The 56,734-nt window shown below is 71.5% G+C and carries 51 protein-coding genes and 1 pseudogene (1 of these 52 cut by a window edge); 34 read left to right on the forward strand and 18 right to left on the reverse strand.

What is annotated here, in order from left to right; translation table 11 throughout:
* Positions 1–116: 116 nt before the first annotated feature.
* Positions 117–953, forward strand: coding sequence for a hypothetical protein (locus tag ACIQBL_RS32325; protein ID WP_401947902.1), 837 nt, complete (start codon positions 117–119; stop codon positions 951–953).
* On the opposite strand, the gene ACIQBL_RS32330 is transcribed toward ACIQBL_RS32325, so the two are convergent.
* A complete protein-coding gene (locus ACIQBL_RS32330; RefSeq protein WP_401947905.1) occupies positions 921–2,279 on the reverse strand; it encodes a nitrous oxide reductase family maturation protein NosD in 1,359 nt (452 codons plus the stop codon). The genes ACIQBL_RS32325 and ACIQBL_RS32330 overlap by 33 nt on opposite strands.
* A gap of 65 nt (positions 2,280–2,344) precedes the next feature.
* Between ACIQBL_RS32330 and ACIQBL_RS32335 the strand changes: the two genes are divergently transcribed.
* Entirely contained in the window at positions 2,345–3,466 is a 1,122-nt protein-coding gene (locus ACIQBL_RS32335; protein WP_401948785.1) for a Dyp-type peroxidase, read from the forward strand.
* 10 nt (positions 3,467–3,476) lie between these two features.
* Here the strand turns inward: ACIQBL_RS32335 and ACIQBL_RS32340 are convergent.
* Positions 3,477–4,193: pseudogene (locus ACIQBL_RS32340) on the reverse strand (L,D-transpeptidase family protein); the annotation flags it as partial.
* Positions 4,194–4,365: 172 nt separating this feature from the next.
* Here ACIQBL_RS32340 and hemW point away from each other — a divergent pair.
* Both hemW and ACIQBL_RS32350 read left to right on the forward strand, forming a co-directional pair.
* Positions 4,366–5,598 (forward strand): radical SAM family heme chaperone HemW, encoded by a 1,233-nt coding sequence (hemW, locus tag ACIQBL_RS32345; RefSeq protein ID WP_401947907.1) that lies wholly within the window; start codon positions 4,366–4,368, stop codon positions 5,596–5,598.
* Positions 5,599–5,701: 103 nt separating this feature from the next.
* Entirely contained in the window at positions 5,702–6,292 is a 591-nt protein-coding gene (locus tag ACIQBL_RS32350) for a Uma2 family endonuclease (protein WP_401947909.1), read from the forward strand.
* Here the strand turns inward: ACIQBL_RS32350 and ACIQBL_RS32355 are convergent.
* Positions 6,270–7,079 carry a DUF3097 domain-containing protein gene (locus ACIQBL_RS32355; RefSeq protein WP_401947912.1) on the reverse strand — a complete coding sequence of 270 codons (810 nt, stop codon included), beginning with the start codon at positions 7,077–7,079 and terminating at the stop codon, positions 6,270–6,272. The two genes, ACIQBL_RS32350 and ACIQBL_RS32355, sit on opposite strands and share 23 nt — an antisense overlap.
* Before the next feature lie 34 nt (positions 7,080–7,113).
* Entirely contained in the window at positions 7,114–7,836 is a 723-nt protein-coding gene (locus tag ACIQBL_RS32360) for an MBL fold metallo-hydrolase (protein ID WP_401947914.1), read from the reverse strand.
* Positions 7,837–8,009: 173 nt separating this feature from the next.
* On the opposite strand from ACIQBL_RS32360, the gene hrcA reads away from it, so the two are divergent.
* From hrcA to ACIQBL_RS32410, 10 genes are all read left to right on the forward strand, one after another.
* On the forward strand, positions 8,010–9,026 hold the full coding sequence (hrcA, locus tag ACIQBL_RS32365; RefSeq protein ID WP_019074081.1) for a heat-inducible transcriptional repressor HrcA: 1,017 nt from the start codon (positions 8,010–8,012) through the stop codon (positions 9,024–9,026).
* Positions 9,027–10,163 (forward strand): molecular chaperone DnaJ, encoded by a 1,137-nt coding sequence (gene dnaJ / locus ACIQBL_RS32370; RefSeq protein ID WP_043676480.1) that lies wholly within the window; start codon positions 9,027–9,029, stop codon positions 10,161–10,163.
* A 111-nt stretch (positions 10,164–10,274) separates the two neighbouring features.
* Complete coding sequence (locus tag ACIQBL_RS32375; protein WP_401947917.1) at positions 10,275–11,351, forward strand: nitronate monooxygenase; 1,077 nt, start codon at positions 10,275–10,277, stop codon at positions 11,349–11,351.
* Positions 11,348–12,097: a 16S rRNA (uracil(1498)-N(3))-methyltransferase gene (locus tag ACIQBL_RS32380; RefSeq protein ID WP_401947920.1), complete on the forward strand. Its 750-nt coding sequence runs from the start codon at positions 11,348–11,350 to the stop codon at positions 12,095–12,097. Before ACIQBL_RS32375 ends, ACIQBL_RS32380 begins: the two co-directional genes overlap by 4 nt.
* A gap of 15 nt (positions 12,098–12,112) precedes the next feature.
* Complete coding sequence (locus ACIQBL_RS32385; protein ID WP_401947923.1) at positions 12,113–12,505, forward strand: VOC family protein; 393 nt, start codon at positions 12,113–12,115, stop codon at positions 12,503–12,505.
* A 143-nt stretch (positions 12,506–12,648) separates the two neighbouring features.
* On the forward strand, positions 12,649–13,161 hold the full coding sequence (locus ACIQBL_RS32390; protein WP_401947926.1) for a hypothetical protein: 513 nt from the start codon (positions 12,649–12,651) through the stop codon (positions 13,159–13,161).
* Between the two features lie 83 nt (positions 13,162–13,244).
* A complete protein-coding gene (locus ACIQBL_RS32395; protein ID WP_401947930.1) occupies positions 13,245–16,514 on the forward strand; it encodes a S41 family peptidase in 3,270 nt (1,089 codons plus the stop codon).
* 93 nt (positions 16,515–16,607) lie between these two features.
* On the forward strand, positions 16,608–16,961 hold the full coding sequence (locus ACIQBL_RS32400; protein ID WP_401947932.1) for a histidine triad nucleotide-binding protein: 354 nt from the start codon (positions 16,608–16,610) through the stop codon (positions 16,959–16,961).
* 6 nt (positions 16,962–16,967) lie between these two features.
* Positions 16,968–17,873: a ribonuclease Z gene (locus ACIQBL_RS32405; RefSeq protein WP_401947935.1), complete on the forward strand. Its 906-nt coding sequence runs from the start codon at positions 16,968–16,970 to the stop codon at positions 17,871–17,873.
* 20 nt (positions 17,874–17,893) lie between these two features.
* Positions 17,894–18,883 carry an adenosine deaminase gene (locus ACIQBL_RS32410; protein WP_401947938.1) on the forward strand — a complete coding sequence of 330 codons (990 nt, stop codon included), beginning with the start codon at positions 17,894–17,896 and terminating at the stop codon, positions 18,881–18,883.
* A 92-nt stretch (positions 18,884–18,975) separates the two neighbouring features.
* On the opposite strand, the gene ACIQBL_RS32415 is transcribed toward ACIQBL_RS32410, so the two are convergent.
* Positions 18,976–20,256, reverse strand: a complete 1,281-nt coding sequence (locus ACIQBL_RS32415) for an MFS transporter (RefSeq protein WP_401947940.1) — start codon at positions 20,254–20,256, stop codon at positions 18,976–18,978.
* A gap of 359 nt (positions 20,257–20,615) precedes the next feature.
* Here ACIQBL_RS32415 and ACIQBL_RS32420 point away from each other — a divergent pair, with 359 nt between their 5' ends.
* Positions 20,616–21,818: a serine hydrolase domain-containing protein gene (locus tag ACIQBL_RS32420; protein WP_401947942.1), complete on the forward strand. Its 1,203-nt coding sequence runs from the start codon at positions 20,616–20,618 to the stop codon at positions 21,816–21,818.
* A 42-nt stretch (positions 21,819–21,860) separates the two neighbouring features.
* Here the strand turns inward: ACIQBL_RS32420 and ACIQBL_RS32425 are convergent, their stop codons facing one another.
* Positions 21,861–22,643, reverse strand: a complete 783-nt coding sequence (locus tag ACIQBL_RS32425; RefSeq protein WP_401947945.1) for an IclR family transcriptional regulator — start codon at positions 22,641–22,643, stop codon at positions 21,861–21,863.
* A gap of 168 nt (positions 22,644–22,811) precedes the next feature.
* Between ACIQBL_RS32425 and ACIQBL_RS32430 the strand changes: the two genes are divergently transcribed.
* The 3 genes from ACIQBL_RS32430 (at position 22,812) to ACIQBL_RS32440 (ending at position 26,356) form a co-directional block, all read left to right on the forward strand.
* Positions 22,812–23,708 carry a 5-dehydro-4-deoxyglucarate dehydratase gene (locus ACIQBL_RS32430; protein ID WP_401948788.1) on the forward strand — a complete coding sequence of 299 codons (897 nt, stop codon included), beginning with the start codon at positions 22,812–22,814 and terminating at the stop codon, positions 23,706–23,708.
* Positions 23,705–24,994, forward strand: a complete 1,290-nt coding sequence (locus ACIQBL_RS32435; RefSeq protein ID WP_401947947.1) for a glucarate dehydratase family protein — start codon at positions 23,705–23,707, stop codon at positions 24,992–24,994. Before ACIQBL_RS32430 ends, ACIQBL_RS32435 begins: the two co-directional genes overlap by 4 nt.
* A 198-nt stretch (positions 24,995–25,192) precedes the next feature.
* Positions 25,193–26,356, forward strand: coding sequence for a carbohydrate kinase family protein (locus ACIQBL_RS32440; RefSeq protein WP_401947949.1), 1,164 nt, complete (start codon positions 25,193–25,195; stop codon positions 26,354–26,356).
* Between the two features lie 83 nt (positions 26,357–26,439).
* On the opposite strand, the gene ACIQBL_RS32445 is transcribed toward ACIQBL_RS32440, so the two are convergent.
* A complete protein-coding gene (locus ACIQBL_RS32445; RefSeq protein WP_401947951.1) occupies positions 26,440–27,162 on the reverse strand; it encodes an FAD binding domain-containing protein in 723 nt (240 codons plus the stop codon).
* 261 nt (positions 27,163–27,423) lie between these two features.
* Here ACIQBL_RS32445 and ACIQBL_RS32450 point away from each other — a divergent pair, with 261 nt between their 5' ends.
* The 5 genes from ACIQBL_RS32450 to ACIQBL_RS32470 are packed head-to-tail and all read left to right on the forward strand — an operon-like array spanning position 27,424 to position 31,760.
* Positions 27,424–28,479, forward strand: coding sequence for a PhoH family protein (locus ACIQBL_RS32450; protein WP_401947954.1), 1,056 nt, complete (start codon positions 27,424–27,426; stop codon positions 28,477–28,479).
* A 12-nt stretch (positions 28,480–28,491) separates the two neighbouring features.
* Positions 28,492–28,989: an rRNA maturation RNase YbeY gene (ybeY, locus tag ACIQBL_RS32455; RefSeq protein WP_401947957.1), complete on the forward strand. Its 498-nt coding sequence runs from the start codon at positions 28,492–28,494 to the stop codon at positions 28,987–28,989.
* Between the two features lie 30 nt (positions 28,990–29,019).
* Positions 29,020–30,327: a hemolysin family protein gene (locus tag ACIQBL_RS32460; protein ID WP_401947959.1), complete on the forward strand. Its 1,308-nt coding sequence runs from the start codon at positions 29,020–29,022 to the stop codon at positions 30,325–30,327.
* Entirely contained in the window at positions 30,324–30,683 is a 360-nt protein-coding gene (locus ACIQBL_RS32465; RefSeq protein WP_401947962.1) for an MmcQ/YjbR family DNA-binding protein, read from the forward strand. The genes ACIQBL_RS32460 and ACIQBL_RS32465 overlap by 4 nt, the downstream gene beginning before the upstream one ends.
* A 42-nt stretch (positions 30,684–30,725) precedes the next feature.
* On the forward strand, positions 30,726–31,760 hold the full coding sequence (locus ACIQBL_RS32470) for a S66 peptidase family protein (protein WP_401947964.1): 1,035 nt from the start codon (positions 30,726–30,728) through the stop codon (positions 31,758–31,760).
* A 4-nt stretch (positions 31,761–31,764) separates the two neighbouring features.
* On the opposite strand, the gene ACIQBL_RS32475 is transcribed toward ACIQBL_RS32470, so the two are convergent.
* On the reverse strand, positions 31,765–33,189 hold the full coding sequence (locus ACIQBL_RS32475) for an MFS transporter (protein WP_401947966.1): 1,425 nt from the start codon (positions 33,187–33,189) through the stop codon (positions 31,765–31,767).
* 144 nt (positions 33,190–33,333) lie between these two features.
* On the opposite strand from ACIQBL_RS32475, the gene ACIQBL_RS32480 reads away from it, so the two are divergent.
* The 5 genes from ACIQBL_RS32480 (at position 33,334) to ACIQBL_RS32500 (ending at position 38,104) form a co-directional block, all read left to right on the forward strand.
* The gene (locus ACIQBL_RS32480; protein WP_401948790.1) at positions 33,334–34,149 is read left to right on the forward strand and encodes a helix-turn-helix transcriptional regulator; all 816 of its coding nucleotides are present in this window, start codon (positions 33,334–33,336) and stop codon (positions 34,147–34,149) included.
* A 28-nt stretch (positions 34,150–34,177) separates the two neighbouring features.
* Positions 34,178–34,531 (forward strand): cytidine deaminase, encoded by a 354-nt coding sequence (locus tag ACIQBL_RS32485; RefSeq protein WP_401947969.1) that lies wholly within the window; start codon positions 34,178–34,180, stop codon positions 34,529–34,531.
* A 505-nt stretch (positions 34,532–35,036) separates the two neighbouring features.
* On the forward strand, positions 35,037–35,522 hold the full coding sequence (locus ACIQBL_RS32490) for a hypothetical protein (protein ID WP_401947972.1): 486 nt from the start codon (positions 35,037–35,039) through the stop codon (positions 35,520–35,522).
* 173 nt (positions 35,523–35,695) lie between these two features.
* A complete protein-coding gene (locus ACIQBL_RS32495) occupies positions 35,696–37,012 on the forward strand; it encodes a beta-xylosidase (RefSeq protein WP_401947974.1) in 1,317 nt (438 codons plus the stop codon).
* A gap of 78 nt (positions 37,013–37,090) precedes the next feature.
* Complete coding sequence (locus ACIQBL_RS32500; RefSeq protein WP_401947976.1) at positions 37,091–38,104, forward strand: WxL protein peptidoglycan domain-containing protein; 1,014 nt, start codon at positions 37,091–37,093, stop codon at positions 38,102–38,104.
* On the opposite strand, the gene ACIQBL_RS32505 is transcribed toward ACIQBL_RS32500, so the two are convergent.
* Together ACIQBL_RS32505 and ACIQBL_RS32510 are read right to left on the reverse strand one after the other, a co-directional pair.
* Positions 37,998–38,336, reverse strand: a complete 339-nt coding sequence (locus ACIQBL_RS32505; protein WP_401947979.1) for a P-II family nitrogen regulator — start codon at positions 38,334–38,336, stop codon at positions 37,998–38,000. The genes ACIQBL_RS32500 and ACIQBL_RS32505 overlap by 107 nt on opposite strands.
* The gene (locus ACIQBL_RS32510; RefSeq protein WP_401947982.1) at positions 38,333–39,640 is read right to left on the reverse strand and encodes an ammonium transporter; all 1,308 of its coding nucleotides are present in this window, start codon (positions 39,638–39,640) and stop codon (positions 38,333–38,335) included. Before ACIQBL_RS32510 ends, ACIQBL_RS32505 begins: the two co-directional genes overlap by 4 nt.
* A 165-nt stretch (positions 39,641–39,805) precedes the next feature.
* On the opposite strand from ACIQBL_RS32510, the gene era reads away from it, so the two are divergent.
* Complete coding sequence (gene era / locus ACIQBL_RS32515; RefSeq protein WP_401947985.1) at positions 39,806–40,774, forward strand: GTPase Era; 969 nt, start codon at positions 39,806–39,808, stop codon at positions 40,772–40,774.
* 115 nt (positions 40,775–40,889) lie between these two features.
* Here era and ACIQBL_RS32520 read toward each other — a convergent pair whose 3' ends face one another.
* Positions 40,890–41,747 carry a helix-turn-helix transcriptional regulator gene (locus ACIQBL_RS32520; protein ID WP_401947988.1) on the reverse strand — a complete coding sequence of 286 codons (858 nt, stop codon included), beginning with the start codon at positions 41,745–41,747 and terminating at the stop codon, positions 40,890–40,892.
* A 130-nt stretch (positions 41,748–41,877) separates the two neighbouring features.
* On the opposite strand from ACIQBL_RS32520, the gene ACIQBL_RS32525 reads away from it, so the two are divergent.
* Positions 41,878–42,732 (forward strand): NAD-dependent epimerase/dehydratase family protein, encoded by an 855-nt coding sequence (locus ACIQBL_RS32525; RefSeq protein ID WP_401948793.1) that lies wholly within the window; start codon positions 41,878–41,880, stop codon positions 42,730–42,732.
* A 52-nt stretch (positions 42,733–42,784) separates the two neighbouring features.
* On the opposite strand, the gene ACIQBL_RS32530 is transcribed toward ACIQBL_RS32525, so the two are convergent.
* From ACIQBL_RS32530 to ACIQBL_RS32545, 4 genes are read right to left on the reverse strand one after another with little or no spacing between them, the layout of a single operon-like run.
* Positions 42,785–44,080 carry an MFS transporter gene (locus ACIQBL_RS32530; RefSeq protein WP_401947990.1) on the reverse strand — a complete coding sequence of 432 codons (1,296 nt, stop codon included), beginning with the start codon at positions 44,078–44,080 and terminating at the stop codon, positions 42,785–42,787.
* Positions 44,077–45,402, reverse strand: coding sequence for a GH1 family beta-glucosidase (locus tag ACIQBL_RS32535; RefSeq protein WP_401947993.1), 1,326 nt, complete (start codon positions 45,400–45,402; stop codon positions 44,077–44,079). Before ACIQBL_RS32535 ends, ACIQBL_RS32530 begins: the two co-directional genes overlap by 4 nt.
* 46 nt (positions 45,403–45,448) lie before the next feature.
* Positions 45,449–45,715, reverse strand: a complete 267-nt coding sequence (locus ACIQBL_RS32540; protein ID WP_401947995.1) for a protealysin inhibitor emfourin — start codon at positions 45,713–45,715, stop codon at positions 45,449–45,451.
* 44 nt (positions 45,716–45,759) lie between these two features.
* Positions 45,760–46,827 carry a M4 family metallopeptidase gene (locus tag ACIQBL_RS32545; RefSeq protein WP_401947998.1) on the reverse strand — a complete coding sequence of 356 codons (1,068 nt, stop codon included), beginning with the start codon at positions 46,825–46,827 and terminating at the stop codon, positions 45,760–45,762.
* 370 nt (positions 46,828–47,197) lie between these two features.
* Between ACIQBL_RS32545 and leuA the strand changes: the two genes are divergently transcribed.
* From leuA to ACIQBL_RS32560, 3 genes are all read left to right on the forward strand, one after another.
* Entirely contained in the window at positions 47,198–48,946 is a 1,749-nt protein-coding gene (leuA, locus tag ACIQBL_RS32550) for a 2-isopropylmalate synthase (RefSeq protein WP_401948001.1), read from the forward strand.
* Between the two features lie 199 nt (positions 48,947–49,145).
* Positions 49,146–49,850 (forward strand): TerB family tellurite resistance protein, encoded by a 705-nt coding sequence (locus tag ACIQBL_RS32555; RefSeq protein WP_401948004.1) that lies wholly within the window; start codon positions 49,146–49,148, stop codon positions 49,848–49,850.
* Positions 49,851–49,951: 101 nt separating this feature from the next.
* A complete protein-coding gene (locus ACIQBL_RS32560) occupies positions 49,952–51,127 on the forward strand; it encodes an exo-alpha-sialidase (protein WP_401948007.1) in 1,176 nt (391 codons plus the stop codon).
* Positions 51,128–51,135: 8 nt separating this feature from the next.
* Here the strand turns inward: ACIQBL_RS32560 and ACIQBL_RS32565 are convergent, their stop codons facing one another.
* Positions 51,136–51,507 carry a hypothetical protein gene (locus ACIQBL_RS32565; protein WP_401948010.1) on the reverse strand — a complete coding sequence of 124 codons (372 nt, stop codon included), beginning with the start codon at positions 51,505–51,507 and terminating at the stop codon, positions 51,136–51,138.
* A gap of 278 nt (positions 51,508–51,785) precedes the next feature.
* On the opposite strand from ACIQBL_RS32565, the gene ACIQBL_RS32570 reads away from it, so the two are divergent.
* Positions 51,786–55,604, forward strand: coding sequence for a helix-turn-helix domain-containing protein (locus ACIQBL_RS32570; protein ID WP_401948012.1), 3,819 nt, complete (start codon positions 51,786–51,788; stop codon positions 55,602–55,604).
* Positions 55,605–55,608: 4 nt separating this feature from the next.
* Here ACIQBL_RS32570 and ACIQBL_RS32575 read toward each other — a convergent pair whose 3' ends face one another.
* Positions 55,609–56,544 (reverse strand): dihydrodipicolinate synthase family protein, encoded by a 936-nt coding sequence (locus ACIQBL_RS32575; protein WP_401948014.1) that lies wholly within the window; start codon positions 56,542–56,544, stop codon positions 55,609–55,611.
* Positions 56,544–56,734 carry the end of an oligopeptide/dipeptide ABC transporter ATP-binding protein gene (locus ACIQBL_RS32580; protein WP_401948016.1) on the reverse strand. Its footprint extends 874 nt past the window's final position, so 191 of the gene's 1,065 nt are visible here — the last part of the coding sequence; its start codon lies off the right edge, out of view; the stop codon is at positions 56,544–56,546. Before ACIQBL_RS32580 ends, ACIQBL_RS32575 begins: the two co-directional genes overlap by 1 nt.

The raw sequence follows: 56,734 nt of genomic DNA on the forward strand, positions 1-56,734 counted from the left end.
GGGCGGGAGCGCCCGCGCCCCGGGGGGGGGGGGGCGGGGGGGGGGGGGGGGGGGGGGGGGGGGCGCGGGGGGGGGCGGGGGGGGCCCCCCCCCCCCCCCGCCTGTAGAGACGTGTCATGCGTATCAAGGCGAAGAAGAAGACGGTCCGGCGGGTGGTGGCCGCGTTCGTCGGCCTCGCGGCGGTCGGCGCCTGCGTTGCCGTCCTCGTGGCCGGGGGCGACGACGGGCCGCGGGCCGTCTCGGCCGGTGAGGCCCAGCGGATGGCGCTGGCCCGCTTCCGTACGTACCGCGCGAGCCCGTCGGCCGTCACCCTCCGGGCGGTGACCCCGGGCGGAACCACCGTGATCCACGCCGTCGTCGACCACCGCACGCACCGGGCGGTCGGCACGTACGAGGTGGCGGGCGCGGGGAACGACGGGCGGGGCGTGCTCGCCTGGGACCTGGGGGGCGTGGCGGTCGCGCGGGGCCGGCGGGCGGGGGTGGCCGCCGGTGGCGCCGGGATCGGGGCCGGGGCTCTGCGGCGGGCGGTCCGGGGCGTGGGGGAGCGGGAGTGGGTGCGGCGGGGGTTCAGCGGGGATCCGCTCGACATCGCCCTGCGGCTGACGACGTCCATGGCGGCCGACCGGCCCGACAACGCCCAACTCCTCGCACAGTCGGGCCCGTTGTGGCTGCGGGACGACCGGATCGACGGTCGTTCGTACGGTGTCTTCACCGGGCCGCGACCCCGCCCCCAGGGCGCCGGCCGCCCCACGGCGCCGTCGGCGTCCGGGCGCTCTCCCCTGACGTACTGGATCGACGCGGACGGCGATCTCCGCCGCCTCACCGCGGACCTCGGGCCGGGCCGGACGGTACAGGTCGATGTGACGGCGGGGCATGTGCCGGGGAAGCTGCCGGACGGGCCGTGGAAACGGCGGTCGGGCTCAGCCGGTGCGGATCGGGACCGCGGTCGGTGACTTCGGGAGCCGGAAGGCCCCAGGCTCCACATGGCCCGGCAGGCCGGTCGCGGGGCGCGGAGCCGCTGTGGGGGCGCCGGGCATCGCGGGCTGGGCCGGGGGCGCGGGGACGTCCTGGAAGGAGATGCCCGGGGGAGCCTGGACGGGCAGGGCGCGGCCGAGGGGCGGGCGGCCGGTGCCGGGCTCGGCCGGGGCGGCGGTGTCCGGCGCCGCGGTCGTCCCCGCACCCGTCGCCCGGTCGCAGCCCGCGATGCCGGACAGGTCCCCCGGGCTGCTGTGCGACTCGGCGTTGCCGGCGAAGCAGTTGCCGGCCGGGGCGCCGGTGGACAGGACCAGGTCGGTGCCGTTGCCGGTGACCCGGTTGGCGCGCACGGTGTTGCCGCGGGCGGGGTAGCCCTGGACGTCGCTCAGCAGGACGCCGGCCGACCGGTTGCCGCTGATCAGGTTGCGCTCGATCACGTTGTCCCGGCCGCCGCCCGCGCCGATGCCGATGCCGAAGCCGCCGTCGGCCTGCTCGGGGCTCGCCGCGTCGTTGTTGTCGGTGAAGGCGTTGCCCGCGACGACGGCGCCGTGCTGCGGGCCCAGTGCCTCCAGGTCGTTGGAGTCGAGGGTGAGGCCGACCCGGTTGTGGGAGGCGCGGTTGCCCAGCAGATACAGCCGTTCGGAGGCGTTGGTGACCTCCAGGCCCACCGCGTTGTGCTCGACGGTGTTGTGCCGTACGACGGTGTCGCAGGGCCGGCACTGGCCGACGTAGATGCCGGAGTCGGCCTGCCCGGAGGCGTACGAGTGCTCGATGACACCGGAGCGGGCGTCGAAGGCGTAGATGCCGTACAGGGCGTTGTCGTAGGCCGTCACGTACGAGGCCCGGAAGCCCTTGAGGGGTGGGAACTTGACCGTGTCCAGCGGGTCGTACGCCGAGCCGCCGGCGCGGCCCGCCTGGAGCGTCGCGTCCGTCACGCCGGTGAACAGGACGCCGTTGGCGAGATGGTCGCGTACGGTCAGGTTCTCCACGGCCGCGCCCGCGCCGGTGACGGTGATGCCGTTGGGACGCTTGAACTCCCCGTCCACGACCACCGCCGAACGGTCGGTGCCGCGCAGCACCACGCCCGGCTTGGCGACGGTCACGCTCTCCCGGTAGACGCCCGGCGACACGAGGACAAGGCCGCCGGGCCGCACCCGGTCCACCGCCTCCCGCAGGGACGCGGCGTCCTGCGGGACACGGACGACGGCGGCACCCGCCGAGCCGCCCGGCGCACCGCCGCCCAGGGCGGCACCGCAGGCGGTGAGGACGGCTGTGGCCAGGAGCAGGGCCGCTGCTCGGGACACAAGGCGGAGGGGACGCGGGAAACGGTTGGGTCGCACCCCGCAGATGTATCGTCCCTTTCGTGCCTATGGCAACGAATGCCGGATTCGACACGCCTGACGTTCCCGCCCGGACCGGCCTCGCCCGCCGGCACGTCCTGGCCGCCGCGCTGCTTCCCCCCGCCGTGACGGCGGCCGGCTGCACGCGCGACGACCCGGCGCCCGGGCGGCGCGGGCCCGCTTTCGAGGGCGCGCGGCAGGCCGGGGTGACGACACCGCAGCAGGCCGCGGTACTCGTCATGGCGTACGACCTGCACGCCGGCCTGCGCGGCGCGGCGGGGGCGCGTGCGCTGCGGGGAGTGCTCCGAAGGTGGCGCCGAGCCGTCCCCCAGGCGCCGGACCCGGGCGCGCACCTCACCGCGACCGTCGCCGTCGGCCCCCGGCTGCCCGGGCGCCTGGGCCTCCCGGCGCCCGCGGGCCTGGACGAGCTGCCCCCCTTCCCGGGCGACCGGCTGGACCCCGCCCGCTGCGGGGGCGACCTCCTCCTCCAGGTCTGCGCCGACGACGCCCGCAGCGCCGCCGGTGCCGCCGCCGAACTGAGCCGGCTGGCCGGTGACGTACTGCGGCCACGCTGGCGGCAGGCCGGGTTCCTGCCGCCGACGCCCGACGGCTCCACCCCGCGCAACCTGCTCGGCTTCAAGGACGGCACGGGGAACCCGACGCCCGACGAGTGCGAGCGCTGGGTGTGGTCGCAGGACGCGACCTTCCTCGTCGTACGGCGTGTCCGGCTGCGCGTCGAGGCGTTCGCGCGCTTGGCCGCGCACCGGCAGGAGGAGGTCATCGGCCGCCGCAGGGCCGACGGCGCCCCACTGGGCGGCGGCCGGGAGGGCGACCACGTGGACATCTTCGCCAAGACACCGCAGGGCCGGTACGTCACCCCGCTGCGCTCCCACGTCCACGCGGCCAGCCCCCGCTTCGACGCGGGCGCCCGGATGCTGCGCCGCGGCTACTCCTACGACGACGGCCCCGGCGACCGGGGCCTGCTGTTCCTCGCCTTCATGCGGGACCCGGCGCTGTTCGTACGGGTGCAGCAGCGGCTGGCGGTGCGGGACGACCTGAGCCGGTTCACCGAGCACCGGGGTTCGGCGGTGGCGTATGTACTGCCTGGGGCGGGTTCCCATGCGGATCCGGGCGCTCCGCTGCTGGCCTGAGACCGCGTTCCGTGCCGGGTTTCGTGCCCCAGATGTACACCGCGTCGTCCTCCGTGAGCTCGTCCCACAGCCGTCGGGCGTCGGTCAGCTGGAGGTTGACGCAGCCGTGCGATCCGCCCTTGAACAGGTCGACCAGGCTGCCGTGGAAGGCCTGCCCGTCGCTGAAGAACTGGGAGTAGGGCATCGGCGCGTTGTCGTACAGGTCGGAGTAGTGGTCCTGGTCGCGCCAGTACACGGAGAACCAGCCGGTACGGGTCTCGTAGCCGTCGCGCCCGGAGCGGACGGGCACCGGTGCGAACGTCACCCGCCGGCCCTCCTGGACCCACATCAGCTGCCGGTCCAGATCCACGCAGGCCACCTTGTAGTCGCGGACCGGGCAGTTCCCGGCCGCGTTCGGGTCCGGCCGGGCCTGGACGACGAGCATCGTGCGATAGGTCGCGAGACTGGCGTAGCCGTCGGCGGGCCGTATGCCGTTGCGGGACTGGAAGGCGCTGATCGCCGCGCAGTCGGCGGGGGACTGGTGTCCGTCCGGCGGCAGCCGGAGGTAGCTCTCCAACTCGCGCTGGTAGGGGCCGGTGCCGGTGGAGCAGGTGGTGGGAGTGGCCGAGGGGGCAGGGTCGGTCGAGGGGGCGGGGGCGGCCCCGGCGGTGAGCGTCAGGGCGACGACGAGGACCGCTGCCGGACTTCCCGCACGGAACCCTGGCCGGCTCCCTGTTCGCCTCCGTATTCGGCTCCCTGTTCGGCCTTCTGCGCGGATTTCCGTTCGGGGTGTTCCCACTGAGCCTCCCGGGTAGTTCGCGGCCTCCGCCTCGGCTTCCAGGAATACGGCACACCGTCCGCTCCGTCCGCTCGGGCTGGGCCGTCCGTGGCCGGGGCGAGCGTACGGGACAATGGAGGACATGCCTTCCGCACTCCCCGACGGCGATCCCGTCCCCGACGACGGCGCACTGCCCGCACAGGCGCTCGCCGGGGCCGTGGACCGTCCCCTCGGGTTCTATCTGCACGTCCCGTACTGCGCGACCCGCTGCGGCTACTGCGACTTCAACACCTACACGGCGACCGAGCTGCGCGGCACGGGCGGAGTGCTGGCCTCCCGCGACAACTACGCGGACACCCTGATCGACGAGATCCGCCTGGCCCGCAAGGTCCTCGGCGACGACCCGCGCCCGGTCCGCACGGTCTTCGTCGGCGGCGGCACGCCCACGCTGCTCGCGGCGGGCGATCTCGTACGGATGCTGGGCGCGATCCGGGACGAGTTCGGCCTGGCGCCGGACGCGGAGATCACCACGGAGGCCAACCCGGAGTCCGTCGACCCCGCTTACCTCGCCGCCCTCCGCCAGGGCGGCTTCAACCGCGTCTCCTTCGGCATGCAGAGCGCGAAACAGCACGTCCTGAAGGTCCTGGACCGCACCCACACCCCCGGCCGCCCCGAGGCCTGCGTGGCGGAGGCCCGCGCGGCCGGCTTCGACCACGTCAACCTCGACCTGATCTACGGCACCCCGGGCGAGACGGACGACGACTGGCGCGCGTCCCTCGACTCCGCCCTCGGCGCGGGCCCCGACCACATCAGCGCGTACGCCCTGATCGTCGAGGAGGGCACCGGGCTGGCCCGCCGCATCCGCCGCGGCGAGGTCCCGATGACGGACGACGACGTGCACGCCGACCGGTACCTCATCGCGGACGAGGTGATGTCGGCGGCGGGCTTCGACTGGTACGAGGTCTCGAACTGGGCGACGTCGGAATCCGGCCGTTGTCTCCACAACGAGCTGTACTGGCGCGGCGCCGACTGGTGGGGCGCGGGCCCCGGAGCGCACTCGCACGTCGGCGGGGTGCGCTGGTGGAACGTCAAGCACCCGGGCGCGTACGCGGGGGCGCTGGCGGCCGGCCGTTCCCCGGGCGCGGGCCGGGAGATCCTCTCCGAGGAGGACCGGCGGGTGGAGCGGATCCTGCTGGAGCTGCGGCTCCGGGAGGGGGTACCGCTGGACCTGCTCCGGCCGGAGGGGCTCGCCGCTTCGCGCCGGGCGCTGGGGGAGGGGCTGCTGGAGGCGGGGCCGTACGAGGAGGGGAGCGCCGTGCTCACGCTGCGCGGGCGGTTGCTGGCGGATGCGGTGGTGCGGGACCTGGTGGACTGATCACTCGGGGGAGTGAATCGGTGCGGAACGCGGGTTCGGTCCCTAACCTGGTTCGTAGGCTGCCGCCGTAATTACTCGGTGGTGGAAACCGGAGGTTGCGGAGATGACCGCTGTGGACGACCGACCGATGACCACCGACATCGTGAAGTTCTTCGAGAACTTTGAGTTTCCCGAGGAATTCAAGGTCGAGCTTCTCCGGGGGGAAATCGTGATGATGGCGGGGCCGGATGTGGCTCACAACGACATCGTGGAAGCGGTCGTGGACCAGATCCCACGTCGGCGCTGGCGGCGACTCCAGACGCAGGACATCGCCATCCTTGAGGAGACCAGTGAGCCGCAGCCGGACCTTGTGGTGCTTGAGCGAGGTGTCGGGCCCGGTCACGGAAGGCTGATGCCGTCCGAGGTCATCACCATGCTGTTGGAGGTCGTCTCCAAGACCAGTGTGGATCGCGACTACGGAGTCAAGCGCTCGATCTACGCGGCGGCGAAGGTACCCGGGTACCTGATCATCGATCCGATCATGGCCCAGTGCGTACTGCTTACTGAGCCGACGGGGCATGGGGAGGACGCGGACTACCAGTGCCAGCGGATCACCAAGTTCGGCGACCTCGCGCCGTTGGAGCCCATCGGTATCGAACTGGACACCAGCGAATTCGCCACCTATGAGAAGGTCAAGCCTCACCGCTATCCGTGACGAAGTCGATCAACTCCTCCACCCGCCCCAGCAGTTCCGGCTCAAGATCCTTGTACGACGTCACCTTGGCCAGAATCGCCTGCCACACCGCACCGGTGTTTTCCGGCCAACCCAGTGCCCGGCACACCCCCGTCTTCCAGTCCTGCCCGTGCGGGACCCGGGGCCACGCCGCGATGCCGACCGAGGACGGTTTCACGGCCTCCCAGATGTCGATGTAGGGGTGGCCGACGACGAGAGCGTGCTCGCTGGTGACCGACTGGGCGATGCGCCACTCCTTGGTGCCCGGCACCAGGTGGTCGACCAGGATGCCCAGCCGCGCGTCCGGGCCGGGGGCGAACTCGTCCACGATGGCGGGCAGGTCGTCGACGCCCTCCAGGTACTCGACCACCACGCCCTCGATGCGCAGGTCGTCGCCCCACACCCGCTCGACGAGTTCCGCGTCGTGCCGGCCCTCCACGTAGATGCGCCCGGCGCGGGCCACGCGCGCGCGTGCGCCGGGGACGGCGACCGAACCGGACGCCGTACGGGTCGGCCGTAGCGGACTCGACACAGGCCTGACCAGGGTGACCACGCGGCCCTCCAGGAGGAAGCCCCTCGGCTCCATCGGGAACACCCGGTGCTTGCCGAAGCGGTCCTCCAGGGTGACCGTGCCGGCCTCGCAGCGGATCACCGCGCCGCAGAAACCGGTGCCGGGCTCCTCGACCACCAGGCCCGCTTCCGCGGCGACCTCGGGGACGGGCTTGGGCTTCTTCCACGGCGGGGTCAGGTCGGCGGAGTACTGGCGCATTCGGATGACGATAGGAGAACCGGGCCGACCGTCATCACGACACGCCGAAACGCGTTGCCAACGCGTCCCGTTGGGCCCGCACGAACCCCGCGTCGACCACCGCTCCGTGACCGGGCACGTACAGTGCGTCCTCGCCGCCCAGGGAGAGAAGCCGGTCGAGCGCCGCCGGCCAGAGCGACGGTACGGCGTCGGGGCCCGCCTGGGGTTCGCCGGACTCCTCGACCAGGTCGCCGCAGAACACGACCGCCGGGGAGCCGGGGACGAGGACCGCGAGGTCGTGGGCCGTGTGTCCGGGCCCGGCGTTCGCCAGCAGGACCTCCCGGTCGCCGCCCAGGGAGAGGGGCCGATCGTCCGGCACCAGGTGCCGCGGGTACGGCAGAGCGGCTACGGCCTCGTCGGCCACGCGCGCGTGGAGACCGTTCTGGACGGCGTCCCTCCGTAGGGCCTCCCGCCCGTCCGTCAGCACGCGCTCCACGCCCGCCGCGCCGAACACCTCCGCGCCCGTGAGCGCCGCCGCCCCGAAGACATGGTCGAAATGGGCGTGGGTGAGCGCGAGATGGGTCACAGCGTGCCCGGCGAGCGCCCGCGCCTCCGTGCGCAACCGCGCGCCCTCCGCGAGGCTCGACCCGGCGTCGATCATCAGCGCCGAGCCCGCCCCGACGACCAGCCCGACCGTGCAGTCCCAGCCAGGCAGCCGGCACCGGCCCACCCCGGCGGCCAGCCGCTCCCACCCCGCCTCTTCCCAAGTCACCGTCATACGGCGACGCTAACGGTGACGGCACCCAGGGCGTGACATCGCAGGACCGGCCTTGCCCGGGGTGTACCTCACGGCCGTACACTGGGCCGGGGAACGCTGGCACTCACGCGCACAGAGTGCCAGGAAAGGGCAGCCCGGCAACAAAACGGCGACCAGAACTGGAGGTGTGCGCGATGCTCAGCGAACGCAGGCTTCAGGTGCTGCGCGCCATCGTCCAGGACTATGTCGGCACCGAGGAGCCGGTCGGGTCCAAGGCGCTCACCGAGCGGCACAGCCTCGGCGTCTCCCCGGCGACCGTGCGCAACGACATGGCGGCCCTGGAGGACGAGGGCTACATCGCCCAGCCGCACACCAGCGCCGGGCGCATCCCGACGGACAAGGGCTATCGGCTGTTCGTCGACAAGCTCGCCGGCGTCAAGCCGATGACCGGCCCCGAGCGCAAGGCCATCCAGAACTTCCTCGACGGCGCGGTCGACCTCGACGACGTCGTCGGCCGTACGGTACGGCTGCTCGCGCAGCTCACCCGGCAGGTCGCCGTCGTCCAGTACCCCTCGCTGACCCGCTCGACCGTGCGGCACGTGGAGTTGCTGTCGCTCGCCCCCGCGCGCGTGATGCTCGTGCTGATCACGGACACCGGGCGGGTCGAGCAGCGCATGGTGGACTGCCCGGCGCCGTTCGGGGAGTCCTCGCTCGCGGATCTGCGCGCGCGGCTCAACAGCCGGATCGCGGGCCGCCGCTTCGCGGACGTACCGCAGCTCGTGCAGGACCTGCCGGAGGCCTTCGAGAACGAGGACCGCGGCACGGTCGCGACGGTGCTCTCCACCCTCCTGGAGACCCTCGTCGAGGAGACCGAGGAGCGGCTGATGATCGGCGGCACCGCCAATCTCACCCGCTTCGGACATGACTTTCCCCTCACCATCCGCCCCATCCTGGAAGCCCTGGAGGAGCAGGTCGTCCTCCTCAAGTTGCTTGGTGAGGCGGGGGATTCGGGCATGACCGTACGGATCGGTCACGAGAACGCCTACGAGGGGCTCAACTCCACTTCCGTGGTGTCGGTCGGCTACGGTTCGGGCGGCGAGGCAGTCGCCAAGCTCGGCGTGGTCGGACCGACCCGCATGGATTACCCGGGAACGATGGGAGCGGTACGCGCAGTGGCACGGTACGTCGGACAGATCCTGGCGGAGTCCTAAGTGGCCACGGACTACTACGCCGTTCTCGGCGTGCGTCGCGACGCGTCGCAGGATGAGATCAAGAAGGCCTTCCGTAGGCTCGCGCGCGAGCTGCACCCGGACGTCAATCCGGACCCGAAGACCCAGGAGCGGTTCAAGGAGATCAACGCCGCTTACGAGGTGCTCTCGGACCCGCAGAAGAAGCAGGTCTACGACCTCGGCGGCGACCCCCTCTCGCAGGCGGGCGGCGGCGGAGCCGGCGGCTTCGGCGCGGGCGGCTTCGGGAACTTCTCGGACATCATGGACGCGTTCTTCGGCACGGCGTCGCAGCGCGGACCGCGCTCGCGCACCCGCCGGGGCCAGGACGCCATGATCCGGCTGGAGATCGAGCTCGACGAGGCGGCCTTCGGCACCACGAAGGACATCCAGGTCGACACGGCCGTCGTCTGCAACACCTGCAACGGCGAGGGCGCGGCGCCGGGCACCTCGGCCCAGACCTGCGACATGTGCCGCGGTCGCGGGGAGGTCTCGCAGGTGACCCGGTCCTTCCTGGGCCAGGTCATGACGTCCCGCCCGTGCCCGCAGTGCCAGGGTTTCGGCACGGTCGTGCCGACGCCGTGCCCGGAGTGCGCCGGTGACGGCCGTGTCCGCTCGCGGCGCACGCTCACGGTCAAGATCCCGGCCGGTGTCGACAACGGCACGCGGATCCAGCTCGCGGGCGAGGGCGAGGTCGGCCCCGGCGGCGGCCCCGCAGGCGATCTGTACGTCGAGATCCACGAGCTGCCGCACGCGATGTTCCAGCGCCGCGGCGACGACCTGCACTGCACGGTCACCCTCCCGATGACGGCGGCGTCCCTGGGCACGAAGGTGCCGTTGGAGACGCTCGACGGCATGGAGGAGGTCGACATCCGCCCGGGCACCCAGTCCGGCCAGTCGATCCCGCTGCACACCCGGGGCGTCACGCATCTGCGCGGCGGCGGCCGGGGCGACCTCATCGTCCACGTCGAGGTCACCACCCCGACCAAGCTCGACGTGGAACAGGAACGACTGCTCCGCGAACTGGCGAAACTGCGCGGCGAGGAGCGCCCCATGGGGACGTTCCAGCCGGGGCAGCAGGGCCTGTTCTCCCGGTTGAAGGACGCGTTCAACGGTCGCTGATCCGGTTGTCCGCCCCGGCGTGAAGCGTGCCCTTTCCCGGGCTTGCATCTGTCCTATGCCGGGCGGAAGGCCGGATTCGGACTTGTTCGGAGGACGTGACAACATGCCGTCATGTCCTCCGCACTGACCGATCTCTTCCCTCATCCGATCGTGCAGGCCCCCATGGCGGGCGGTGTCTCCGTCCCGCGTCTCGCGGCCGCCGTGTCCGAGGCCGGCGGGCTGGGGTTCCTCGCCGCCGGGTACAAAACAGCCGACGGCATGTACCAGGAGATCAAGCAGCTGCGGAGTCTGACGACCCGCCCCTTCGGCATGAACCTGTTCATGCCGCAGCCGGAGTACGCGGACAAGGCCGCCGTCGACGTCTACGCCCACCAACTCGCCGGTGAGGCCTCCTGGTACGACACGGAACTCGGCGACCCGGACAGCGGCCGTGAGGACGGCTACGACGCCAAACTGTCCGTCCTGCTCGACAATCCGGTGAAGGTGGCCTCCTTCCACTTCGGCGTCCCGACGTCCGGCGTACTGGAATCGCTGCGCCGGGCCGGCACCTTCACCCTCGTCACCGCCACCACCGCCGAGGAGGCCCTCGCCGTGGAGCGGGCCGGCGCCGACGCGGTGATCGCGCAGGGCATCGAGGCCGGCGGCCACCAGGGCACCCACCGCGACCTGCCGGAGAACGACGGCGCCGGCGTCGGCCTGCTCTCCCTCGTCGCCCAGATCCGCGAGACCGTGAGCCTCCCGATAGTCGCCGCCGGCGGTCTGATGCGCGGCAGCCAGATCGCCGCCGCCCTCGCCGCGGGCGCGAGCGTGGCCCAGCTCGGCACGGCGTTCCTCGCCACACCGGAGTCCGGCGCCCACCTGCTCCACAAGCAGGCGCTCACCAACCCTCTTTTCACCCGTACCGAGTTGACCCGCGCGTTCTCCGGCCGCCCGGCCCGCGGCCTGGTCAACCGCTTCATGCGCGAGCACGGCCCGTACGCCCCCGCCGCGTACCCGGAGATCCACCACCTCACCTCCCCGCTGCGCAAGGCCGCCGCCAAGGCCGGTGACGCGCAGGGCATGGCGCTGTGGTCCGGACAGGGCCACCGCATGGCACGCGAGCTGCCGGCCGGCCGGCTGGTCGAGGTCCTGGTCGCCGAACTGGCCGCCGCCCGGACAGCGTTGTCGGCAGGGGGCGATCTCCGATGACCGCGCCGGTGTTCGTGGTCGAGGACTTCCGCGCGGGCGGCGGGGGACAGTTTGTCCTCGATGGTCCCGAGGGGCGGCACGCGGTCTCCGTGAAGCGGCTCCGGACCGGCGAGGAGGTCGTCCTCACCGACGGCGCCGGACGCTACGCGGTGTGCGAAGTGGTCGGCACCGAGGGCAAGGACCGGCTGATCGTCCATATGACCCCGGTCTCCGAGGAGCCGGCGGAGTCGCCCCGCATCACCGTCGTCCAGGCCCTCCCCAAAGGCGACCGCGGCGAGCTGGCCGTGGAGACGATGACCGAGACCGGTGTCGACGCCATCGTCCCCTGGGCGGCCTCCCGTTGCATCACGCAGTGGAAGGGCGACCGGGGTCTCAAGGCCCTCGCGAAGTGGCGGGCCACCGCCCGCGAGGCCGGCAAGCAGTCCCGCCGGCTGCGCTTCCCGGAGGTCGCGGACGCGGCGACGAGCAAGCAGGTTGCCGCACTTCTGGCCAAAGCCGACTTCGCCGCCGTCCTCCACGAGGACCGCGACTACGGCAGCGAGCCCCTCGCCACCGCCGAACTCCCCGCCGAGGGCGAGATCGTGCTGGTCGTGGGACCCGAAGGAGGCGTCTCCCCCGAGGAGTTGGCCCTCTTCGAGGAGGCCGGGGCGAAGGCCTGTCGGCTCGGGCGTAGCGTGCTGCGCACATCGACCGCCGGGACCGCGGCCACGGCCCTGCTCCTGGGCCGCACCGGACGCTGGTCCTGAACCAGGGGGATCGCCGTGGAACTCGCCCAAGTACGCCTGCTCGTCACCGACTTCGCCGCCTGCTACCGCTTCTACGCCGAAGTCCTAGGCCTGAAGCCGCAGTCGGGGGCGGCGAAGGGGCCGTACGAGAAGTTCAGCCCCACCGTCGGGTCGGCCGGGATCGCGTTGCAGGACCGGGCGATGATGGCCCAAGTCCTCGGTGAACTGGGGGACTTGGTGACCGGGCACCGCTCGCTCGTGGTGCTGCGGGTGGACGACCTGGACGCCTACTGCGAGCAGATCGCCGAGCGGGGAGCCACCCTGCTCCACGGGCCCGCGCCGATGACGGAGCGGATGCGGGTCGCGCATCTCAAGGACCCCGAGGGCAATGTGGTGGAGCTTCAGGAGTGGCTGCTGCTGAAGGGCTGACGGATCGTGCGCCGGGTGCCGCGCCCCCGGCGCGCGGGTGGCCGTATGCGCTCTTCCGTGTGCGCCCCGACGGTGGCAGGCTGCCGTCCATGGGGGCGTTGAGGCAGGTTTGGCGTCGGCCGCGCGGGCGGCGAGTGGCCGCTGTGGCGGGGCTCGTGATGGTGACCGCGGGCGGAGTCGTCGCGTGCCGGCCCGGTGATCTCAGCGCGGCGACCGTGGCGTACACGACCGACAAGACGGCGACCGCGGAGCTCAAGCGGGACCATGTGGGCGTGCGCTATCTGACCTGCACGGGCAACTACGGCAGCGGCAACAAGGCCTACACGCCCGGGAAGACGCCCTCGCCGACCGAGAGCACGGTCGTCTCCGTCGACTGCCAGGGCCAGACCAATGACAACCGGGCCATCACCGTCACCGGCAAGGTCACGCGGGCCGTCGACGGCGCGTGTGTGCGCGGTGACCTGGTCGCCAAGGTGGGCGGCAAGCAGGTGTTCCACGTGACCGGGCTCGGCGACTGCAACGCGGCGACGCCGTCGTCCGTGAACAACCCGAACCCGACCCTCACCTACGGCCCGGGACCGACCGTCACCGTCACGGTCACCAAGACGATCTGGTGCAAGGGCGACCCGACCTGCTGGCCGGTCGAGGGCAAGTGACCGCCGGCCCGCGGAGGGCACCCATAGAGGGCAAGTGATCCAAACCGCTGTCCTCGCAGGCCGCCGCTGCATACGCTGATCAGGTGACTCAGCCCTCAGCGTCCGCAGCCCAGGCCGGTCCCCAGGCCTATCTCCGCTTCCCGCACCTGCACGGCGAGTTGGTCGCCTTCACCGCCGAGGACGACGTGTGGCTGGCGTCCCTCGACGGCGGCGGCCGGGCCTGGCGGGTCAGTGCGGAGAACGTGCCGGTGACCCACCCGCGCATTTCGCCCGACGGCACGACCGTCGCCTGGACATCCACCCGTGACGGTGCTCCCGAGGTGCACATCGCCCCGGTCGACGGCGGCCCCGCCAAACGCCTGACGCACTGGGGCAGTTCACGCACCCAGGTGCGCGGCTGGACGGCGGACGGGCGGGTCCTCGCGCTCAGCACCCACGGCCAGGCGAACCTCCGCCGCAGCTGGGCCCGCGCGATCCCGCTGGACGGCGGACCGGCAACCACCCTGCCGTACGGGCCCGTTGGCGACGTAGCCATCGGCCCGACGGCCACCGTCCTGCTCTCCGCGCCCATGGGCCGCGAGGCCGCCTGGTGGAAGCGCTACCGGGGCGGCACGGCCGGCAAGTTGTGGATCGACCGCGAGGGCGACGGCGAATTCACGCGCCTGCACGAGGAGTTGGACGGCAACATCGAGTACCCGGTGTGGGCGGGGATGGGGGTCCCCCCGGTCGAGCGAAGCCGAGAGTGGGGGAGGATCGCGTTCCTCTCCGACCACGAGGGCACCGGCGCGCTCTACTCCTCCCTCGCCGACGGCACCGACCTCCGCCGCCACACCCCGCTCGACGGCTTCTACGCCCGCCAGGCGGCCGGCGACGGCACCCGGATCATCTACTCCTCCGCCGGTGAACTCTGGCTCCTCGACGACCTGGACGGCGCCGAACCGCGCCGCCTCGACATCCGGCTCGGCGGCCAGCGCACCGACCAGCAGCCCTTCCCGGTGTCCGCCGCCCGTTGGTTCGCCGCCGCGTCGCCCGACCACACCGCGCGCGGCAGCGCGGTCGCCGTACGCGGCGCGGTCCACTGGGTCACCCACCGCTCCGGCCCCGCCCGCGCCCTCGCCGCCACCCCCGGGGTACGGGCCCGGCTGCCCCGCACCTTCCGCGCGGACGGCGAGGAGTGGGTGGTGTGGGTGACGGACGCCGAGGGCGACGACGCCCTGGAGTTCGCCCCCGCCACCGGCCTCGCCCCCGGCGCGACCCCGCGCAGGATCGCCGCCGGACAGCTCGGCCGCGTCCTCGCCCTCACCGTGGCCCCCGACGGCAGCAGGGCCGCCGTAGCCTCGCACGACGGCCGCGTCCTGCTCGTCGAGCGCGAGACCGGCGAGGTGCGCGAGGTCGACCGCAGCGAGAACGGCGACGCATCGGGCCTGGCCTTCTCCCCGGACTCGACCTGGCTGGCCTGGTCGCACCCGGGCCCGCGCCCGCTGCGCCAGGTGAAGCTCGCCAACACCACCGACCTGTCGGTCACCGAGGCGACCCCGCTCCGCTTCCAGGACTACGCCCCCGCCTTCACTCTCGACGGCAAGCACCTGGTGTTCCTCTCCACCCGCTCCTTCGACCCGGTCTACGACGAGCACGTCTTCGATTTGGCCTTCGTGGTCGGCGACCGCCCGCACCTGATCACCCTCGCCGCGACGACCCCGTCCCCCTTCGGACCGCAGCGGCACGGCCGCCCCTTCGAGGCCCCCGACAAGGACGAGACCCCCGACAGCGAGGGCCGCCCCACCACGCGCGTCGACCTCGAAGGCCTCGCCGACCGCATCGTCGCGTTCCCCGTCGAGGCCGGCCGCTACTCCAACCTCCGCGCGGCCAAGGACGGCGTCCTGTGGCTGCGCCACCCGGTCCAGGGAGTCCTCGGCGCCACCCGCGCGACCCCCGAAGACCCGGACCCCAAAACCGAGTTGGAGCGCTATGACCTCGCCCAGCAGCGCATCGAGCACCTCGCCGGGGACGCCGACCACTTCGAGGTCAGCGGCGACGGCAAACGCGTCCTGCTGTGGACCGACCACAAGCTGAGGGTCGTACCGAGCGACCGCCGCGCCTCCTCCTCCGAGGACGACGACAACGACTCGAACATCAACGTCGACCTGTCCCGCATCCGCCAGACCGTCGACCCGGCCGCCGAGTGGCGCCAGATGTTCGACGAGACCGGCCGCATCATGCGCGACAACTTCTGGCGCGCCGACATGAGCGGCGTCGACTGGACCGGCGTCCTCGACCGCTACCGCCCGATCCTCGACCGCCTCGCCACCCACGACGACCTCGTCGACCTCCTCTGGGAGGTCCACGGCGAACTCGGCACCTCGCACGCCTACGTCACCCCGCGCGGCGGCCACGGCCACGGCGAACGCCAGGGCCTGCTCGGCGCGGACATCTCCCGTCACGAGGACGGGAGTTGGCGCATCGACCGCATCCTGCCCTCCGAGACCTCCGACCCCGCCGCCCGTGCCCCGCTCGCCGCCCCCGGCGTCGCCGTACGCGCGGGCGACGCGATCCTCGCGGTCGCCGGACAACCGGTCGACCCGGTGACCGGACCGGCCCCCCTCCTCGTCGGCACGGCGGGCAAACCGATCGAGCTGACCATCTCCCCGGCAGGCGGCGGCGACCCCCGCCACGCGGTCGTCGTCCCCCTCGCCGACGAGGAACCCCTCTACTACCACGCCTGGGTCGCCGACCGTCGCGCCTACGTCCACGAGAAGTCCGGCGGCCGGCTCGGCTACCTCCACGTCCCCGACATGCAGGCCCCCGGCTGGGCCCAGATCCACCGCGACCTGCGCGTCGAGGTGGCCCGCGAGGGCCTGGTCGTCGACATCCGCTACAATCGCGGTGGTCACACCTCGCAGTTGGTCGTAGAGAAACTGGCCCGCCGCATCGTCGGCTGGGACCTCCCCCGCGGCATGCGCCCCTACAGCTACCCCGAGGACGCCCCCCGGGGCCCCGTCGTAGCCGTCGCCAACGAGTTCTCCGGCTCCGACGGCGACATCGTCAACGCGGCGATCAAGGCGCTGGGCATCGGCCCGGTGGTCGGCACGCGGACGTGGGGAGGGGTGATCGGCATTGACAGCAGGTACAGGTTGGTGGACGGCACGCTGATCACGCAGCCCAAGTACGCGTTCTGGCTTGAGGGTTATGGGTGGGGCGTCGAGAACCACGGCGTAGACCCGGACGTGGAAGTGGTGCAGCGCCCGCAGGACTACGCGGCGGGCAGGGACGCCCAGCTGGACGAGGCAATCCGCTTGGCGTTGGAAAAACTGGAGACCGTTCCCGCAAAAACCCCGCCCACCTTGCCCACCTAAGGGGCGCGGGGAACTGCGCGACCAGCCACGACGGCGCCGCACCCAACGACGATACGATGCCCCATATTCGATCAATCTGTTGAGGAGCGGCACATGCCAGGGGACCCTCAGGACGACTGCCTGTTCTGCAAGATCGTCGCAGGCCACATCCCGGCGACGATCGTCCGCGAAACAGACACGACCGTCGCGTTCCGGGACATCAACCCCCAGGCCCCGACCCACGTCCTGGTGATCCCCCGGGTCCACTACCCCGACGCCGCGTCTCTCGCCGCCGCGGAACCGGCGGTCGCTGCCGACATCCTGCGTGATGCGGGCGGGATCGCCGCCGACGAAAAGCTCGACAGCTACCGCATCGTGTTCAACACGGGCACCGGCGTGGGCCAGACCGTGTTCCACGCCCATGCCCATCTTCTGGGCGGCCGAGGTATGACCTGGCCTCCGGGATAACCCGCCATGTCCGTACGCGAATTCGTGGTGCTCGGCACCGCCAGCCAGGTCCCCACCCGGCACCGCAACCACAACGGCTACCTCCTGCGCTGGGACGGCGAGGGCATCCTCTTCGACCCCGGCGAGGGCACCCAGCGCCAGATGCTGCGCGCCGGGGTAGCCGCGCACGACCTCAACCGGATCTGCGTCACCCATTTCCACGGCGACCACTCCCTCGGCCTCGCGGGCGTCATCCAGCGCATCAACCTGGACCGCGTCCCGCACGAGATCACCGCGCACTACCCGCGCTCCGGCCGGCACTTCTTCGACCGCCTGCGCTACTCCACGGCGTACCGCGAGACGGTCGGCATCACCGAGGCCCCGGTGGACACGGACGGGGTGATCGCCCGCACGGCGAACTACACCCTGGAGGCCCACAAGCTCTCCCACCCCGTCGAGTCCTACGGCTACCGCCTCACCGAACCCGACGGCCGCCGCATGCTCCCCGACCGCCTCGCCGCGCACGGCGTCAAGGGCCCGGACGTGGGCCGCATCCAGCGCGAGGGAACAGTGAACGGGGTCTCCCTCGACGACGTCAGCGAGGTACGGCACGGGCAGCGGTTCGCGTTCGTCATGGACACCCGTCTCTGCGCCGGAGTGCACGCCCTCGCGGACGGCTGCGACCTGCTGGTCATCGAGTCGACGTTCCTCGACGAGGACGAGCAACTGGCCGTAGAACACGGCCACTTGACCGCAGGACAGGCGGCCCGGGTGGCGAAGGACGCAGGTGTACGGCACCTGGTCCTCACCCACTTCAGCCAGCGCTACTCCGAGCCGGAGGAGTTCGAGCGGCAGGCGCGGGCCGCTGGCTTCGAGGGGGAGCTGACCGTGGCACACGATCTACTGAGAGTGCCGGTTCCGAAACGGCGATAAAACACCCGTACGATACTTCGATGCCCATTCCCAAAGCCGAACTGCACCTCCACATCGAAGGCACCCTGGAACCCAAGCTGGCGTTCGCCCTCGCGGCCCGCAACGGCGTCGAGCTGCCGTACGCGGACACCGAAGAACTCCGCCAGGCCTACCTCTTCGAGGACCTCCAGTCCTTCCTGAACCTCTACTACGAGCTGATGGCCGTCCTGCGCACCGAGCGGGACTTCGAGGACCTCGCGAACGCCTATCTCGCCCGCGCCGCCGCGCAGGGTGTGCGGCACGCGGAGATCTTCTTCGACCCGCAGGCGCACCTCGCGCGCGGCGTGGACATGGGCACGGTGGTGGAGGGCCTGTGGCGGGCCCTGGGCAGCAGCGAGACCCACCACGGCATCTCTACCCGGCTCATCCTGTGCTTCCTGCGCGACGAGTCCGCCGACTCGGCCATGGAGACCCTGGACGCGGCCAAGCCGTACCTCGACCGGATCACCGGCATCGGCCTCGACTCGGCCGAGGTCGGCCACCCGCCGGCGAAGTTCCGCGAGGTCTACGAGGCCGCCGCGGCACTGGGTCTACGACGGGTCGCGCACGCCGGTGAGGAGGGCCCGCCGGCGTACATCACCGAGGCGCTGGACGTCCTCGGCGTCGAGCGCGTCGACCACGGTCTGCGCTGCATGGAGGACGAGGAGCTGGTGGCGCGGCTGGTCCGGGACCGTATCCCGCTGACGCTCTGCCCGCTCTCCAACGTCCGGTTGCGCGCGGTGGACGTCCTCGCCGAGCACCCGCTTCCCGCGATGCTGGACGCGGGCCTGCTGTGCACGGTCAACTCCGACGATCCGGCGTACTTCGGGGGTTACGTGGGCGACAACTTCGACGCGGTGCGCTTGGCGCTGGGCCTGAGCGGGGACCGGTTGCGGGAGTTGGCCCGGAACTCCTTCGTGGCGTCGTTCCTGGAGGACGACGAGGAGCGGCGGGCTCGTTGTCTGGCCGAGGTGGAGGCGTACGAGTTCTGAGCGCGGTTGGTCATGCCGCCGGGGCTGGCGCGGGCGTCGCTGGGGGCTGTGCCCCCAGCCCCCCCCAACGGGCTGGATTTTGGCGGCCTGCATCAAGACGTGAGGGGACGGGCTGGATTTTCGCGGCCGGAGTTGAGGGGCGCCGGACGGGCTGGGTTTTCGTGGCCTGTGTTGGAGGGTGCCGGGCGGGCTGAAAGGGACGGCACGCTGGGATGTCGGCGTACGCCCAGCGCGACCCCGGTCATCGGTACCGCGATCACGACCAGCCCCGCCGCGAGGATCGCCCCCATCGCCGGGAACCCGGCCCCCGCCGACAGCACACTGCCCGCCAGCGGTCCCGCCGCCGTGCCGAGGGACGAGGCCGAGCCGACCAGGACCGCCCAACGCCCGCGCGGATCAAGGGAGGCGGCGAGGCCGAGGACGTAGGACAGGACGATCGGGTAGAGGGTGTTCCAGGCGATCTCGCCGGTCGCGAACGTCCTCAGGTCGTGTGCGGACGCGCTGAGCGCGATGCAGCCCGCGATGAGTGCTGTGCCCGCGCCGATCGGCACCGCGCGGCCCAGGCGGGACCCGAGCGCGCCCGCGCCGATCACGCCGACGAGTCCGGTGCCGAGCGCGATCGCGAAGACCGCGCCGACGGTGACCTCGGAGAGGTGCGCCTGGGTGATGCCGATGCGTCCGCTGACGCCCCAGAGGGAGTTCTGGGCGAGGGACCAGCACAGCAGGGTGGCGGCGAGGACCAGTCCGGCACGTCGGTGCGGGAGCCCGGCGGTCTCCACGCGCGCGTGCCCCGTCGCCGTACGGACCGGGAGGCGGCCGGTCAGTGGCCATACGGCCAGTGCGGTCAACGCGATCGCGGCGAGCGGCTGGCCGTGGCCCGCGCCGAGGTGCGGGACCGTCAGATAGACGGCGCCCGCGAGCGCGGACACGCACAACAGGCCGAGCGTGGAGGCGCGGTGGGGATCGCTCCCCCACCCTCGAACACCCTCGCGCGGGGGGACCCCCATGGCGGCGATCCCGGACGCGGCGACCGTCGTGGCCGTACCCGATCCGAACCCGCCGATAACCGCGCCCGCGATGACCGCGGGGACGGCGTGCGTGAGGGCCGCCGAGCCGTATCCGAGGAAGGCCAGCGCCAGGCCGGTCCGTGCGAGGGTGCGCGGCCCGACCCGGTCGACCCGCGAGGCGAGCAGGAAGCCCGCCGCGGCCGAACTCAGCAGCAGCGCACTGCCGACGGCACCGGCCTGCGTGGCGGACAGCGGAAGCCCGGCGTCGAGGCGGCCGACGGTGGTGGGCAGGAGATAGGGGGCGAGGTACCCGGCCGTGAAAAGGGCGACGAGGGGCCAGGGCGTGGTGGTGCTGCGGGCGAACACGGGCGTTCCCAGGGCATGCGAAAGAAGCGGCTCAAAAAAGGGGGATGGGGCGACGACCGTCGACAGACAGGAACGCGCGGGCAATTTGTATCAAGCACGCGGTTCGGGAAGAAGGGCGGGGGGTGTGATGTGGGGCACGTTCTGTTTGGGGCGGGGAGTGCCGGGTAGACGCGCACCCGCAGTTGCCGGAGCGACGGAACCGCTATGCGTCGCCCCGGTACTGCTGAGAGCATCGGATGCGCACCACTCGGCCCCGTTCCCCGCTCGTGCCCGACGGTCTTCCCGGATTCTCAAAGGAGCATGAATTGCGCGTGAATGTGTGTGTTCGGCGGCGCCCGCGACTGACGGGGTTACGCGCAGTGGCAACAGTTGCGGTGTCCGCGGCCCTCGTCGTGCCCCTCGCTGCGACCCCGTCGATTGCGGACACGGTCCGCGAGAGCGCGGCGGTCCGACCGGACGGCACCGCGGAGACACGCGCTCATCTGCGGGAGCTGGCGCGGAAGTTGGTGGAAGAAGGAGTGCCCGGAGTGATCGTGCGGGTGGACGACGGTCACGGCAGGCCCATCGAGATCTCCGAGCAGGCCGCCTGGACGAACAAGGACCATCGGCTCAGGGCGGACGACGAGGTGCGCGAGGCGTCCAACACCAAGACGGTGATGGCCACCCTCGTCCTGCAACTGGTCGCCGAGCACAGACTCGCCCTTACCGACCCGGTCGACAAGTGGCTGCCCGGCCAGGTACGCAACGGCGGAGCGATCACCCTGCGCATGCTGCTCAACCACACCAGCGGGTTGTTCGACTACACCGACGACCCCGCCCTCGCACCGGCCCTCACCGGCCAGGACACCCACGTATGGACGTCGGCGGAGATCCTGAGCCTGGTGAGGAGACACCCGGCACTGTTCGAGCCCGGCACCGAGTGGTCGTACAGCAACACCAACTACATCGCGATCGGCGCCGTCCTGGAGAAGGCCACCGGTAAGAGCCTCGCGGCGCTGGTGCGGGACCGGATCGCCGGACCCCTGAAGCTCCGTCACACCTTCTACGCCACCGGCTCCGCCTGGCACGACCGGCACGCGCACGGCTACGAACCCGACGCCGCCCACATGCCACCGGATGTCCCCGACGAGTTCAGGAACTACGCTGGACCGCAGCACGACGACCACGTGGACGTCACCGGTGACTACGTCACGGCCGACGGAGCGGATGCAGCGGTCGTGTCCACCGCCGGTGACTGGTCCCGTTTCTACGGCGCGCTGATGTCGGGCCGCCTGCTGCCCGCCGCCCAACTGGCCGAGATGCGCACCACCGTGCCGGAGATCGGGCCGGGGGACCCGGACGAACTCGGCTACGGGCTCGGCATCGAGACGGCGAAGACCGACTGCGGCACGGTCTGGGACCACGTCGGCATCGTCCCGGGCTATGCGACCTACAACGTCACCGACTCCACCGGCCGTCGCACGGCCTCCTTCTTCTTCGCCACGTCCACTCTTCTCACCAAGCAGGCGCACCAGACCGGCGCGGCCCTGATGGACGCGGTCAACTGCGCCATCTTCGACTGACCAGCGCGTTTCCGTGGAAGCCGCCTCCAGGACATGTGCCCGCTACCGCCAGTGCACCGTCCCACCGGCCGCAGGCACCGTCGACTCGATCTTCGCCCTGACCTCCCGCATCACCGCCACGATCTCCCCCTCGTGCTCCGGCGTCAGCCGAGCCACCGGCACCGAGCAGCTGATCGCGTCCTGCGGCGGGCTGTCGTAGCGCAGGGCGAACCCGAACCCGACGATCCCGAGGACGCCCTCCTCGCGGTCGACGGAGTATCCGCGCACGCGAATCGCGGCGAGGTCGGCGGCCAACGCGTCCCGCGAGGTGTGGGTGTGGGGGGTCGCCGCCTCGTACGGCCCGGGCGGCAGCTCGGCGTCGGCCCGTTCGGCGAGCAGCGCCTTGCCCAGGGCGCCGACATGCGCGGGCAGCCGTCGCCCCACCCGGCTGATGGTCCGCAGGTACTCGTGCGACTCGCGGGTCGCCAGATAGGCGACGTCCCGCCCGTCCAGCCGCCCCAGGTGGATCGTCTCGCCCAGCGCCTCGGACGCCTCGTCGAGATACGGCCGTACGACCCTCACGCGCGGGTCGGAGTCCAGATAGCTCGTGCCGGTGAGCAGGGCGTGGATGCCGATGCCGTAGAGCGAGCCGGTGATGTCGGTGCGGACCCAGCCGTGTGCGATCAGGGTCTGGAGCAGGGCGTACATCGAGCTGCGCGGTACGCCCAGCGCGTCGGCGAGTTCCTGGAGGCGTGCGGGACGGTCGCCGCGCGCGGCGAGCAGTTCGAGCAGCTCGACCGTACGGGCGGCGGACTTCACCTCGCGGACGCCACCGGGCTCTGACATGCGCCGATCGTAGCGAGGGGCTTGATGAGGGGTCTTTGTGGGCGGCCCGCCATTGACGGTCGTGGTTCGCGTACCTAACCTTTGTCTTCATACGTGGATGACGTCTACATAGGGAGATAGCCAGTGAACGGCGAAACGGGGACCGTGGTGCGCAGGCTCCGGGACGGGATGGCGGCCGGCGTGCTCTCCTTCCCGCTCACCTCCTTCCACGACGACGGCTCCCTCGACCCCGACGGCTTCCGCACCCATGTCACGGCCCAGATCGCCACCGCCCCCGGCGCGGTCTTCCCCGCCTGCGGCACCGGCGAGTTCTTCTCCCTCGACGAGGACGAGTACCGGCAGGTCGTCACCCTCGCCGTCGAGGCGGCGGCGGGCCGGATCCCGGTCGTCGCCGGCGTCGGCTACGGCTGGGCACAGGCCGCCCGCTTCGCGCGCATCGCCGAGGAGGCCGGCGCCGACGCGCTCCTCGTCCTGCCGCACTACCTCGTCGCCGCCCCGCAGGACGGCCTGGTGGCCCAGCTGGAGCGGCTCGCCGCCCGCACCCGGCTCCCGCTCATCGCCTACCAGCGCGGCCAAGTCGCCTACACCGCAAGCTCGTTGAGGAGGATTGCGGCGATCCCCGGCGTCATCGGCCTCAAGGACGGCCACAGCGACCTCGACCGCCTCCAACGCCTCACGCTCGCCGCCCCCGAGGGCTTCCTCTTCTTCAACGGCGCCTCCACCGCCGAGATCCAGGCCCGCGCCTACGCCACCGTCGGCGTCCCCGCCTACTCCTCCGCCGTCCACGCCTTCGCCCCCGAGATCGCGAACGCCTTCTTCGGCGCGTTGAAGGACGGCGACGACAAGGCGGTCGAGAAACTGCTGCGCGACTTCTACGTCCCGTTCGTCGAACTCCGCGACCGGGTACCGGGATACGCCGTATCGCTCGTCAAGGCGGCGGCCCGACTGCGAGGCCGCCCGGTGGGATCCGTGCGCGCCCCGCTCACCGACCCCTCGGCCGCCGACCTGGCCGACCTCACCGCCCTGCTCACCGCCGGACTCGACCTCGTAGGAGCCGCCCTGTGAACCTCACCATCACCGACGTTCGCCTGACTCCGATCCTGGTCGCCGACCCGCCCCTGCTGAACACCCAGGGCGTCCACCAGCCCTACACCCCCCGCCTGATCGTCGAGATCGAGACGGCCGACGGGACCACCGGACTCGGCGAGACCTACGGAGACACCAAGTACCTGGAACTGGCCCGACCCTTCGCCGCGAAACTGATCGGACGTCAAGTCAGCGACACCAACGGCCTGTTCACCGTCGCCGACGAGGTCGCCGTCGACAGTTCGCGGGTCTCCGGGCAGGTCGACGTCGGTGGACTGCGCGGTGTCCAGACCGCCGACAAACTGCGGCTGTCCGTCGTCTCCGCCTTCGAGGTCGCCTGCCTCGACGCCCTCGGAAAGGCGCTCGGACTGCCCGTGCACGCGCTGCTCGGCGGCAAGGTGCGGGACGCGGTGGAGTACAGCGCGTACCTGTTCTACAAGTGGGCCGACCACCCCGAGGGCGTGGCGAGCGAGAAGGACGACTGGGGTGCCGCGACCGACCCGGCCGGAGTCGTCGAGCAGGCACGGAAGTTCAAGGAGCGGTACGGCTTCACCTCCTTCAAGCTCAAGGGCGGGGTCTTCCCGCCGGACGAAGAGATCGCCGCCGTACGGGCGTTGGCGGCGGCCTTCCCCGACCACCCCCTGCGCCTGGACCCCAATGGCGCCTGGTCCGTGGAGACTTCGCTGAAGGTGGCGAAGGAGATCGGGGACGTCCTCGAATACCTGGAGGACCCCGCCCTGGGCACCCCCGCCATGGCCGAGGTGTCCGCCGGGACCGACGTGCCGCTCGCCACCAACATGTGCGTGACGACCTTCGCCGAGATCAAGGAAGCGTTCACGCGCGATGCCGTACAGGTCGTGCTCTCCGACCACCACTACTGGGGCGGACTGCGCAACACCCAGCAACTCGCCGCGATCTGCCGCACGTTCGGCGTCGGCGTCTCCATGCACTCCAACACCCACCTGGGCATCAGCCTCGCCGCGATGACCCACGTCGCGTCGACCGTCCCGAACCTCCACCACGCCTGCGACTCCCACTACCCCTGGCAGTCCGAGGACGTCCTCACCGAGCGCCTCACCTTCACCGACGCCAAGGTCACCGTCTCCGACGCGCCGGGCCTCGGTGTCCAACTCGACCGCGCCAAGCTGGAGTTCCTGCACCAGCGGTGGCTCGACGACGACGGTGCGCTGCGCGAGCGCGACGACGCGGCGGCGATGCGGATCACCGACCCGGAGTGGGTGACGCCGTCGATGCCGCGCTGGTAGGGGCGGGCCGCGCGGCCGGGGACGACCGGATCCGGACGCCCCCGCCACGGGCAGCCGTAGGGCACCCGCGCGCACCGTACGGCCCGGACCTGCGATGGTCCGATCGCGGTGCGACGGGCGGGCCCGGTGCGGGAGCCGCCCTCACGCGTGCCTGGTGGTGCACACTGGCCTGATCCGCATCACGCCAGGGAGCGCACCGTGACCGCGTCCACCACGCCCACCGGAAAGGGACCGTCGTCCAACGGGGAGCAGACGTCCTGTCCGGCCCCCCTCGACCCCCTGGCCGGACTGCGCGCGCCGGACGACCCGCCCTGGGACGTGTACCTCACCGGCACCGTCTTCCTCGACATCATCTTCACCGGGCTCGAATCCGCCCCCGTGCGCGGCACCGAGTCCTGGGCACGCGGGATGGGTTCCAGCCCCGGCGGCGTGGCCAACATGGCGACCGCGCTGGCCCGCCTCGGCCTGCGCACCTCCCTCGCCGCGGCCTTCGGCGACGACCACTACGGCGAGTACTGCTGGGACGCGCTGGCACAGGGCGAGGGCATCGACCTCTCCACCTCCCGCTCGGTGCCCGGCTGGCACTCCCCGGTCACCGTGTCGATGGCGTACGAGGGCGAACGCACGATGGTCTCCCACGGCCACGAGCCGCCCCCGGAAGCCGTGTTCGGCCAGGGGGACGCCCCGCACCACCCGCCACGCGCGCGTGCCGCCATCGCCTCCCTCACCCCGGGCAAGCAGGCACCCTGGGTCGCCCGGGCCGCGAGCGAGGGCACCCGGATCTTCGCCGACGTCGGCTGGGACGACACCGGGGCCTGGGACCTCGCCGGGCTCGCCGACCTCGCGCACTGCGAGGCGTTCCTGCCGAACGCCGAGGAAGCCATGCGCTACACCGGCGCCGACTGCCCCCGCGCCGCCGCCCACGCGCTCACCGAACACGTGCCGCTCGCCGTCGTCACCCTCGGCGCGGACGGCGCCTACGCCGTGGACCGGCGTACCGGGGAGTCCGCCGAGGTCCCCGCCATCGCCGTCGAGGCCCTCGACCCCACCGGCGCCGGGGACGTCTTCGTGGCCGGCTTCGTCACCGGCACCCTGGCCGGCTGGCCGCTCGCCGACCGTCTCGCCTTCGCCGGTCTCACCGCCGCCCTCTCCGTCCAGGAGTTCGGCGGTTCGCTCTCCGCGCCGGGCTGGTCCGAGATCGGCGCCTGGTGGCGCAGGGTGCAGTCGGTCGAGGGCCAGGACCCCGCCGCCCTGAGCCGGTACGCGTTCCTGGCGGGACTCGTCCCGGAGGAGCAGGGGAGCGGCAGTCCCTGGCCGCTGCGCCGGGCGGTGCCGACGATCGGGTTCGGCAGGTCGACGTAGAGGACGCGGCGGTGGCACGGGCGGCCGGACACGCGGCGCCCGCTCAAGGTGAACCGTTCCTGCTCAACTGCCGTGGCAGCCCCTCAGCAGGACCCCGCCCGCTCCACCACCCCGGCGACCTCTTCCCGCACCGCCTCGAAGACCGCCTCGGGCAGCGTGCCGAGCGGGGTGAGCGCCAGCGTGGCGAGGATCCGGGCGGCATCGGCGTCGTAGGGAACGGCCTCGCTGAGCACGTCGTAGCCGTCACGGACGGCGACCCGCAGCGTGGGCCGCTCCGCCCCCTGCACGGTGACCGCGACCGCGACCACGAACGGGACCTCTCCCCGCAGCACATCGGACAGCTTGCGATAGCCGCTCGCCACCGGCTCCCGCCAGCGCAGACTGAGCAGTACCGGCCGCTTCGCCAGCAGCTCGGCGAGGTCGGTCTCGACGGGGCCGTCCGACTCCAGGACCAGCGCGCGGGCGTCCAGCACCAGCGCGGCCGGCAGCAGACAGCGCAGGGTGCTGCCGACGATGTTCCCGCCGACCGTCGCGGTCCGGCGCACCGCACCGGTCCCCACCCCGCCCGCCGCCCGCCGCAGCACCTCCGGCACCCGCTCGTCGATCTCGTGCAGCAGCACGGCCGCGCCCAGCGTCCCGTCCCCGATCACCCGCGCCTCGGGCACCTCGCGCAGCGACACCGCCTGCTCGGGGAACCCGTCCCGTTGCCAGCCGGCCCACACAAGCGTCGCCCCACCGACGGGTACCGCCCCCTCGGCCAGGCACTCCCGCGCTTCGGACACCGACGTGGGCAGACGCACGAACACAGCGGCCGACCTGCTTTCCCTGCATGGCTTACTTGACGGACATAGCGCATTGTCCGTACATGCGAGGGGGCGCGAACAGGGCTCACGGCGTCACCCTGTGCACGCTCCCTGCGCCGGGCACGCCCCGGATTTCGTGGCCCGACGGTCACCGAAAAGCCCTACGGCGTTGTCAGTGGCCCGGCGTACCCTGGATTCCACCAGACCGCCCTTGTGGCGGGCGAGTCGATCGAGGAGGACGAGCAAGGCCTACAGAGCCGGCCCATGACTCAGACACCCACAGCTCACACCCCCGCGCGGGAGCAGGCGAGAGCAGAGTTCACCGTCCCCGCCCAGCACCCCATGGTGACCCTTCTGGGTTCCGGCGACGCCCTCCTGCGCGTGATCGAGACGGCCTTCCCGGCGGCCGACATCCACGTCCGGGGCAATGAGATCAGCGCGGTCGGCGACGCCCGCGAAGTGGCCCTCGTCCAGCGCCTGTTCGACGAGATGATGCTGGTGCTCCGCACCGGGCAGCCGATGACGGAGGACGCAGTGGAACGCTCGATCGCCATGCTCAGGGCGAGCGAGAACGGGGATGGCCCTGAGGAGACACCGGCCGAGGTGCTCACCCAGAACATCCTGTCCTCGCGAGGCCGCACGATCCGCCCCAAGACCCTGAACCAGAAGCGGTACGTCGACGCGATCGACAAGAACACGATCGTCTTCGGCATCGGCCCCGCCGGCACCGGCAAGACCTACCTCGCCATGGCCAAGGCGGTCCAGGCCCTCCAGGCCAAGCAGGTCAGCCGCATCATCCTGACCCGCCCGGCGGTGGAGGCCGGCGAGCGGCTGGGATTCCTCCCCGGCACCCTGTACGAGAAGATCGACCCGTACCTGCGCCCGCTCTACGACGCCCTGCACGACATGCTCGACCCGGAGTCGATCCCGAAGCTGATGGCGGCGGGGACGATCGAGGTGGCGCCGCTGGCATATATGAGGGGCCGCACTCTTAATGACGCCTTCATCATCCTGGACGAGGCCCAGAACACGAGCCCCGAGCAGATGAAGATGTTCCTCACCCGGCTCGGCTTCGAGTCGAAGATCGTGATCACCGGTGACGTGACGCAGGTCGACCTGCCGAGCGGCACGAAGTCGGGGCTGCGGCAGGTGCAGGACATCCTGGAGGGGCTCGACGACGTGCACTTCTCCCGCCTGTCGTCGGCGGACGTCGTACGGCACAAGCTGGTCGGCCGTATCGTCGACGCGTACGAGAAGTACGACAGCGAGAACGGTACGGAGAACGGCACCCACAAGGGTGCCCGTGACAAGCGGAAGTAGATCAGCACGACCATGTCGATCGACGTCAACAACGAGTCCGGAACCGAGGTCGACGAGCAGGCGATCCTCGACATCGCCCGCTACGCGCTCGCGCGGATGCGCATCCACCCGCTCTCCGAGCTCTCGGTGATCGTCGTGGACGCCGACGCCATGGAGCAGCTCCACATCCAGTGGATGGACCTGCCGGGCCCGACCGATGTCATGTCCTTCCCGATGGACGAGCTGCGTCCGCCGAGCAAGGACGACGAGGAGACTCCGCAGGGGCTGCTCGGTGACATCGTGCTGTGCCCGGAGGTCGCCGCGAAGCAGGGGGCCGAGGCCGAGACGCAGCACACCATGGACGAGGAGCTCCAACTCCTCACCGTCCACGGTGTGTTGCACCTCCTCGGGTACGACCACGAGGAGCCCGACGAGAAGGCCGAGATGTTCGGTCTGCAGGCCGCCATCGTGGACGGCTGGCGCGCGGAGAAGGGCCACACCGGCCCGTCCCCGGCTCCGACGGTCTCCTAGGGCACGGGTAAGGCACAGGTAGTACGCCTCATGAGTCCTCAGATCGTCGTCGGCGCCATCGCCCTTGTCGTGGTCGCCTGGCTCGCCGCCTGCGCGGAGGCGGGCCTCGCGCGCGTCTCCAGCTTCCGCGCCGAGGAGGCCGTACGGTCCGGTCGGCGCGGCAGTGCCAAGCTCGCGCAGGTCGCCGCCGACCCGACCCGCTATCTCAATGTCGCCCTGCTGGTCAGGGTGGCCTGCGAGATGGCAGCCGCCGCGCTGGTCACCTACGAGTGTCTGCACGTGATCCACGGGACCGCGCCCGCCCTGCTCGCCGCGATCGGCGTCATGGTCCTCGTGTCGTACGTCGCGGTCGGGGTCTCCCCGCGCACGATCGGCCGCCAGCATCCGCTGAACACGGCCACGGCGGCGGCGTACGTCCTGCTGCCGCTCGCGCGGATCATGGGCCCGATCCCGTATCTGCTGATCCTCATCGGCAACGCGCTCACGCCCGGCAAGGGGTTCCGGCGCGGCCCGTTCGCGTCCGAGGCCGAGCTGCGGGCGCTGGTGGACCTCGCCGAGAAGGAGTCGCTGATCGAGGACGAGGAGCGCCGGATGGTGCACTCGGTCTTCGAACTCGGCGACACCCTCGTCCGCGAGGTGATGGTGCCGAGGACCGATCTCGTCGTCATCGAGCGGTACAAGACGATCCGTCAGGCTCTCACGCTCGCGCTGCGCTCCGGCTTCTCGCGCATCCCGGTGAGCGGGGAGAGCGAGGACGACATCGTCGGGATCGTGTACCTCAAGGACCTGGTCCGCAAGACGCACATCAGCCGCGACGCCGAGTCCGAACTGGTCTCGACGGCCATGCGGCCCGCCAGCTTCGTGCCGGACACCAAGAACGCCGGTGACCTGCTGCGCGAGATGCAGCAGGAGCGCAACCACGTCGCCGTCGTCATCGACGAGTACGGCGGCACGGCCGGCATCGTCACCATCGAGGACATCCTTGAGGAGATCGTCGGCGAGATCACCGACGAGTACGACCGCGAACTCCCGCCGGTCGAGGAGCTGGGCGACGACCGCTACCGGGTCACCGCCCGCCTGGACATCGGCGACCTGGGGGAGCTGTACGGCTTCGAGGCCTACGACGACGAGGACGTGGAGACGGTCGGCGGCCTGCTCGCGAAGGCACTGGGCCGCGTCCCCATCGCCGGTGCCTCCTCCGTCGTGGAGTTGCCCGACGGCCGCGAACTGCGGCTGACGGCGGAGGCCTCGGCCGGTCGCCGGAACAAGATCGTGACGGTCCTGGTCGAGCCGGTGGGCCCGGCCGACCCGCCCGAGGAGGAGACGAAGCCGGAGTGAGCCCCGAGCAACTGCGGGCGTTCTGCCTGTCGTTCAACGCGACGGTGGAGGACTTCCCCTTCAACCCGGACATGTCCGTCTTCAAGGTCCTGGGCAAACTCTTCGCCCTGACCCGCCTGGACGCACACCCCCTCACGGTTAACCTCAAGTGCGACCCGGAGGACGCGATCCGGCTCCGCGAGGAGCACGAGGGCCTGATCATCCCCGGGTACCACATGAACAAGCGGCACTGGAACACGGTGAGGGTGGACGGTGGGCTTCCGGACCGGCTCCTCCGGGAGCTGATCGAGGACTCGTACGACCTGGTGGTGGCGGGGTTGCCGAGGGCGGAGCGGCTGCGGCTCGACCGGCCGTAGATCCGGGTGGGCGGCGGCTGAAGGCGTGTCAGAATCCGGCGCATGGCTGCTGCTGTGCGATATCCGCGTCCGCTGCGTCCCGGTGACCGGGTCGGTGTCACGTCCCCCTCCAGTGGGGTCCCCGATGTCCTGCGCAAGCGACTCGACGTGGCGGTCCGGGACGTCGAGGCGCGCGGGTACGAGGTCGTCGTCGGCCGGTGCATGGACGGGGCGGGTCATGTCAGCGCCTCCGCCGCCGAGCGGGCCGCCGAACTGACCGAGATGCTGACCGACCCGGCGATCCGGGCCGTGGTCCCTCCGTGGGGCGGGGAGACCGGGATCGACGTCCTGCCCCTGCTCGACTTCGAGCGGATCGGGCGGGCCGAACCGACCTGGCTGGTCGGCTACTCGGACATGTCGACCCTGTTGACGCCCCTGACCCTGCTCACCGGAACCGCGACCGTGCACGGCAACTGCCTTATGGAGACGCCCTATCGAGTGCCCGAGGGGCTGCTGTCCTGGCTGGACGTCGTCGCCGCGCCGCAGGGCGAGCCGTTCACGCAGATCCCGCCGAACCGCCACCGCAGCCCGGGCCGGGACGACCTCGTGGGGCATCCGGAGATCCGGGACTTCACCCTGGACGTCCCCGGGCGCTGGACCCGCCTCGACGGCGAGGGGGACGTGGACGTGGCGGGCCGGCTGATCGGCGGCTGCATCGAGACGCTGGTCAACATCGCCGGGACGCCGTACCTGGACGTCACGTCCTTCGCGCGGAGCGCGGCCCCCGAGGGGCTGCTCGTGTATGTCGAGGCGTGCGACGACAACGCGTTCACCATCTGCCGGAATCTGCACGGCATGCGGCTGGCCGGGTTCTTCGACGCGGCGAACGCCGTGCTCGTCGGCCGGACCCACGCGCCCGACGCGCCCACGCTCACCCAGCACGAGGCCGTCATGGACGCGCTCGGCCCGCTGGGCGTGCCGGTGATCGCCGACGTCGAGTGCGGTCATGTCGCCCCGTATCTGCCGCTCGTGAACGGGGCGCACGGCCGGGTCGTCCACACGGCCACGCGCTCCGAGATCATCCAGATCCTGGACTGACATCTCATACCGAGACGGGGGCGGCCTCTCGGTTCCTGCCGAGTCCTACGGCCACCAGTACCGCCGCCCCGGCCACGATCGCCGCGTCGATCCCCACCACCGTGTGGACGCCCGACATCAGGTCGCCCGAGGTGGTGGCGAGGACGCCCAGCAGGGGGATGCCGACGGTGATGCCGATCTGCTGGGTGGAGGTGACCAGGCCGGTGGCCAGGCCCTGTTCCTCGTCGGGGACACCCGACGTGACCGTCAGGCCGTAGGAGATGATCGCGCCCAGGTGGCACATGCTCGCCAGGGAGACGGCGGCCGTGGCGAGCCAGACCGACCAGGTGTGCGTGTCGAGCCCGAGGAGGGCGGCCACGAAGACGGCCTGGCCGGTGAGCGAGGCGATCAGGGTGCGGCGGGCGCCGATGCGGCCGATGACCTTCGGGGCGTAGATGCCGGCGACCGCGGAGAGGACGCCCTGGACGCCGAAGACCAGGCCCGTCTCGAAGGACGACAGGTGCAGGATCTCCTGGAGGTACAGGGTCAGGACGAACACCACCGTCGACATCATCGAGAAGGTGACCAGGCCGCCCAGGTTGCCCCAGGCCACCGTGCGGCGGCGCAGCATGGGGAGGGAGATCAGGGGGTGGGCCGTGCGTGACTCGACGTACGCGAAGGTGGTGAGGAGCAGTACTCCTGCGATCAGGGTCGTGATCACGTCGGTGCGGGCGAAGCCGTGGTCGGCTGCCGTCGACAGGGCGTAGATCAGGGCCAGCAGGCCGCCCGTGACGGTGATCGCGCCGGGGACGTCCAGGCGCGGGCGGTCCGGGGTGCGGGACTCGGGGAGCAGGGTGGGGGCCAGGGGGAGGACCAGTACCGCGAACAGGGTGAGCAGGGCCATCGTCGAGCGCCAGCCGAACGCGTCGGTCAGGACGCCGCCGGCCACCATGCCGGTCGTGTAGCCGAGCGAGAGCAGCGTGCCGGAGATGCCGAGCGCGCGGTCACGGGCCGGGCCCTCGGGGAAGGTGGTGGTGAGGAGGCTCATGCCGGTGGGGACGATGGTCGCCGCGCCCAGGCCCTGCAGCGCCCTGCCCGTCAGGAAGGACGCCGGGTCCCAGGCGAACGTGGCCAGCAGGGAGGCCGCGCCGAACAGGGCCAGGCCGGTGAGGAACAGCCGGCGGCGGCCGTAGAGGTCCCCGATGCGGCCGAACAGGAGCAGGAAGCCGCCGGACGGCAGGGCGAACGCGGTGACCGCCCACTGGAGGGCGGACCGGCTCATGCCGAGGTCGTCGCCGAGGGTGGGCAGGGCCACGTTCAGGACGGAGAAGTCCAGGGCGACCATGAACTGGGCCGCGCAGAGGACGAAGAGGACGAGCTTGTCGCGCGTCGACAACTTGGGAGTGCCGAGTGGATCGTGGACGGTGGGAGTCGTGGTGTCGGTCGCCATGAGGAGAGCTTCCGGCCGTCGGAATAGCCGTGGGGAGCCGGAAGTTGTGCTGGTGGTGGCACCACCAGTCAGCGCGAGGGGGATGTGTACGTGGCTGAGGACGCCCTGAAGAGCCGTCGGCTGAGCGAGCTGCGCGAGTTCCTGATGAGCCGCCGCGCCCGGGTCTCCCCGGCCGAGGCGGGGCTCCCCGACGGCGGGGCGCGGCGCCGTACGCCCGGGCTGCGGCGTGAGGAGGTCGCCGTGCTCGCCGGGGTGGGCGCCTCCTGGTACCAGTGGCTGGAGCAGGGGCGGGACATCTCGGTGTCGCCGCAGGTCCTCGACTCCGTCGCCCGTGTGCTGCGGCTCAGCAACGCCGAGCGGCGCCATCTGTACGCGCTGGCCGGGCTGAACCCGCCGGCGCCCGAACCGGCGGCGGACCACGGTTGTGAGGGCATCCGGCGGTTGATCGACGCCTGGATGCCGTTTCCGGCGCACATCATGGACCGCTACTACAACTGCCTGATGTACAACGACGCGGCGGGCTGGGTGCTCGGCATGCGGCCCGAGAACACGCAGAACTGTCTGGTCGACTTCTTCACGGACCCCCTCTACCGTGCCCGTTCGCAGAGCTGGGAGCGGAACGCGCGGACGGTCGTCGCGCAGTTCCGGGCGATGTGCGCGGACAGTCCCGACGACGAGGGGCTGCAGGCGGTGCTGGCCGAACTGACCTCCGTGAGCCCGGAGTTCACCGAGCTGTGGGCGCGGCGGGACATCCAGGACGCGGGGGTGATCCGCAAGGAGCTGGATCATCCGCTGGTGGGTCTGCTGTGCGTCGAGTCGACGGCGTTGAAGGTACCGGCCCGGCCGGATCTCACGATCGTGCTGCACACGCCGTTGGACGAGGCGAACACGGTGGCCAAGCTGGAGTGGCTGGCCTCGCCGGAGGGGCGGCGCGGGGCGATGTACCCCGTGGCCGGATAGCGCCGGTACTTCTTCGTATGCTCTGCTCATGACCGACAGCAGCGCGCTTGACCCCGAGGACCGCAAGATCGTCACCCTGGCCCGTTCCGCGCGGGTCCGCAACGGTGTGCCCGAGGGCGCGGCCGTACGGGACGAGACGGGGCGTACGTATGTCGCCGGGACGGTCGCCCTTTCGTCGCTGAAGCTCAGCGCTCTGCAGACGGCGGTGGCGATGGCGGTGGCGTCGGGGGCGAAGTCGTTGGAGGCGGCGGCGGTGGTGACGTCCGCGGAGTCCGTTTCCGTGGATGATCTGGCGGCTGTACGGGATCTGGGTGGGCCGGGGACGCCGGTGCACGTGGCTTCGCCGGACGGGGTTGTTCGGCTGACGGTCGCTGCCGGCTGAGGTGGTGCTGGGGGCTCCGCCCCCAGACCCCCGGTCGGCCCTGAAGGGGCCTCGTCCTCAAACGCCGGACGGGCTGAGATATGTCGGCCGGTGTTGTGAGGTGCGGGGAGCGGCTGGGATGTGCCCGGCCGGTGTTGTGAGGTGCGGGGAGCGGCTGGGATGTGCCCGGCCGGTGTTGTGAGGTGCGGGGAGCGGCTGAGATGTGCCCGGCCGGTGTTGTGAGGTGCGGGGAGCGGCTGAGATATGCCCGGCCGGTGTTGAGCAGTGCCCCCGGGTCCCCCCCAGCCCCCGGGTCTCTCCCCAGCCCCCCCCGTGTCCAAAAGTCGCCGTCCAGATTTCGCCCTTGCTCTCCCCCGTCTCCCGCGCATCAATGGAACCGTAAGTTCCGACGGACCGTCAGATTCCTGTTCTCGTGGCGCACCGCACCGCGTCCGTGAGGGGTCTGCGGTGTTTCTCCCGTCCATCCCCACATGGCGTTCCCAGACACGGGAAGGGAAGCAGAACCATGAAAGGCAAGCTGAGAAGCAAGCGAATCGGAATGGGTGCGGCACTGGCGACGGGGGTCCTCGCGGCCGTCTCGCTGGCGTTCGCGCCCAGTGCTCTCGCCGTCACTCCCCAGACGGCGACGATCACCGCGGACTGCGGCATCTTCGGCGGCGGTGCCGCCACCATCACGGCCACGCAGGACGGGACGGCGGCGACGGTCACCGTCACCTCCTCCATCACCGCTCCGCTGGCCCTGGCGCAGGACTCCATCTCCTCCACCTTCACGTTCGAGAACGCGAGCGGTGGTACGACCGTCTTCAGCGGGACGGCGAACCCGGCCATGGCGACGGGCGACGCCGTCACGGTCGGTCCGCTCGACGGGACCGTGGCCTCCGGTGACAGCCTGGAGGCGTACGGCGGCTCGCTGCAGATGACCATCTTCGGCATCGCCGTCACCTGCACGGCCACCGGACCGCAGTCGCCGGGTCCGTTCGTGTTCGACTGAGAATTCCCCCCACGGCCTCAACTGGGCCGTCGGTTCCCGCTGTTGGGCGGGAGCTGACGGCCCATCAGTTAGTTTCGGCCTGTGCATTGACTTCTCACGCTATCCCCACATCAATGCCCCCTGTGGGCGCAGACGAGCCGCTGCGCCCACCGTCCTCAGGAGGGGGCACAGCCATGGCTACGACATTCCGAAGACGCCGTTGGGCGTCCTTGTTCGGGGTGACCGCGCTCGCGGTCGCCACGGGCGGTGCGCTGGCCTGTCCGGCCGGCGCGTCCACGAACGTGGACTTCGCCACGCACTGCATCCCGCCGGCGATCGCGGGCATCCCGCCGATCGACGGCACCACGACCGCCGCGCTCACGGTGGACAACACCGCGCCGAAGGTCGGCGACACCGTCACCGTGACGTACACGGTGGTCAAGCCCGCCGCCAGCAACCCGACCGCGCTCGCCCTGCCGGCCGACATCATGACCCCCACGGGGAAGGTCACCCTCGGCGGCGCCCAGACCGGCAGCTTCACGGTGGCCGGTCCCAAGAAGAACGACCCGGTGCCGGGCAACGGCGCCTTCCCGTCGTTCTCGATGACCGGCACCTTCACGGTCACCACCCCGGGCGCGATCACCCTCTCGCCCGGCGACTACAACATCCACACCAGCTACATCCTGGAGCTGGACACCCCCTGCACGGTGACGAACCCGCCGGCGCCGGTCTCCGAGACCGTCACCGCGACCGCCACCACACCGGTCAACACCCGTGCGATCAGCCTGGGTTCGGCCTCCGGGAACGCCGGTGACAGCGTCACGGTCACCGGCAGCAACTTCACCCCGGGTGCCACCGTGACCCTGGCCGGGCGGTCCGGTACCGCCCAGACCGCGGACACGGCGACCGTCACGGCCAGTGCCAGTGGTGCCATCAGTGGTTCTCTCGTCGTCAACGACAAGACGACCACCGGGATCGTGGCGTACGAGGGCAGTGCGTGGAGTGCCGATCTGGGTGCCGGGCCGGCCGCCTATGTCGTCAACGACACCACGCCCGTACCGCCGGGGAGTCAGAAGCTGACGACCACCGTCAAGGCGGGCACGCTGTCGATGTCGCAGGCCGGGGACGCCGTGGGTCTCTCCGCGGTCGACTTCGGCAAGGGCGGTGCCTCCACGGGCGCCCTGAACACGGTGACGGTCCAGGACTTCCGCGGCGGACCCGCGGGCTGGTCCCTGACCGGCAAGGTCACCGACTTCACCGGTCCCGGCGCCAAGATCGATGCCGGGGCGCTGAGTTGGACACCCGCCTGCGCCACCAAGGCGGGCAGCCCGAGCACCTGCGTCGCCGGTTCGGCGGGCACGGTGGGCAGTTCGGGAGCGACGCTCGCGTCCACCCCCGACGGCACGCTCACCGGCGGCGAGTTCACCGCCGACGCCGGACTCTCCCTGAACGTACCGGCGTTCACGCCTCCGGGCTCGTACTCCGGCGTTCTGACGCTCACGCTCACCTGACGGCTCCACTCACCTCCGGTGGCCGGGCGACCGTACCCGCCCGACCACCACACACCTCGTCCGTGGGGGTCCGCACCCATGCGCAAGCTGTACGTCCTCCTCCTGAGCCTCTGCCTCGGCGTGCTCGCCGCGCCCTCCACCTACGCGGCGGACAACGGCAGTTGGTCCGTGTACCCGGCCGCCTCGAAGATCGCCGCGCGGCCGTACTTCTATCTCTCCGCCGACCCCGGCCAGACCATCCAGGACAAGGTGGTCCTCGCCAACAAGACGGCGAAGCCGCTCACCTTCCGGCTGTACGCGGCCGACGCCTACAACACCGCGCGCGACGGCGGGTTCGCGGTGCGGACCGTGAAGGAGACGATGCGGGGAGTGGGCGCGTGGGCGAAGCCCGCGAAGTCCCGGGTCACCGTCCCGGCCCACAGGACGGTCACCGTGCCGTTCACCCTGCACGTGCCCGAAGGGGCCGAACCGGGCGACCACCCGGGCGCGTTGGTCGCCCTCGACGAACACGTCGACAAGGGCGACGGCTCACTCGCCCTCGGTGTGCAGCGGGCCGTCGGCGCCCGCGTCTACCTCCGGGTGAGCGGACCCACGCTCCCCGCGCTCGCCGTGGAACACGTCCACGTGTCCCATCACCAGCCGCTGATACCGGGGTTGGGGGCCAGCGGCGCCACGATCTCCTACACGCTGCGCAACACCGGCAACGTCACCCTCGACCCGAAGGTGACGCTGAAGGCGCGGGGGCTGTTCGGCCGTACGCTGCTCTCGCGCGGACTGACCCGAATCCCGGCCGAGTTGCTGCCGGGGCAGAGCGTGAAGCTGAGCGAGCCGTGGAAGGGCGCGCCCCAACTCGACTGGGGCGACGTCACGTTGACCGCGAGCGCGACGGGCACGAAACAGTCGGCGAGCGCGTCGTTCTTCGCGCTGCCGTGGCTGGCGGCGGCGCTGCTGCTCGCCGTCGGGTTCGCCGGGGGAGTGCTCGCGGTCAGAGCGCGTCGGGGCCGCGCTCACCCGTCCGGACCCGGACGACCGTCTCGACCGGAATCGACCACACCTTCCCGTCCCCGATCTTCCCCGTTCGCGCGGCGGTGACGATCGCGTCGAGCACGGCGTCCGAGTCCGCGTCGTCGACGACGACCTCGATCCGCACCTTGGGCACGAGGTCGACCTGGTACTCGGCGCCGCGGTACACCTCGGTGTGGCCGCGCTGCCGGCCGTAGCCGCTGGCCTCGGTGACGGTCAGGCCGTGTACGCCGAGCTCCTGGAGCGCCGTCTTGACCTCGTCGAGGCGGTACGGCTTGACGATCGCGGTGATGAGCTTCATGCCTGGGTGCTGACCTTCTGAGCAGAGGGGAGGGATGCGCCGACCGGGGCTCCGTGGCCCAGGACGCCGTGATCGTATGCGCTCTCGGCGTGCACCGTAAGGTCAAGACCCGTCAGCTCCTGCTCCTCGCTCGCCCGCAGCCCCATCACCCGGTCGAGCAGCTTGCCGATGCCGTACGTCACGAGGAACGCGTACGCCCCTACGGCGGCCACGGCCACCAGCTGCCTGCCGAGCTGGGCGAGCCCGCCGCCGTAGAGGAGGCCCTCGGGGCCGCCGGTCAGTTCGGTGGTGGCGAAGACCCCGATCAGGAGGGTGCCGATGACTCCGCCGACCAGGTGGACGCCGACGACGTCGAGCGAGTCGTCGTAGTTGAGCCTGAACTTCCAGCCGACCGCGTACGAGCAGACGGCACCGGCGGCGAGGCCGACGACCAGCGCGCCGAGGAGGGAGACCGAGCCGCAGGACGGGGTGATCGCGACCAGGCCGGCCACCGCGCCGGAGGCCGCGCCCAGGGTCGTCGGGTGGCCGTCGCGCTTCTGCTCCACGAAGAGCCAGCCGAGCAGGCCGGTGCAGCCGGCCGTGAGGGTGTTGAGGAAGGCCGCGGCGGCGAGGCCGTTGGCGCCGAGCGCGGAGCCGGCGTTGAAGCCGAACCAGCCGAACCAGAGCAGGCCCGCGCCCAGCATGACCATGGGGAGGTTGTGCGGCCGCATGGCGTCCTTCTGGAAGCCGAGGCGGGGGCCCACCACCAGGCACAGGGCCAGGCCGGAGGCGCCCGAGGTGATCTCGACCGGGAGGCCGCCGGCGAAGTCGAGGGCGCCGAGGTGCGCCGCGATCCAGCCGCCGGGGCCCCATACCCAGTGCGCGACGGGAACGTATACGAGCAGCGCCCAGACGGGTACGAAGACCAGCCACGCGCCGAACCGCACCCGGTCGGCCACCGCGCCGCTGATCAGGGCGGCCGTGATGATCGCGAAGGTGAGCTGGAAGGTGGCGAAGAGGAGGGTGGGGACGGTGCCGTGGACGGCGTTCGGGCCGAGGCCCGCCATGCCGAGGTGCTTCACTCCGCCGATGAGCCCGCCGCCGACGTCGTCGCCGAAGGCGAGGGAGTAGCCGGCGGCCAGCCACACCACCGTGACCAGGGCGATCGACACGAAGCTCATCATCAGCATGTTGAGGACGCTCTTCGTGCGGACCATGCCGCCGTAGAAGAGGGCAAGGCCCGGGGTCATCAGCAGGACGAGGGCGGTGGCGGCGAGCAGCCAGGCGGTGTCGCCGGTGTCGATGCCTGCGGCGGCGAGGGTCACGGTCGTCTCCAACGGTGTGGGGGCTCGTCAGAGGGTCACCGGCCCGGGTTTCCGGTTGTGCACGGCCGTGTTTCCGTGACGTTTCATTGCGTCGGGGTTACCGAAAGCTCACCGTGTGAGGCCCTGGTGGACTGTTGTGCGGCGCGGGCCTGTGGATCAGGGACAATGGGCGCCATGAGCGTTCGTACCCCGTCATCCAAGCCGTCCGCGTCGTCGGAGGCTCCTCACCGCGCCGGCTTCGCCTGCTTCGTGGGCCGCCCCAACGCGGGCAAGTCCACCCTTACGAATGCTCTGGTCGGCCAGAAGGTGGCGATCACCGCCAACCAGCCGCAGACCACGCGGCACACGGTCCGCGGCATCGTGCACCGGCCGGACGCGCAGTTGATCCTGGTCGACACGCCTGGGCTGCACAAGCCGCGCACACTGCTGGGGCAGCGGCTGAACGACATCGTCCGTACGACGTGGGCCGAGGTCGACGTCATCGGCTTCTGCCTGCCGGCGAACGAGAAGCTGGGCCCGGGCGACCGTTTCATCGCGAAGGAACTGGCGTCCATCAAGAAGACGCCGAAGATCGCGATCGTCACGAAGACCGACCTGGTCGACTCGAAGACCCTCGCCGAGCAGCTCATCGCCATCGACCAGCTCGGCAAGGAGCTGGGGTTCGAGTGGGCGGAGATCGTGCCGGTGTCGGCGGTCGCGGGCCAGCAGGTCGATCTGCTGGCCGACCTGCTCATCCCGCTGTTGCCGGAGGGGCCCGCGCTGTACCCCGAGGGCGACCTCACCGATGAGCCCGAGCAGGTCATGATCGCGGAGTTGATCCGGGAGGCCGCGCTGGAGGGGGTGCGGGACGAGTTGCCGCACTCCATCGCCGTCGTGGTGGAGGAGATGCTGCCCCGCGAGGACCGGCCCGCCGACAAGCCTCTCCTCGACATCCACGCGTTCGTCTACATCGAGCGGCCCAGCCAGAAGGGCATCATCATCGGGCCGAAGGGCGCGCGGCTGAAGCAGGTCGGGATCACGTCGCGGAAGCAGATCGAGGCGTTGCTGGGTACGCCGGTCTTCCTGGACCTGCATGTGAAGGTGGCGAAGGACTGGCAGCGGGATCCTCGGCAGTTGCGGAAGCTGGGGTTCTAGGGGGCCGGTTGGGGTTCTGTGGGGCTTTTTTCGCCCCCGCCGCCCCTACCCGTCCCATCCCCAGGGGCTCCGCCCCTTCGACCCCGCCGGGGGCCAGCCCCCGGACCCCCGCTCCTCAAACGCCGGAGGGGCTGATTTCCGACATGTCCTGCACGCCTATCACCCGCAGCAGCTGCAGGCGTTCGTACGACTCCGTTCCCGGGCGGGCCGTGTGGATGACCAGGTGGTGGTGGTCGTCCTGGTTCAGGAGGATCTCGCAGTCGAGTTCCAGGAGGCCGACCAGCGGGTGGCGGAAGCGCTTCGTGGAGCGGCGGCGTACCGCGACCTCGTGGTCCTCCCACAGGCGTGCGAACTCCTCGCTGGACGCGCGGAGTTCGGCCACCAGCGCGGCCGGCTCGGGATCGTCGGGGCGGGCCGCGGCGACCGCGCGGAGGTTCGCCACATGGGAGCGCGCGTGCTCCGGGATGTCCTCCGGGGGGAACAACTCCCGTGACTCCGGGTTCAGGAAGAAGCGGCGGAGCAGGTTGCGGTCGCTGGGCGGGCGGGCGAACGCGTCGCCCGACAGGGCCTTCGACATCGCGTTCTGGGCGATCAGCTCGCCGCAGTCGCTCGTCACGAGTGCCGGGGTGTCGTGCAGCCGGTCCAGGACCAGGAGCAGGCCCGGCCGCAGGTGCGCGGACCCGCCTCCCCGGCGCGGTGGCTCCTCGCCGGTGAGGTGGAAAAGGTGGTCGCGTTCGTCGTCCGTGAGCCGTAGTGCCCGCGCGAGCGCCGTGAGCATCTGGCGGGACGGGCGCGGACCCCGGGCCTGCTCCAGGCGCGTGTAGTAGTCCACGGACATGCCGGTCAGCTGGGCCACCTCCTCGCGGCGCAGGCCCGGCGTACGGCGGCGGGCGCCGGGCGTGAGGCCCACGTCGGAGGGGGTCAGGCGGGCCCGGCCGCGGCGCAGGAAGTCGGCGAGTTCGGCTCGGTTCACGCTTCCAGCGTGCGGCAGTCCGCCCGGCTTATCCAGGGTCTGCCGATCCCCCGATCGGCAGGTCTCTCCCGGTACCGGCCCGCCCGCCCAAAGCTGGTCGGGACGAGAGTCGGGACGAGAGGAGCACATGATGCTGACACTGGTGACAGGCTCGACGGGACAGGTCGGACGGCGCTTCGTGCCGAGGCTGCTGGCGCAGGCCGGGCCGGGGGAGCGCGTACGGGTACTGGTGCGGGACGCGGCACGCGGCGAACCGTTCGCGGAACTGGGCGCGGAGGTCGTGCTCGGCGATCTGCGGGACGAGGACGCCCTCGGCAAGGCGGTGTCCGGAGTCGACGCGGTCGTGAACGTCGCCGCGTCCTTCCGCGGCGTACCCGACGACGAGGCCCGGGCCGTCAACCACGACGCGGCGGTCGCCCTCGGCCGTGCCGCACAGGCCTCCGGCGTACGGCGCTTCGTCCAGGTCAGCACCGGGCTCGTGTACGGCGCCGGACGGGGCCGTCCGCTGACCGAGGACGACGAGAGCCGGCCCGGCGGCGAGATGTGGGGTGCCTACCCGGAGTCCAAGGCGGCGGCAGAACGGGAGTTGCTCGCGCTCGACGGCATGGACGTGCGCGTCGCCCGCCTCCCCTTCGTCTACGGCGAGGGAGACCCCCACCTCGCCAACTCCCTCCACTGGGCCGCGCATTGGGCCTCGAACCAGCGCCTGCACATGGGCCACCACGCGGATGTCGCCCAAGGCCTCCTCCGCGTCCTGCACACCCCGGGAATCGCCGGCCGCGTCTACAACATCGCTGACGACGCCCCCGTCACGGCGGTCGAACTGCACCTGCTCAACGGGGTCGAGATCCCCGCCGGACTCCACGAACACACCGACCCCGACCCGTGGTTCGGCATCATGTCCACCGAGCGGATCCGCCGGGAACTGGGCTACCGCCCGCTGTTCCCGACGGCCTGGTCGGCACGCGACGCGGGCGTGCTCTGACCCCGCTCGGCCCACCGCCCTTGAGCCCACCGCCCTTGAGCCCACCGCCCCCTCAGTCCACGCCCCGAATCCGCCGCACCAGCAACGCCCCCGCCATCCCGATCACCGCCGACACCAGGTACAGCACCCGGTATCCGCCCAGATAGGTGACGATCGGCGCGGCGAGGGCGGGGGCCGCGACCTGCGGAAGCGCGTTCGCCACGTTGATCACGCCGAGGTCCTTGCCGCGGTCCAGGGCCTGGGGGAGGACGTCCGTCATCAGGGCGAAGTCGACCGAGGTGAAGACGCCGAAGCCGATGCCCAGGAAGGCCGCCGCGACGATCGCGCCCGGCCAGGTCTGCCAGCCCGCGAGGACCGCCGTCGCCACCGCCATCAGGACGCCCGACCAGATCACGAACGGTTTGCGGCGGCCGACCCGGTCGGACCACACCCCGCCGACCACGACCGTGGCCAGCAGCGTGAGGCCGTTCACCGCCGTCAGGATCAGGACGCCCTGGTCGGGGTCGTGGTAGTGCAGGCGGTCGCGCAGGTAATACAACAGATACAGCAGCACCAGCGCGTTGCTCAGGTTGATCAGGAAGCGGGTCAGCCAGGCCCAGCCCAGGTCCGGATAGCGGCGCGGGCTCAGCCAGAAGCCCTTGAAGAAGCCCGGCCAGGACCACACCGGGCGGTCCGTGGGCGGGAGTTGCAGGTCCTTGTGGCGCAGCACGTACGGCAGCACGCCCACCGCCGTGAACACCGCGCACGCCACATAGCCCGCCGTGATGCCCCCGGCCGCCGTCGCCAGTCCCGTGCCGCCCACCACGCCCAGGATCTGCGCGGCGCCCAACCAGCCGCCCACAGAGCCTCGTTGGAGCCGCGGCACGCGGTCGGGGACGGCCGCCGTGACGGCAGCGAAGGCCGCGTTCAGGGTCAGCTGGACCAGGCACCAGCCCAGCGTCATCGTCCACACCCCGCCCGCGCCCGCGAGCAGCAGCAACGACAGCGCGCCGCCCGCCGTCCCGGCCACGATCCACGGCGTACGGCGGCCCCAACGCGCCGTCGTACGGTCGGACAGTGCGCCGAAGAGCGGATTGGCGACCAGGGACACCAGCGCGCCCGCGCCGGTCACCCACGCCAGCATCGTCTCCTTGGACATGCCGGTGCCGGGCGCGAAGTCCTTGGCCTGCGAGGCGAGCAGGATCTGCAACGGGCCGTACCAGCCCACCCAGATCGCCCCGTTGGCGAGCGACAGCGCCGACGTCCAGCCCCGGCCCACGCGTTCCACGGGTTCGGCCAGGGCGAGAGCCGAAGTGGCGGTAGCGGGAGCCGGATTGCCGTCGTCCACGGAACTCCCCGTCGTCGTCATCTCTGCGCCCGCAGCATGCCCTGGAACCAGCCGTACGACGCCTTCGGAGTGCGCGCCTGTGTCTCGTAGTCGACGTGGACGAGGCCGAAGCGGCGCTCGTAGCCCTCCGCCCACTCGAAGTTGTCGAGGAGCGACCACACGAAGTAGCCGCGGACGTCCACGCCCGCCTCCAACGCCCCGTGCAGCGCCCGGACATGGCCGTCGAGGTAGGCGATCCGGTCCTGGTCGTCGACGCCCTCGTAGGAGCAGCCGTTCTCGGTGATGACGACGGGCGGGAGCCGGTCGCCGTAGCGGTCGCGGAACGTGGTGAGGAGCTCGGTGAGGCCCTCGGGGACCACCGGCCAGCCGAAGTCCGTGACCGGGACGCCCTCGATGTCCCTTACGGAGAAGGGGAGTTCGGCGGGGAGGGTGAGTCCGCCGAACTCGATCTCCGCGCCCTGGGGTGCCCCGACCCGGCTCGGCGCGTAGTAGTTGATCCCGTACCAGTCGATCGGTTCGGCGATCACCTTCAGGTCGGACTCGACGTCGCCCGGCATCAACTCGCCCAGGCCTGAGGGGTATTCGCCCAGCAGGAGCGGGTCGGCGAACAGGCGGTTCAGGAGCAGGTCGTAGAAGTTCGCCGCCTCGACGTCCTCCGGCTCCTGGGACGCCGGCCAGGTCGGGCCGTGCGAGTTGGCGATCCCGATGTCGGTGGCACCGGCCGCGCGCAGCGCCCGTACCGCCAGTCCGTGGGCCAGGAGTTGGTGGTGGGCGACCGGGAGCGCGTCGAAGAGCAGGGTCTTGCCGGGGGCGTGGGCTCCCAGCGCGTGCCCCAACAGCGTATGTTCGGCGGGCTCGTTGAGGGTGATCCACTTCTTCACCCGGTCGCCGAGCCGGTCGGCGACCACGGACACGTACTCGGCGAAACGTGACGCCGTATCTCTGTCCATCCAGTCCCGCGTGACCGGGAGATCCCAGTGGAACAGGGTCGGGACCGGACGGACGCCCGCTTCGCCCAGTTCGTCGACGAGACGGTCGTAGAAGTCCAGGCCGCCGGGGGAGTTCACGCGCGGCCAGGAGATCGAGAAGCGGTACGCGTCCACGCCCAGGTCGGTCAGGAGGGCCACGTCCTCGTGGTGGCGGTGGTAGTGGTCGCAGGCCACCGCCGCCGTCGAGCCGTCCTTGATCCGGCCGGGCTCTGCCTCGAACACGTCCCAGACGGAGGGCTCGCGTGCCTCCGCCGCGCCCTCGATCTGGTGGGCCGAAGTCGAGACGCCCCAGAGGAAATCGGCCGGGAACCGAGGTATCGGGTTGCCTGCATCATTCGCCATGCGCCGGATCATGGGTACCGGCGGTAACGGGTGTCAACGGGCGGGCGTGAACAACCAGTTACGCACCTTCCTTCAACACCCTTTGGATCAGCGTCCGTTGCTCCTCCGTGAGCCGGGGGTCGGCCGTGTGCACCGTCTTCCCGTCCACCGTGATCTCGTAGTGGAAGCCGTCCGGGACCCCTGCCTTCGGCGCGCGCTGACCGTCGGCGACCGCCTGTTCGGCCAGCGCGTGCCACTCATGTGCGTCGGGCCGCGCCGAGGTGTCGACCTCGCCGCGGCGCTCGATGCCACCGATCCCGCCCGTGCGCCGTACCTGAATACGCATGGGTCCTGTCTAGTACGGATACGGGCCCGGCGCGACTGCCGCGACTACGAGGTCGGCACCCCGACCTGTTCCCACGCCTTCGTCACGGCCTGCAACTCCTCGCCGCCGTCCCCGAACCGGGTCTTCGCGGCGGCGACCGTGAGCGTCGCGAAGTCGGTGAACAGGGCGTCCTTCTTGAGTTCGCCGCCGGTCAGGACGTCGTACCAGATCTGTCCCGCCTTCTCCCAGGCGTGGCCGCCGATGGCGTCGGCGACCAGGTAGAAGGCGTGGTTGGGGATGCCGGAGTTGATGTGCACCCCGCCGTTGTCGCGGCCCGTGTTGACGAAGTCGTCCATCGTCGCGGGCTGCGGGTCCTTGCCGAGGGCGCTGTCGTCGTAGGCCGTGCCCGGGGCCTTCATGGAGCGCAGGGCGACTCCGGAGACGCGCGGGGCGAGGAGGCCCGCGCCGATCAGCCAGTCGGCGTCGGCGGCGGTCTGGCCGAGCGTGTACTGCTTGATGAGCGAGCCGAAGACGTCGGAGATCGACTCGTTCAGGGCGCCGGACTGGCCGAAGTAGGTCAGGTTCGCGGTGTACTGCGTGACGCCGTGGGTGAGTTCGTGGCCGATGACGTCGACCGGGATGGTGAAGTCGAGGAACAGTTCGCCGTCGCCGTCGCCGAACACCATCTGCTCGCCGTTCCAGAACGCGTTGTCGTACTTCACGTCGAAGTGGACGGACGCGTTGAGCGGCAGGCCCTGGCCGTCGATGGAGTGCCGGTTGAAGGCGTTCAGGTACAGCTCGAAGGTGGCGCCGAGACCGGCGTAGGCGCGGTTGGCGGTGGCGTCCTTGCCGGGTTCGGAGCCCTCGCCGCGGATCTTCTTGCCGGGCAGGTCCTGCTTGTGCTTGGCGTCGTAGATCGTGCGCTGCGGCTTGTCGGTCCCGGTGGGCGCGGCGAGGGCCGGTGCGCCGAGCACCGTGGTCAGCCGGCGGTGGGTGCGCTCGTAGGCGTCGCGCTCCAGGGTCTCGCGGGCGGGACCGGCGAGCGCGGGGTCCTCGTGCTGGGCGAGCTTGTCGAGGACGTGCGGCGGGACGATCGTGCAGAAGACGGGCTCGAAGCCCCCGTGTGTCGTCATGCCCGGCACGATGGCACTCCGTTAGCGACATGTCACTACGCGCGACCTTGATTGGTGAAATGTGAGGATGCTCCACCCAGAGACGGTCGCTCTGTGTTATCGGGTGACGGCTGAGTGTGGCTTGGCGCGCCCACGCGGCGGAGCCGCACATCGATACAGCCCCGCGTCCTTAAGGGAGTGCGGTCCCGCATACTGATACGGAGCCGCACGTCCAGGACCGCTCGGCTAGCATGCTTCGCATCATGCGTATCGGGCTGCTTCTCCTTAGCTGCCGCGGCGAGGGCCTGTAGTCGAGGCCGACCCCCTCCCCGCGGAGTCTGGCGTTGCGCCGTCGGCCGTCCTTCAGGACACCACGAGGAGCCCACGCATCATGGCAACCAGCCACCGCCGCGCCAATCGCCAGCAGCCCAGTTCCATGCCGATCCACAAGTACGGCCAGTACGAGCAGGTCGACATCCCCGACCGCACCTGGCCCCAGCAGCGGATCACCGTCGCCCCCCGCTGGCTCTCCACGGACCTGCGGGACGGCAACCAGGCCCTGATCGACCCCATGTCACCGGCGCGCAAGCGCGCGATGTTCGACCTGCTGGTCAAGATGGGCTACAAGGAGATCGAGGTCGGCTTCCCTGCCTCCGGCCAGACCGACTTCGACTTCGTGCGCTCGATCGTCGAGGAAGAGGGCGCGATCCCGGACGACGTCACGATCTCCGTGCTGACCCAGGCCCGCGAGGACCTGATCGAGCGGACCGTGGAGTCCCTGAAGGGCGCCAAGCGCGCCACGCTGCACCTGTACAACGCGACCGCGCCCGTCTTCCGCCGCGTGGTCTTCCGCGGCTCCAAGGACGACATCAAGCAGATCGCCGTCGACGGCACCCGCCTGGTGATGGAGTACGCCGAGAAGCTGCTGGGCCCGGAGACGGAGTTCGGCTACCAGTACAGCCCCGAGATCTTCACCGACACCGAACTGGACTTCGCGCTGGAGGTCTGCGAGGCGGTCATGGACGTCTGGCAGCCCGGCCCGGGCCGCGAGATCATCCTCAACCTGCCCGCCACGGTGGAGCGTTCGACCCCCTCGACCCACGCGGACCGCTTCGAGTGGATGGGCCGCCACCTGTCCCGCCGCGAGCACGTGGTGCTGTCGATCCACCCGCACAACGACCGCGGTACGGCCGTCGCCGCCGCCGAGCTGGCGCTGATGGCCGGCGCCGACCGCGTCGAGGGCTGCCTGTTCGGCCAGGGCGAGCGCACCGGCAACGTAGACCTGGTCACGCTGGGAATGAATCTCTTCTCCCAGGGCGTCGACCCGCAGATCGACTTCTCGAACATCGACGAGATCCGTCGTACGTGGGAGTACTGCAACCAGATGGAGGTCCACCCGCGCCACCCGTACGTGGGCGACCTGGTCTACACGTCCTTCTCCGGCTCCCACCAGGACGCCATCAAGAAGGGCTTCGACGCGATGGAGGCCGACGCGAAGGCCAAGGGCGTCACCGTCGACGACATCGAGTGGGCGGTGCCCTACCTGCCGATCGACCCGAAGGACGTCGGCCGCTCCTACGAGGCCGTCATCCGGGTCAACTCGCAGTCGGGCAAGGGCGGAATCGCGTACGTCCTGAAGAACGACCACAAGCTGGACCTGCCGCGCCGGATGCAGATCGAGTTCTCGAAGCTGATCCAGGCCAAGACGGACGCCGAGGGCGGCGAGGTCACCCCGAAGGAGATCTGGGCGACCTTCGAGGACGAGTACCTGCCGAACCCGGACAACGCCTGGGGCCGTATCCAGGTCAAGACCGGCCAGTCGACCACCGACACCGACGGCGTGGACACGCTCAAGGTGGAGGCCACCGTCGACGGCGTCGACACCGTCCTGACCGGCTCCGGCAACGGCCCGATCTCCGCGTTCTTCGACGCCCTGGGGTCCGTCGGCATCGACGTACGGCTCCTGGACTACCAGGAGCACACGATGAGCGAGGGCGCCTCCGCGCAGGCCGCCTCGTACATCGAGTGCGCGATCGGCGACAAGGTTCTGTGGGGAATCGGGATCGACGCGAATACGACACGTGCCTCACTGAAGGCGGTCGTCTCCGCCGTCAACCGCGCGGGGCGCTCCGCCGGGTGAGCCGTGATCGGCTGCGGCGCCGTCGTGGCTGGTCGCGCAGTTCCCCGCGCCCCTTTGGGGCGCGGGACACCCGTCGTGTATCGGCCATTCGCTGTGCAGGTCACGAGAAGGTCTCGTCCAAGGTACTGACTCCAGCTCCTCAATGTGGCTAACATCACGCCAGCGCGGCGATGTTGCCGCGGCGTTACGGAGGTGCGACGTGCTGCCAGAACGGGGACGGGACGGCCGAGTTGTCCATGAGGGCCGTGCGGCGCGCGTCCTGGGCATCCGTACCGCGTGGACCAGCGTCGGGGACGGCGAGTTCTTCTGCCCCGGCTGCGGAGGCGACCGCAACTACCAGCGGCTCACCGGGCGCCGCCGCTTCACCCTGCTCGGCATGCCGGTGCTGCCGCGCGGCGACACGGGACCGGTCGTCGAGTGCGCCGCCTGCCAGGGTCACTACGGCACCGACGTCCTCGACCACCCCACCACGAGCCGTTTCTCCGCGATGCTCCGCGACGCCGTGCACACGGTCGCCCTCGCGGTCCTCGCCGCCGGCGGCACCTGCGCCCGTACGTCCCTGGAGGCCGCCGCGGGCACCGTGCGCGCCGCCGGCTTCCAGGACTGCACGGAGGACCAGCTGGGCGCCCTCGTCGAGGCCCTGGCGGCCGACACCGGCCGCGTCTTCGGCGAATCCAGCGGCGCCGGCCTCGCCATAGAGCTGCACGAGGCCCTCGACCCGCTCGCTCCGCACCTCGCCCCCGCAGGCCGCGAATCGATCCTGCTCCAGGGCGCCCGCATCGCCCTCGCCGACGGCCCGTACACCCCGGCGGAACGCGACGCCCTCGCGACCGTGGGCGCGGCCCTCACCATCTGCTCGGACGACGTGACACGGCTGCTGGCGGCGGCGCGCACGCCGTCGTAGAACACCCGCACGGCCTAGGAGGACGGTGGTACGCGCGTCACGGGTGGTGACTCCGGAGAGCATGTGACGGACAGGTCTCCGAGAGCCCGTGAGGGAGAGCGATGACCATCCTGAGCCGCACGCTTCTCGTCACCGCCGTACTGATCGCCCCGTTCACCGTCGCCGGGCACGCCTCCGCCCGCTCCGGCTGCGCGTCCTCCGTGCCCTACGTCTCCGGAGACGGCGGCTACGACACCTACCGCATCCCGGCGACCGTCACCACCGACCACGGCACCGTCCTCGCCTTCGCCGAGGGGCGGCACAACAGCGCGGGCGACACCGGCAACATCGACGTCGTCCTACGACGGTCCACCGACGGCGGCTGCACCTGGGGTCCCCTGTCCGTGGTGGCCGCCGGCGACGGGGACACCCGGGGCAACCCGGCCCCCGTCGTCGACCCCCGCACCGGCGCGATCGTGCTCGTCACCTCCTACAACAGCGGCGCCGTCACCGAGGGCCAGATCATGCGGGGCGAGGTCACGCCGGAACAGAGCCGCCGGGTGTTCGTACAGCGCAGCTGGGACGACGGCCGGAACTTCACGGCTCCCCGGGACATCACGAACGAGGTGAAGCTGCCAGGCTGGCGCTGGTACGCGACGGGGCCGGGGCACGCGGTCGCCCTCACGCGGGGCGTGCACGCGGGGCGGCTGGTGATCCCCGCCAACCACTCCGCCGCGCCGGACGCGGGGTCGGGTGACACCGGGCAGGAGGCCAAGTACTACGGCGGGCATGATCTGTACAGCGACGACGGGGGCGATACGTGGCGGGTGGGGTTCGTGGACTCCACCTACGACGGCGTGAGCAACGCGAACGAGTCCACCGCCGCCGAACTCCCCGACGGCAGGCTGTACTTCAACTCACGGGACCAGGTCGGCACGAGCGCGGGCAACCGGCTGGACACGTACTCCAGCGACGGCGGGACGAGCCTCGACCGCCCGTACGCCGTCCAGCACACGCTCGACGACGTCCCGGTGGTCGAGGGCAGCGTCCTCCAACTACAGGGAGAGCAGGCGCCGTTGCTCTTCTCGGCACCGTCCGGCCCCACCGTCCGGCAGGCCATGGCGATCTGGCGCAGCGCGGACGATGGGGCGACCTTCACGAAGATGCTCACGTTGTCGCAGCGGCGGGCCGCCTACTCCGATCTGGTACAGGTCGACCGGGACACGGTCGGAGTGCTGTACGAGACCGGAGCGACGGGACCGTACGAGACGATCGAGTTCCGCCGGGTGACGCCGTGAGGACCGGCTCAGCGGAGCCTGGTGGTCATACCGACGGCACCGACGCCCTTCGGGCACTCGCCCTTGTTGTAGCCGTAACGCCAGTACGGCTTGCTGCTGTACCACTTGCCGTTGGCGCACTTGACGTTGACGTGCACGATGTAGCCGGGGCACTTGGCGTGGGCCCGGCCACGGCCGTAGTTGTAGTCGATCCACTTCGAGCACCTCGCGGCAGCGTGCACGGACGCCGAAGCGGCCGAGTCCGCGACGGCGACGGCCGTCGGCGGCCGGGTGTACGCGGTGTGGGCCTCCGCGGGTGCCGCGCCGGCGGCGAGGCCGACGCCCATGATCACGGCGGCGGTACTGAGCAGGGCCCGCTTGCGGGCGGTCTTGGCCGACATGGTGGTCCTTTCGGTCGGGCGCCCCGGCCGCCTGGGCCGGGGACGGGAGTTCGGTCGCGGTCGGGGTGAACGAGCCTGTTCCCGTGGCTTGTTCGCCTCGACCCGTACCGAGTCTTCGCGGCCGTTCCGTTGTTGCGCAGGTCCCCCTCGCCGCATGAAACAAAAACCGAACCCCAGGTCAGACGCCGCGAGTTGGGCCGAGAAGCGGGTTGCCCCCCGACCGGCGGGGTGCCTAGGTTGGCGGGCGTCGATCAAGCGTCGGGTGACGGGGGAACCTGATGGGGCGCCAGGAAGCACCACTCGATCCGGGCCGGGGACCGGTGCAGCGGTTCGCGTTCGAGTTGCGCAAGCTGCGCCGGGAGGCGGGCGGCATCACGTACCGGACCATGGCGCGCGGCACCGGGTACTCGGTCTCGACCCTGTCCCGGGCCGCCGCCGGCGAGCAACTGCCGTCGCTCCCGGTGCTGCTGGCCTATGTGGCCGCGTGCGGTGGCGACGGGGCCGACTGGGAACGGCGCCTGCGCACGGCGGAGGAGGAAGCCGCCGAGGCGGCGGCCGACGGCGACGACAGCGACGCGCCGTACCAGGGGCTGGCCCGGTTCGAACCGGCGGACAGCGAGCGGTTCTTCGGGCGGGACCGGCTGGTCGCCGAGGCCCTCGGCCTGGTGCGCCGGTGCCGCCTCAGCGCGGTGTTCGGCCCCTCCGGCAGCGGCAAGTCCTCCTTGCTGCGCGCCGGGCTGATCCCCGCCCTGCGCACCGGGTCCGAGGCCCGCCCCGCCGCCCTGCGCATCCTCACCCCGGGCCCGCGTCCCGCCCGCACCCACGCGGGCCTCTTCGAGGCGAAGGACGCCCCCGGCGACACCGTCGTGGTGATCGACCAGTTCGAGGAGGTCTTCACCCTGTGCGCCGACCCGGCCGAGCGGCAGGCGTTCATCGACCTGGTCCTGACCGCCCTGCGGCCCGGGGCCCGGCTCCGGGTGGTCCTCGCGGTACGGGCCGACTTCTACGGCCGCTGCGCCGAACACCACGCCCTGGCACGGGCGTTGACCACCGCCGGTCTGCTGGTGGGGCCGATGGACCCCGCCGAACTGCGCGAGGCGATCGTGAAGCCGGCGACGGCCGACGGGCTGATCGTCGAACAGGCCCTGACCGCCCGGATCGTGCGGGAGGTCACCGGAGAACCCGGCGGACTGCCGCTGATGTCCCACGCACTGCTGGAGACCTGGCGCCGCCGCAAAGGCCGGGCGCTCACCGCGGCGGCGTACGACGCCAGCGGCGGCCTGCACGGCGCGGTCGCCCGCACCGCCGAGAACGTCCTCGCCGAACTCACCTCCGCCCAGGCCGAGTCGGCGCGACGCGTCCTGCTGCGGCTGATCACCCCCGGCGACGGCACCCAGGACACCCGCCGGCCCGTACCCCGCGCCGAACTCGGCGACGACGGCACGGTCGTCCTCGAACGCCTCGTCCGGGCCCGGCTCCTCACCCTCGACCAGGACACCGTCGACCTCGCCCACGAGGCCCTCATCACCGGCTGGCCCCGGCTGCGCGCCTGGGTCGACGCCGACCGGGAACGACTGCGGGCGCACCGACGGCTGACCGAGGCGGCGACCGCCTGGACCGGGCTGGGCCAGGACCCGGGCGCCCTGTACCGGGGTACCCGGCTGGCCGCCGCGGAAGAGGCGTTCGCCGGAGACGGACGCAGGGCCGAACTCACGCCCACCGAGGCGGAGTTCCTCACCGAGAGCCTCGCCGCCCGCGACCGCGAGCAGCACCTCGCCGCCCGCACCACTCGCCGCCTGCGCTCCCTCGTCGCGGGTCTCACCGCCCTGCTGCTGGTGGCCTGCGCCGCCGCGGGTGTCGCGCTGGAGCAGCGGGCGACGGCACGTTCCGAACGCACCGCGGCGGTGTCCCGGCAGATCACCGCCGAGGCGGAGCGGTTGCGCGGGACGGACGCCCCCTCCCAGACGGAGGACGTGTCACTCGCGGCACAGCTCGACATCGCGTCGTACCGGATGCGGCGGTCGACACAGACGTACACGAGCTTGGTGAGCGCGGCGAACGCCACTCTGTTCGCCGAACTGTCCGATCAGAGCCGGTCGTTGGGGATGGGCGGGTACGCCACCAACAACGGCAGGGTGTCCTACGACGCACACCGCGGCAGGCTGGTCCTGGCCGGGGACGACGGCCTGGTCCGGCTCTGGGACACGACCCGGTTCACACAGCCGAAGCGGATCGGGCGGGCGCTGCGGGGCCAGCAGGCGGCCCTGAGCCCGGACGGGAAGGTGCTGGCCCTGGAGGACGACACCTCGATGGTCCGGCTGTGGAACATTGCCCGGCCCGACCGTCCCGTCCGGCTCGGTGCCCTCCAGCTGCCCGGCGACGAGAACACCGGCACGCTGGCCTTCGGCCCCGACGGGCACCTGCTCGCCGCCGGCACCAGGAAGACCTCGCTGTGGGACGTGCGCGACACCGCGCACCCCAGGCTGCTGGTGCGTGAACTGCCCGGTGAGATACCGGCGTTCAGCCCGCACCGGGCGGTGCTGGCCACCGCCGACGGCGACAGCGGCACGGTCCGCCTGTGGAACATCGCCCGGCCCTCGCACCCGGTCCGGCTGGGCGTGCTCCACCCCGAGACCGACCAGGGCACCATGCTCGTCTTCAGCCCGGACGGGCGGTACCTCGTCACCAACGGTGGCGTGCCCGGACAGGTCGAGGTGTGGGACACCCGCAACCCGGCCCGCCCGACCCCCGGTTACTCGCTGAACTCGCCCGACGACACGTCCGTCGCCGCGGTGGCCTACAGCCCCGACGGCCGGCTCCTGGCCGTGGCCGGGGAGAACGCCATCCAGCTGTGGAACCTCGTCACGACCGACCAACCCCAGCGTCTGGGCGGGCCGTTGGGCCAGCGGACCGGCAACGGGATCGCCCTGGCCTTCGCCCCCGACGGGCGGTCCCTGATCGCGGACGGCGAAACCCTGCGGATCTGGAGCCTGCCGCCGACCGTCCTCCTCGGCTGTGGAACCGTTGCCACGGCCTCGTTCGCCCCGGACGGCCGCACGGCGGCCACGGCCTGTCCGGACGAGCAGCGGGTACGGCTGTGGGACGCCACCGACCCCGGCGACGTGAGCTCTCTCGGCACCCTCCCGGGCACGATCGCGGTGTTCGCGCCGTACGGCCACCTCCTCGCGGTGGTCGCCCCCGACGGCGGAGTACGCCTGTGGGACCTCACCCACCCCGCGCGGCCCCGCCGGCTGGGCCACCTGCCCGTGACAGCGAGCGAACACACCGTCTATGCCCTGTCCTTCGGCCCGGACGCACACACCGTGGTCACCTACGACGCGCTGGGTGCCCGGGGCGGCTACATCAAGGCGAAGACAGACGGCGGGAGTGACGGCATTTGGGGTGCCGTCCCCGAGGACGACGGGGTCCACATCCGCAGCTGGGACATCGCCGACCCTGCCCGGCCGGTCAGGGTGGGCGGGAACGCCGTGCTGGGCAAGAACGCCGGTGTCACGGTCGCCGCGATCAGCTCCGACGGCCGCCTGCTTGCCGTTGTCGAAGGTGACGGGAACATCGGCCTGTGGGACACGAGCGATCCTGCCCGTCCGGTGCGCCGCGGACGTGAACTCCCCGGTGACGAAGCCGTGTTCGACTCCCGAGGGCGCACGCTCGTCATCGGCGACGAGGACGGAACGGTCCGGCTCCTCGACACCGCACACCCGGCCCGGCCGCACTGGCTCGGCCCCGCCCTCGACGCCGACGGCTCCGTCGCCGGAGTGGCGATGAGCCTAGACGGCCGCAGACTCGCCGTCGGCACCGAGGACGGGTTGGTCAAGCTGTGGGACACCACCGACCCCGCCCGGCCCACCGCCCTGGGAGACCCCCTCGTCGGGCACACTGCCTCCGTGAGCACCCTGGCGTTCGCGCCCGACGGCGGCACGCTCGCCACCGGCGCCCAGGACGGCAGCGTGCGCCTGTGGACCCTGGACGCCGATCGCGCCGTAGGCCACATCTGCGCCGTCACCGGGCACGCCCTCAGCACCGCCCAGTGGCGCCGCTACGTGGGAAACCTGCCCTACCGTCCGCCCTGCCCCTGACCGCTCACAACAGCCCGGCCGCCGCGAGGAACTTCCCGACCTGCCCCACTTCCTCCTCCGACAGCGGGATCTGCGGCTCGGCGGTGGCCGCGCAGTCGATGACCCCGCGGAGCTGGAGCGCCGCCTTGAACGCCCCCAGCGCGGACGAACTGCCCCCCATCCGCGCCGGGTCCCCCACACCCACCAGCCCGAACAACCCACACAGCCGCTCCTGTTCGGCCCGCGCCCGCTCCCAGTCCCCGGCCCGGCACAGCGCGTCGAGACGGACGTACCCGTGCGGATCGACGTTCGCGAGACCAGGCACCGCCCCGTCCGCGCCCAGCGCCAGCGCCGAGTCGACGAACAGCTCGGAACCGGTGAGCACGCTGAACCCGGTGATGTCCGGATGGACACGCGCGCCGGTCACGACTGTACGGAAGCCGCCCAGGTCACCGCTGGAGTCCTTGAGCCCGGCGAGGACGCCCTCGGCGGCGAGTTCGAGGACGAGGTCGGAGGGCAGCTTGGTGTGGACGGAGGCGGGGAGGTCGTAGGCGACGACGGGGACGGGTGACGCGGCGGCGATCAGGCGGTAGTGGCGGGCGATCTCGGCGGGGTGGGTGCGCGTGTAGAAGGGCGCGGTCACCACGACCGCGTCCGCACCCGCGTCCGTCACGGCAGCCACATGGTCCAGAACGCGAGGCGTGGTCATGTCGATCGCGCCTGCCAGCACCGGGAGTTGACCCCCTGCATGAGCCACCACCGACTCGACGACACACCTCCGCTGCCGGTCCGTCAGATACGCCGCCTCCGACGTCGAGCCGAGCAGGAACAGCCCGTGCACCCCGGCCCCCACCAGATGGTCGACGAGCCTGAGCAGTGAACGGACGTCCACCTCGCGGTCCGGTGTCAGGGGCGTGCAGACGGGCGGTACGACACCGGTCAGCGGGGCGGGGAAGGGCATCAAGGCTCCAGGGGGCGGCTTTGGCGAACCAGGTCGCGGGTCGACAGGTCCTCCTCCACAGGATGGTGGCAGCGGTAGCGATGTTCCGGCGTCGACGCGGGTGAAAAGTCCGGCATGCCGGAAGCGCACACCTCGTCCGCCTTCCAGCAGCGGGTACGGAACGGGCACCCGCTCGGCGGACGCGTCGCCG

This window comes from Streptomyces sp. NPDC088350 (genome assembly GCF_044753545.1).
In the GTDB taxonomy this organism is placed as follows: domain Bacteria; phylum Actinomycetota; class Actinomycetes; order Streptomycetales; family Streptomycetaceae; genus Streptomyces.

Excerpts from the sequence above, each read along its gene's own strand:
- ACIQBL_RS32325 (WP_401947902.1), top strand. The coding sequence starts at position 117 with ATGCGTATCAAGGCGAAGAAGAAGACGGTCCGGCGGGTGGTGGCCGCG.
- ACIQBL_RS32335 (WP_401948785.1), top strand. The coding sequence starts at position 2,345 with ATGGCAACGAATGCCGGATTCGACACGCCTGACGTTCCCGCCCGGACC.
- hemW (WP_401947907.1), top strand. The coding sequence starts at position 4,366 with ATGCCTTCCGCACTCCCCGACGGCGATCCCGTCCCCGACGACGGCGCA.
- ACIQBL_RS32350 (WP_401947909.1), top strand. The coding sequence starts at position 5,702 with ATGACCGCTGTGGACGACCGACCGATGACCACCGACATCGTGAAGTTC.
- ACIQBL_RS32355 (WP_401947912.1), bottom strand. The coding sequence starts at position 7,079 with ATGCGCCAGTACTCCGCCGACCTGACCCCGCCGTGGAAGAAGCCCAAG.
- ACIQBL_RS32360 (WP_401947914.1), bottom strand. The coding sequence starts at position 7,836 with ATGACGGTGACTTGGGAAGAGGCGGGGTGGGAGCGGCTGGCCGCCGGG.
- hrcA (WP_019074081.1), top strand. The coding sequence starts at position 8,010 with ATGCTCAGCGAACGCAGGCTTCAGGTGCTGCGCGCCATCGTCCAGGAC.
- ACIQBL_RS32375 (WP_401947917.1), top strand. The coding sequence starts at position 10,275 with ATGTCCTCCGCACTGACCGATCTCTTCCCTCATCCGATCGTGCAGGCC.
- ACIQBL_RS32380 (WP_401947920.1), top strand. The coding sequence starts at position 11,348 with ATGACCGCGCCGGTGTTCGTGGTCGAGGACTTCCGCGCGGGCGGCGGG.
- ACIQBL_RS32400 (WP_401947932.1), top strand. The coding sequence starts at position 16,608 with ATGCCAGGGGACCCTCAGGACGACTGCCTGTTCTGCAAGATCGTCGCA.
- ACIQBL_RS32405 (WP_401947935.1), top strand. The coding sequence starts at position 16,968 with ATGTCCGTACGCGAATTCGTGGTGCTCGGCACCGCCAGCCAGGTCCCC.
- ACIQBL_RS32410 (WP_401947938.1), top strand. The coding sequence starts at position 17,894 with ATGCCCATTCCCAAAGCCGAACTGCACCTCCACATCGAAGGCACCCTG.
- ACIQBL_RS32425 (WP_401947945.1), bottom strand. The coding sequence starts at position 22,643 with ATGTCAGAGCCCGGTGGCGTCCGCGAGGTGAAGTCCGCCGCCCGTACG.
- ACIQBL_RS32430 (WP_401948788.1), top strand. The coding sequence starts at position 22,812 with ATGGCGGCCGGCGTGCTCTCCTTCCCGCTCACCTCCTTCCACGACGAC.
- ACIQBL_RS32450 (WP_401947954.1), top strand. The coding sequence starts at position 27,424 with ATGACTCAGACACCCACAGCTCACACCCCCGCGCGGGAGCAGGCGAGA.
- ybeY (WP_401947957.1), top strand. The coding sequence starts at position 28,492 with ATGTCGATCGACGTCAACAACGAGTCCGGAACCGAGGTCGACGAGCAG.
- ACIQBL_RS32460 (WP_401947959.1), top strand. The coding sequence starts at position 29,020 with ATGAGTCCTCAGATCGTCGTCGGCGCCATCGCCCTTGTCGTGGTCGCC.
- ACIQBL_RS32470 (WP_401947964.1), top strand. The coding sequence starts at position 30,726 with ATGGCTGCTGCTGTGCGATATCCGCGTCCGCTGCGTCCCGGTGACCGG.
- ACIQBL_RS32475 (WP_401947966.1), bottom strand. The coding sequence starts at position 33,189 with ATGGCGACCGACACCACGACTCCCACCGTCCACGATCCACTCGGCACT.
- ACIQBL_RS32480 (WP_401948790.1), top strand. The coding sequence starts at position 33,334 with ATGAGCCGCCGCGCCCGGGTCTCCCCGGCCGAGGCGGGGCTCCCCGAC.
- ACIQBL_RS32485 (WP_401947969.1), top strand. The coding sequence starts at position 34,178 with ATGACCGACAGCAGCGCGCTTGACCCCGAGGACCGCAAGATCGTCACC.
- ACIQBL_RS32490 (WP_401947972.1), top strand. The coding sequence starts at position 35,037 with ATGAAAGGCAAGCTGAGAAGCAAGCGAATCGGAATGGGTGCGGCACTG.
- ACIQBL_RS32495 (WP_401947974.1), top strand. The coding sequence starts at position 35,696 with ATGGCTACGACATTCCGAAGACGCCGTTGGGCGTCCTTGTTCGGGGTG.
- ACIQBL_RS32500 (WP_401947976.1), top strand. The coding sequence starts at position 37,091 with ATGCGCAAGCTGTACGTCCTCCTCCTGAGCCTCTGCCTCGGCGTGCTC.
- ACIQBL_RS32505 (WP_401947979.1), bottom strand. The coding sequence starts at position 38,336 with ATGAAGCTCATCACCGCGATCGTCAAGCCGTACCGCCTCGACGAGGTC.
- era (WP_401947985.1), top strand. The coding sequence starts at position 39,806 with ATGGGCGCCATGAGCGTTCGTACCCCGTCATCCAAGCCGTCCGCGTCG.
- ACIQBL_RS32525 (WP_401948793.1), top strand. The coding sequence starts at position 41,878 with ATGCTGACACTGGTGACAGGCTCGACGGGACAGGTCGGACGGCGCTTC.
- ACIQBL_RS32530 (WP_401947990.1), bottom strand. The coding sequence starts at position 44,080 with ATGACGACGACGGGGAGTTCCGTGGACGACGGCAATCCGGCTCCCGCT.
- ACIQBL_RS32535 (WP_401947993.1), bottom strand. The coding sequence starts at position 45,402 with ATGATCCGGCGCATGGCGAATGATGCAGGCAACCCGATACCTCGGTTC.
- ACIQBL_RS32540 (WP_401947995.1), bottom strand. The coding sequence starts at position 45,715 with ATGCGTATTCAGGTACGGCGCACGGGCGGGATCGGTGGCATCGAGCGC.
- ACIQBL_RS32545 (WP_401947998.1), bottom strand. The coding sequence starts at position 46,827 with ATGACGACACACGGGGGCTTCGAGCCCGTCTTCTGCACGATCGTCCCG.
- leuA (WP_401948001.1), top strand. The coding sequence starts at position 47,198 with ATGGCAACCAGCCACCGCCGCGCCAATCGCCAGCAGCCCAGTTCCATG.
- ACIQBL_RS32560 (WP_401948007.1), top strand. The coding sequence starts at position 49,952 with ATGACCATCCTGAGCCGCACGCTTCTCGTCACCGCCGTACTGATCGCC.
- ACIQBL_RS32565 (WP_401948010.1), bottom strand. The coding sequence starts at position 51,507 with ATGTCGGCCAAGACCGCCCGCAAGCGGGCCCTGCTCAGTACCGCCGCC.
- ACIQBL_RS32570 (WP_401948012.1), top strand. The coding sequence starts at position 51,786 with ATGGGGCGCCAGGAAGCACCACTCGATCCGGGCCGGGGACCGGTGCAG.
- ACIQBL_RS32575 (WP_401948014.1), bottom strand. The coding sequence starts at position 56,544 with ATGCCCTTCCCCGCCCCGCTGACCGGTGTCGTACCGCCCGTCTGCACG.